57 protein-coding genes and 1 tRNA gene (2 of these 58 cut by a window edge) are annotated in these 56,399 nt (G+C 51.6%); 25 read left to right on the plus strand and 33 right to left on the minus strand.

Annotated features, from left to right (window positions below; all coding sequences use genetic code 11):
* Window positions 1–313: the 5' portion of a glycoside hydrolase family 3 protein gene (locus QWY20_RS13465; RefSeq protein ID WP_330129531.1), read on the minus strand. Its footprint begins 2,201 nt before the window's first position; the window shows 313 of its 2,514 coding nt (coding positions 1–313); it begins with the start codon at window positions 311–313; the stop codon falls past the left edge of the window.
* A gap of 57 nt (window positions 314–370) precedes the next feature.
* Window positions 371–1,630 carry a sugar MFS transporter gene (locus tag QWY20_RS13470; RefSeq protein WP_330129532.1) on the minus strand — a complete coding sequence of 420 codons (1,260 nt, stop codon included), beginning with the start codon at window positions 1,628–1,630 and terminating at the stop codon, window positions 371–373.
* 224 nt (window positions 1,631–1,854) lie between these two features.
* Between QWY20_RS13470 and QWY20_RS13475 the strand changes: the two genes are divergently transcribed.
* The 3 genes from QWY20_RS13475 to QWY20_RS13485 are packed head-to-tail and all read left to right on the plus strand — an operon-like array spanning window position 1,855 to window position 5,650.
* Entirely contained in the window at window positions 1,855–3,219 is a 1,365-nt protein-coding gene (locus QWY20_RS13475) for a GH1 family beta-glucosidase (protein WP_330129601.1), read from the plus strand.
* 17 nt (window positions 3,220–3,236) lie between these two features.
* Entirely contained in the window at window positions 3,237–4,580 is a 1,344-nt protein-coding gene (locus QWY20_RS13480) for an MFS transporter (protein WP_330129533.1), read from the plus strand.
* Between the two features lie 56 nt (window positions 4,581–4,636).
* The gene (locus QWY20_RS13485; protein ID WP_330129534.1) at window positions 4,637–5,650 is read left to right on the plus strand and encodes a LacI family DNA-binding transcriptional regulator; all 1,014 of its coding nucleotides are present in this window, start codon (window positions 4,637–4,639) and stop codon (window positions 5,648–5,650) included.
* A gap of 185 nt (window positions 5,651–5,835) precedes the next feature.
* Here the strand turns inward: QWY20_RS13485 and QWY20_RS13490 are convergent, their stop codons facing one another.
* The 3 genes from QWY20_RS13490 to QWY20_RS13500 all read right to left on the minus strand — a co-directional run bounded on the left by QWY20_RS13490 (window position 5,836) and on the right by QWY20_RS13500 (window position 7,451).
* Window positions 5,836–6,126, minus strand: a complete 291-nt coding sequence (locus QWY20_RS13490; protein ID WP_330129535.1) for a type II toxin-antitoxin system RelE/ParE family toxin — start codon at window positions 6,124–6,126, stop codon at window positions 5,836–5,838.
* Complete coding sequence (locus QWY20_RS13495) at window positions 6,119–6,340, minus strand: TA system antitoxin ParD family protein (protein ID WP_330129536.1); 222 nt, start codon at window positions 6,338–6,340, stop codon at window positions 6,119–6,121. The genes QWY20_RS13490 and QWY20_RS13495 overlap by 8 nt, the downstream gene beginning before the upstream one ends.
* 88 nt (window positions 6,341–6,428) lie before the next feature.
* Window positions 6,429–7,451 carry a GlxA family transcriptional regulator gene (locus tag QWY20_RS13500; RefSeq protein WP_330129537.1) on the minus strand — a complete coding sequence of 341 codons (1,023 nt, stop codon included), beginning with the start codon at window positions 7,449–7,451 and terminating at the stop codon, window positions 6,429–6,431.
* A gap of 102 nt (window positions 7,452–7,553) precedes the next feature.
* Here QWY20_RS13500 and QWY20_RS13505 point away from each other — a divergent pair, with 102 nt between their 5' ends.
* Complete coding sequence (locus tag QWY20_RS13505; protein WP_330129538.1) at window positions 7,554–7,727, plus strand: hypothetical protein; 174 nt, start codon at window positions 7,554–7,556, stop codon at window positions 7,725–7,727.
* A gap of 131 nt (window positions 7,728–7,858) precedes the next feature.
* Here the strand turns inward: QWY20_RS13505 and QWY20_RS13510 are convergent, their stop codons facing one another.
* Window positions 7,859–8,464: a class I SAM-dependent methyltransferase gene (locus QWY20_RS13510; RefSeq protein WP_330129539.1), complete on the minus strand. Its 606-nt coding sequence runs from the start codon at window positions 8,462–8,464 to the stop codon at window positions 7,859–7,861.
* A 462-nt stretch (window positions 8,465–8,926) separates the two neighbouring features.
* On the opposite strand from QWY20_RS13510, the gene QWY20_RS13515 reads away from it, so the two are divergent.
* The gene (locus tag QWY20_RS13515) at window positions 8,927–9,568 is read left to right on the plus strand and encodes a peroxiredoxin (protein WP_330129540.1); all 642 of its coding nucleotides are present in this window, start codon (window positions 8,927–8,929) and stop codon (window positions 9,566–9,568) included.
* A 64-nt stretch (window positions 9,569–9,632) separates the two neighbouring features.
* On the plus strand, window positions 9,633–10,502 hold the full coding sequence (locus tag QWY20_RS13520) for an MBL fold metallo-hydrolase (RefSeq protein WP_330129541.1): 870 nt from the start codon (window positions 9,633–9,635) through the stop codon (window positions 10,500–10,502).
* A gap of 82 nt (window positions 10,503–10,584) precedes the next feature.
* Here QWY20_RS13520 and QWY20_RS13525 read toward each other — a convergent pair whose 3' ends face one another.
* The 8 genes from QWY20_RS13525 to pepA form a co-directional block, all read right to left on the minus strand.
* Window positions 10,585–12,315: a TIGR03545 family protein gene (locus QWY20_RS13525; protein WP_330129542.1), complete on the minus strand. Its 1,731-nt coding sequence runs from the start codon at window positions 12,313–12,315 to the stop codon at window positions 10,585–10,587.
* 11 nt (window positions 12,316–12,326) lie between these two features.
* Window positions 12,327–12,818, minus strand: coding sequence for a TIGR03546 family protein (locus QWY20_RS13530; RefSeq protein WP_330129543.1), 492 nt, complete (start codon window positions 12,816–12,818; stop codon window positions 12,327–12,329).
* Window positions 12,819–12,914: 96 nt separating this feature from the next.
* Complete coding sequence (locus QWY20_RS13535) at window positions 12,915–15,164, minus strand: carbohydrate binding family 9 domain-containing protein (protein ID WP_330129544.1); 2,250 nt, start codon at window positions 15,162–15,164, stop codon at window positions 12,915–12,917.
* Between the two features lie 241 nt (window positions 15,165–15,405).
* Window positions 15,406–16,800, minus strand: a complete 1,395-nt coding sequence (locus QWY20_RS13540) for a Na+/H+ antiporter NhaC family protein (RefSeq protein WP_330129602.1) — start codon at window positions 16,798–16,800, stop codon at window positions 15,406–15,408.
* Between the two features lie 403 nt (window positions 16,801–17,203).
* On the minus strand, window positions 17,204–19,204 hold the full coding sequence (locus tag QWY20_RS13545; RefSeq protein ID WP_330129545.1) for a PhoX family protein: 2,001 nt from the start codon (window positions 19,202–19,204) through the stop codon (window positions 17,204–17,206).
* Window positions 19,205–19,357: 153 nt separating this feature from the next.
* Entirely contained in the window at window positions 19,358–22,213 is a 2,856-nt protein-coding gene (locus QWY20_RS13550; protein WP_330129546.1) for a valine--tRNA ligase, read from the minus strand.
* Between the two features lie 15 nt (window positions 22,214–22,228).
* Window positions 22,229–22,669: a DNA polymerase III subunit chi gene (locus tag QWY20_RS13555; RefSeq protein ID WP_330129547.1), complete on the minus strand. Its 441-nt coding sequence runs from the start codon at window positions 22,667–22,669 to the stop codon at window positions 22,229–22,231.
* Window positions 22,670–24,175, minus strand: coding sequence for a leucyl aminopeptidase (pepA, locus tag QWY20_RS13560; protein WP_330129548.1), 1,506 nt, complete (start codon window positions 24,173–24,175; stop codon window positions 22,670–22,672).
* Window positions 24,176–24,354: 179 nt separating this feature from the next.
* Here pepA and lptF point away from each other — a divergent pair, with 179 nt between their 5' ends.
* Entirely contained in the window at window positions 24,355–25,464 is a 1,110-nt protein-coding gene (gene lptF / locus QWY20_RS13565; RefSeq protein ID WP_330129549.1) for an LPS export ABC transporter permease LptF, read from the plus strand.
* On the plus strand, window positions 25,461–26,528 hold the full coding sequence (gene lptG, locus QWY20_RS13570; RefSeq protein ID WP_330129550.1) for an LPS export ABC transporter permease LptG: 1,068 nt from the start codon (window positions 25,461–25,463) through the stop codon (window positions 26,526–26,528). The genes lptF and lptG overlap by 4 nt, the downstream gene beginning before the upstream one ends.
* A gap of 37 nt (window positions 26,529–26,565) precedes the next feature.
* On the opposite strand, the gene QWY20_RS13575 is transcribed toward lptG, so the two are convergent.
* The 3 genes from QWY20_RS13575 to QWY20_RS13585 all read right to left on the minus strand — a co-directional run bounded on the left by QWY20_RS13575 (window position 26,566) and on the right by QWY20_RS13585 (window position 29,150).
* Complete coding sequence (locus tag QWY20_RS13575; protein ID WP_330129551.1) at window positions 26,566–27,069, minus strand: RDD family protein; 504 nt, start codon at window positions 27,067–27,069, stop codon at window positions 26,566–26,568.
* 64 nt (window positions 27,070–27,133) lie between these two features.
* Complete coding sequence (locus QWY20_RS13580) at window positions 27,134–28,426, minus strand: DUF3422 family protein (RefSeq protein WP_330129552.1); 1,293 nt, start codon at window positions 28,424–28,426, stop codon at window positions 27,134–27,136.
* Window positions 28,427–28,628: 202 nt separating this feature from the next.
* Window positions 28,629–29,150 carry an FKBP-type peptidyl-prolyl cis-trans isomerase gene (locus QWY20_RS13585; RefSeq protein WP_330129553.1) on the minus strand — a complete coding sequence of 174 codons (522 nt, stop codon included), beginning with the start codon at window positions 29,148–29,150 and terminating at the stop codon, window positions 28,629–28,631.
* A 222-nt stretch (window positions 29,151–29,372) separates the two neighbouring features.
* Between QWY20_RS13585 and ctlX the strand changes: the two genes are divergently transcribed.
* The 3 genes from ctlX (at window position 29,373) to QWY20_RS13600 (ending at window position 31,628) form a co-directional block, all read left to right on the plus strand.
* A complete protein-coding gene (ctlX, locus tag QWY20_RS13590; protein ID WP_330129554.1) occupies window positions 29,373–30,281 on the plus strand; it encodes a citrulline utilization hydrolase CtlX in 909 nt (302 codons plus the stop codon).
* Window positions 30,282–30,441: 160 nt separating this feature from the next.
* Window positions 30,442–30,528, plus strand: a tRNA-Leu gene (locus QWY20_RS13595).
* A gap of 518 nt (window positions 30,529–31,046) precedes the next feature.
* Entirely contained in the window at window positions 31,047–31,628 is a 582-nt protein-coding gene (locus QWY20_RS13600; RefSeq protein ID WP_330129555.1) for a hypothetical protein, read from the plus strand.
* Between the two features lie 78 nt (window positions 31,629–31,706).
* Here QWY20_RS13600 and QWY20_RS13605 read toward each other — a convergent pair whose 3' ends face one another.
* From QWY20_RS13605 to QWY20_RS13615, 3 genes are read right to left on the minus strand one after another with little or no spacing between them, the layout of a single operon-like run.
* Complete coding sequence (locus QWY20_RS13605; protein ID WP_330129556.1) at window positions 31,707–32,780, minus strand: discoidin domain-containing protein; 1,074 nt, start codon at window positions 32,778–32,780, stop codon at window positions 31,707–31,709.
* Window positions 32,770–33,672, minus strand: a complete 903-nt coding sequence (locus QWY20_RS13610; RefSeq protein WP_330129557.1) for a hypothetical protein — start codon at window positions 33,670–33,672, stop codon at window positions 32,770–32,772. The genes QWY20_RS13605 and QWY20_RS13610 overlap by 11 nt, the downstream gene beginning before the upstream one ends.
* A gap of 1 nt (window position 33,673) precedes the next feature.
* On the minus strand, window positions 33,674–34,372 hold the full coding sequence (locus tag QWY20_RS13615) for a hypothetical protein (protein WP_330129558.1): 699 nt from the start codon (window positions 34,370–34,372) through the stop codon (window positions 33,674–33,676).
* A 389-nt stretch (window positions 34,373–34,761) separates the two neighbouring features.
* Between QWY20_RS13615 and QWY20_RS13620 the strand changes: the two genes are divergently transcribed.
* Together QWY20_RS13620 and QWY20_RS13625 are read left to right on the plus strand one after the other, a co-directional pair.
* Window positions 34,762–35,217: a hypothetical protein gene (locus QWY20_RS13620; protein WP_330129559.1), complete on the plus strand. Its 456-nt coding sequence runs from the start codon at window positions 34,762–34,764 to the stop codon at window positions 35,215–35,217.
* A gap of 138 nt (window positions 35,218–35,355) precedes the next feature.
* Window positions 35,356–36,354, plus strand: a complete 999-nt coding sequence (locus QWY20_RS13625) for a hypothetical protein (protein WP_330129560.1) — start codon at window positions 35,356–35,358, stop codon at window positions 36,352–36,354.
* Between the two features lie 140 nt (window positions 36,355–36,494).
* Here the strand turns inward: QWY20_RS13625 and QWY20_RS13630 are convergent, their stop codons facing one another.
* The 5 genes from QWY20_RS13630 to QWY20_RS13650 all read right to left on the minus strand — a co-directional run bounded on the left by QWY20_RS13630 (window position 36,495) and on the right by QWY20_RS13650 (window position 42,507).
* The gene (locus QWY20_RS13630; protein ID WP_330129561.1) at window positions 36,495–37,235 is read right to left on the minus strand and encodes a thioredoxin domain-containing protein; all 741 of its coding nucleotides are present in this window, start codon (window positions 37,233–37,235) and stop codon (window positions 36,495–36,497) included.
* Window positions 37,236–37,251: 16 nt separating this feature from the next.
* Window positions 37,252–37,788, minus strand: a complete 537-nt coding sequence (locus QWY20_RS13635) for a protein disulfide oxidoreductase (protein WP_330129562.1) — start codon at window positions 37,786–37,788, stop codon at window positions 37,252–37,254.
* Entirely contained in the window at window positions 37,772–39,880 is a 2,109-nt protein-coding gene (locus tag QWY20_RS13640) for a protein-disulfide reductase DsbD family protein (protein ID WP_330129563.1), read from the minus strand. The genes QWY20_RS13635 and QWY20_RS13640 overlap by 17 nt, the downstream gene beginning before the upstream one ends.
* A 555-nt stretch (window positions 39,881–40,435) precedes the next feature.
* Complete coding sequence (locus QWY20_RS13645) at window positions 40,436–41,449, minus strand: OmpA family protein (protein ID WP_330129564.1); 1,014 nt, start codon at window positions 41,447–41,449, stop codon at window positions 40,436–40,438.
* A 197-nt stretch (window positions 41,450–41,646) separates the two neighbouring features.
* Window positions 41,647–42,507: a sugar phosphate isomerase/epimerase family protein gene (locus tag QWY20_RS13650; protein WP_330129565.1), complete on the minus strand. Its 861-nt coding sequence runs from the start codon at window positions 42,505–42,507 to the stop codon at window positions 41,647–41,649.
* 151 nt (window positions 42,508–42,658) lie between these two features.
* Between QWY20_RS13650 and QWY20_RS18690 the strand changes: the two genes are divergently transcribed.
* Together QWY20_RS18690 and QWY20_RS13660 are read left to right on the plus strand one after the other, a co-directional pair.
* On the plus strand, window positions 42,659–43,978 hold the full coding sequence (locus QWY20_RS18690; protein ID WP_330129603.1) for a PAS domain-containing methyl-accepting chemotaxis protein: 1,320 nt from the start codon (window positions 42,659–42,661) through the stop codon (window positions 43,976–43,978).
* Between the two features lie 85 nt (window positions 43,979–44,063).
* Window positions 44,064–44,579, plus strand: coding sequence for a GNAT family N-acetyltransferase (locus QWY20_RS13660; RefSeq protein WP_330129566.1), 516 nt, complete (start codon window positions 44,064–44,066; stop codon window positions 44,577–44,579).
* Here QWY20_RS13660 and QWY20_RS13665 read toward each other — a convergent pair.
* The 8 genes from QWY20_RS13665 to ycaC form a co-directional block, all read right to left on the minus strand.
* Window positions 44,557–44,877 (minus strand): DUF962 domain-containing protein, encoded by a 321-nt coding sequence (locus QWY20_RS13665; protein ID WP_330129567.1) that lies wholly within the window; start codon window positions 44,875–44,877, stop codon window positions 44,557–44,559. The genes QWY20_RS13660 and QWY20_RS13665 overlap by 23 nt on opposite strands.
* 20 nt (window positions 44,878–44,897) lie before the next feature.
* Complete coding sequence (locus QWY20_RS13670; protein WP_330129568.1) at window positions 44,898–45,143, minus strand: hypothetical protein; 246 nt, start codon at window positions 45,141–45,143, stop codon at window positions 44,898–44,900.
* Entirely contained in the window at window positions 45,143–45,442 is a 300-nt protein-coding gene (locus tag QWY20_RS13675; protein ID WP_330129569.1) for a YciI-like protein, read from the minus strand. Before QWY20_RS13675 ends, QWY20_RS13670 begins: the two co-directional genes overlap by 1 nt.
* Before the next feature lie 76 nt (window positions 45,443–45,518).
* Complete coding sequence (locus QWY20_RS13680) at window positions 45,519–46,595, minus strand: glycerol-3-phosphate dehydrogenase/oxidase (RefSeq protein ID WP_330129570.1); 1,077 nt, start codon at window positions 46,593–46,595, stop codon at window positions 45,519–45,521.
* Between the two features lie 11 nt (window positions 46,596–46,606).
* On the minus strand, window positions 46,607–47,521 hold the full coding sequence (locus QWY20_RS13685; RefSeq protein ID WP_330129571.1) for a pirin family protein: 915 nt from the start codon (window positions 47,519–47,521) through the stop codon (window positions 46,607–46,609).
* Between the two features lie 43 nt (window positions 47,522–47,564).
* Window positions 47,565–48,269: a pirin family protein gene (locus QWY20_RS13690; RefSeq protein ID WP_330129572.1), complete on the minus strand. Its 705-nt coding sequence runs from the start codon at window positions 48,267–48,269 to the stop codon at window positions 47,565–47,567.
* A 126-nt stretch (window positions 48,270–48,395) separates the two neighbouring features.
* Window positions 48,396–48,962, minus strand: a complete 567-nt coding sequence (locus QWY20_RS13695) for an antibiotic biosynthesis monooxygenase (RefSeq protein WP_330129573.1) — start codon at window positions 48,960–48,962, stop codon at window positions 48,396–48,398.
* Window positions 48,963–49,015: 53 nt separating this feature from the next.
* Window positions 49,016–49,642, minus strand: coding sequence for an isochorismate family cysteine hydrolase YcaC (gene ycaC, locus QWY20_RS13700; protein ID WP_330129574.1), 627 nt, complete (start codon window positions 49,640–49,642; stop codon window positions 49,016–49,018).
* A 141-nt stretch (window positions 49,643–49,783) separates the two neighbouring features.
* Here ycaC and QWY20_RS13705 point away from each other — a divergent pair, with 141 nt between their 5' ends.
* The 10 genes from QWY20_RS13705 to truD all read left to right on the plus strand — a co-directional run.
* Complete coding sequence (locus QWY20_RS13705) at window positions 49,784–50,692, plus strand: LysR family transcriptional regulator (RefSeq protein ID WP_330129575.1); 909 nt, start codon at window positions 49,784–49,786, stop codon at window positions 50,690–50,692.
* Window positions 50,693–50,841: 149 nt separating this feature from the next.
* Window positions 50,842–51,291 (plus strand): DoxX family protein, encoded by a 450-nt coding sequence (locus QWY20_RS13710; RefSeq protein ID WP_330129604.1) that lies wholly within the window; start codon window positions 50,842–50,844, stop codon window positions 51,289–51,291.
* Window positions 51,292–51,355: 64 nt separating this feature from the next.
* Window positions 51,356–52,267, plus strand: coding sequence for a LysR family transcriptional regulator (locus QWY20_RS13715; RefSeq protein ID WP_330129576.1), 912 nt, complete (start codon window positions 51,356–51,358; stop codon window positions 52,265–52,267).
* Window positions 52,268–52,312: 45 nt separating this feature from the next.
* Complete coding sequence (locus tag QWY20_RS13720) at window positions 52,313–52,849, plus strand: DUF924 family protein (RefSeq protein ID WP_330129605.1); 537 nt, start codon at window positions 52,313–52,315, stop codon at window positions 52,847–52,849.
* Between the two features lie 107 nt (window positions 52,850–52,956).
* Window positions 52,957–53,667 carry a substrate-binding periplasmic protein gene (locus QWY20_RS13725; protein WP_330129577.1) on the plus strand — a complete coding sequence of 237 codons (711 nt, stop codon included), beginning with the start codon at window positions 52,957–52,959 and terminating at the stop codon, window positions 53,665–53,667.
* Window positions 53,668–53,732: 65 nt separating this feature from the next.
* On the plus strand, window positions 53,733–54,392 hold the full coding sequence (locus QWY20_RS13730; RefSeq protein WP_330129578.1) for a hypothetical protein: 660 nt from the start codon (window positions 53,733–53,735) through the stop codon (window positions 54,390–54,392).
* Between the two features lie 61 nt (window positions 54,393–54,453).
* Window positions 54,454–54,783, plus strand: a complete 330-nt coding sequence (gene ftsB, locus QWY20_RS13735) for a cell division protein FtsB (protein ID WP_330129579.1) — start codon at window positions 54,454–54,456, stop codon at window positions 54,781–54,783.
* A complete protein-coding gene (gene ispD, locus QWY20_RS13740) occupies window positions 54,783–55,478 on the plus strand; it encodes a 2-C-methyl-D-erythritol 4-phosphate cytidylyltransferase (protein ID WP_330129580.1) in 696 nt (231 codons plus the stop codon). The genes ftsB and ispD overlap by 1 nt, the downstream gene beginning before the upstream one ends.
* Window positions 55,475–55,957, plus strand: a complete 483-nt coding sequence (gene ispF, locus QWY20_RS13745; RefSeq protein ID WP_330129581.1) for a 2-C-methyl-D-erythritol 2,4-cyclodiphosphate synthase — start codon at window positions 55,475–55,477, stop codon at window positions 55,955–55,957. The genes ispD and ispF overlap by 4 nt, the downstream gene beginning before the upstream one ends.
* Window positions 55,957–56,399: the 5' portion of a tRNA pseudouridine(13) synthase TruD gene (gene truD, locus QWY20_RS13750; protein ID WP_330129582.1), read on the plus strand. It continues 610 nt past the right edge of the window; the window shows 443 of its 1,053 coding nt (coding positions 1–443); its start codon is at window positions 55,957–55,959; its stop codon lies beyond the right edge, outside the window. Before ispF ends, truD begins: the two co-directional genes overlap by 1 nt.

Below are 56,399 nucleotides of genomic sequence, written 5' to 3' on the forward strand. Positions count from 1 at the left end.
GCGGAGTGGCGTATTTGTCGTCATTTGGGAAGGCGCCACCGCCATTTAAAAAGGAACCAAACCCATAGGTGCGCATGTCTTCGACAGTAATGTCGCGAATTTCCGGCTGGATCATCTGGGCAATTTTTTGTGGTAGCGTCATTTGCGCCAGCAGTGCATCAATGGCTTGCTCCATTGCAGGATCCTGGGCCACCGGGCTCTGAATCACCGGCCAGATGCTAACATCGCCTTGCTGCGCTGGGGCCGTATCGTCACTGGGTTGCTGCTGGCTGCAGCCGGTCAGCGCCAGCAGGCTGGCCGTTACTAGTGCCATCGGTATTCTCCGCATCCGGCCAGTGGTGTCATTTGGCAGAAAAGTCATTGAAACTCCTTAGGGTTGCTCTGCAGTCGATTGAGGTATACAGCCTTTTAAGCCGTAATAGGCGATGTAGATATAGCATAGCAGTGGCAGCAAAAATGCCTGTTGTACGCCAAAGCTGTCGGCCAGCACCCCTTGCAGCAAGGGCAGCACGGCACCACCGACAATGGCAAGACACAAAATGCCGGAACCCTGACTGGTGTGCTGCTTCAGACCATGGATCGCCAGGCTGAAAATAGTGGGGAACATAATGGAGTTGCACAGGCCAACCAGCAACAAGGACCACATGGCCAGCTTGCCTTCGCTTAGAATGGTGATGGCCAGCAACAGCACGGCACATACCGCATTAAACGCCAGTGCTTTACCGGCATTGATCTTTTGCATGGCTGCCGCGCCAATAAAACGGCCCAGCATAGCGCCGCCGAAGTACCAGGCGATGTAATGCGCTGCCTGCGCTTCGGTCATGCCACCAATGTGTGGCATCGATAAGTAACTCACCAGGAAGCTGCCGATACCCACTTCGGCGCCGACATAGACAAAAATACCCACGGCACCCAGCACCAGATGACGGTACTGCCAGGCCGAGCCTTGTAAGTGCATTGGGTTGCTGCGGTCTTTCTGACCGAGCTTTGGGAGCTTGATCCAGGCAAAAACAATGGCCAGTACGATTAAAGCAGCAGCCAGCAATAGATAAGGCAGTTGTACTGACGTCGGTGATACCTGCGCATCGGCAGACACATCCATGCCGGAGAAAATCAACCAGGCACCAAAAAATGGTGCCACGGTTGTGCCGAGTGAATTAAACGCCTGCGTCATGGTGAGACGGGATGAGGCGGTTTCAGGCTTGCCAAGCACGCTGACGTAAGGGTTGGCCGCTACCTGCAAAATGGTGATACCTGATGCCAGCACAAAGAGTGCGAACAAGAACAGGCCATACACCTGAATCGAAGCCGCCGGGTAAAACAATAAACAGCCAGCACCGGCGACCAACAGGCCGGTGACAATACCGGATTGATAGCCAATGCGTCCGACCAGCATACCGGCTGGCACCGAGACTACAAAGTAGGCACCGAAGAAGCAAAACTGCACCAGCATGGCCTGGGTATAGCTCAAGTCAAACAGCAGCTGCAGATAAGGGATCAGAATATCATTCAGGCAGGTAATAAAGCCCCAGATAAAAAATAACGATGTCAGTGACGTCAGTGCAAAGCGCAAATTACCTGGCTGCTTTGCCGGTTCAGCCTCGGTAACCATTACTGGTGCTGTGGCCATATGTTCCCCCTGTTTTGTGTTGTTATGCACCAGCAGCGGCTGTGCGCCCTGAGGTGAGTTGTTGGTTACCTGATGCTGCTTAAATGACCATCAAAGCATTTGACGCTGACCAAGTGACCGACTAGACTAAATGTAAGCGCTTTCATTTATAGCATAACTCAGGCTGATGGCAATATTTTTTGTCGATTTTTTTGCCAGCCACCAAAGAGACCAACCAACAGATGATGAAAAAAATCACCTTAGCTGAATCATCGCAACTGCTTGATCCAGAATTTATTTTTGGGGTTGCTACTGCCGCTTTCCAGATTGAGGGGGGCGCTGATAGCCGGCTGCCTACCATTTGGGATACCTTTTGTGCTCAACCTGGTCGGATCAAGGATGGCTCCGATGGCCTGGTGGCCTGTGACCATCTCCATCGCTGGCAAGACGACATCGAATTGATCGCAAGTTTAGGTGTCGATGCCTACCGTTTTTCGGTGTCCTGGGCCCGGGTGCTGCACGCCGATGGCTCGGTAAATCATCAGGGCATGAATTTCTATCTGCAGCTGCTGGATGCCTTGCAGGCGCGCAATATCAAAGCCTTTGTGACGCTGTATCACTGGGATTTACCGGAGCATATTCAGCAGCAGGGGGGCTGGCTGAACCGCGAAACGGCCTGGCTGTTTCAGGATTATGCCGATAAGGTCAGCCGGGCATTCGGTGATAAAGTGTATTCTTACGCCACCTTAAACGAACCTTTTTGCAGTGCGTATCTGGGCTATGAAGCCGGCATTCATGCCCCTGGCGTGCAGAACCGGCGACAGGGGCGCCAGGTGGCGCATCATTTATTGTTGGCGCATGGGTTGGCAATGCAGGTGCTGCAGCGCAATTGCCCATCGGCACAAAATGGCATTGTCGTGAACCTCAGCCCTTGTTATCCGGCATCGGACAGCGAGGCCGATAAGCGCGCCGCCGCCATGGCCGATGCCTACCACAACCATTGGTATCTTAAGCCCTTGCTGCAAGGGTGTTATCCGGCTTTGTTGGATGAGCTGCCCGAGACGGAGCAGCCGGATACAGAGCCAGGCGATCTGGCACTGATTGCCCAGCCGTTGGATTTCCTGGGGATCAACTATTACACCCGTACCGTGTTCGAAGCGACCGCTACAGGCTGGTTTCGCGATGTGAAGCCGACAGCGCCGCCACTGACCGATATGGGCTGGGAAATTTACCCGCAGGGTTTGACCGAGATCCTTTGTGGCTTGCAGCAGCACTATACCATGCCGCCGGTGTACATTACTGAGAATGGTGCGGCCATGGTGGATACCCTGCAAGATGGTAGTGGGCAAGATGGCCGGGTGCAGGATGAGGCGCGGATCGCTTATTTCCAGCAGCATTTGCTGGCGGTGGAAAAAGCGATGACGCAAGGCGTCCAGGTGGCCGGTTATTTTGCCTGGAGCCTGATGGACAACTTTGAGTGGGCCGAAGGCTACGTCAAGCGGTTTGGTATTGTTTATGTTGATTACCCAACCCAGCAACGGATCATCAAAGACAGTGGTCTGGCGCTGCAGCAGCTGTTCAGGTATAAACAACAACGCGCAATGCGATAAGCCGGTAAGGGCAGGGTATGCTAACAAAAAAAGAAAAAGTGGCTTATGGCCTGGGTGATACCGCCAGCAACATTATCTTTCAGACAGTGATGTTGTTTCTGACCTTTTTTTACACCGATATTTTCGGCATTTCGCCGGCCATCGTTGGCAGCATGTTTTTGCTGGTGCGCATTATCGATGCAGTGACCGATCCTTTGATGGGCGCACTGGCCGATCGCACCAACAGCCGGCATGGTCAGTACCGGCCTTACTTGCTGTGGCTGGCGCTGCCTTTTGCCTTTGTCAGTGTGCTGGCCTTTACCACACCGGATTTCAGCGAGCAGGGCAAGGTGATCTATGCCTTTATCAGCTACACCTTGCTGATGCTGGTTTATACCGCCATTAATATTCCTTATTCGGCGCTTGGCGGCGTGCTGACCAGCGATCCGGATGAACGGGTTTCAGTGCAGTCTTATCGTTTTGTGTTTGGCATGCTGGGCGGCTTGCTGGTGACTGCCTGTACTATTCCGATGGTGAACTGGCTGGGGCAGGGCGATGCCGCCCGCGGCTATCAGCTAACCATGCTGCTAATGAGCATTTTAGGTTTGGTGCTGTTTTTGCTCTGTTTCTTTGGTACCAAAGAGCGGGTGCAGCCACCCAAAGACCAACAACTGAAGTTCTTCAGCAGTTTAGGCCAGCTGTGGCAAAACGAAGCCTGGCGGGTACTTTGTGTGGCTGCGGTGCTGTTGCTGACCGGCATGGTGCTGCGCAACACCTTAGCGATTTATTACGTCAAGTATTACCTGGGACGGGAAGACTGGATCACCTGGTTTATGACGCTCGGCATGGTCGGCAATATTCTTGGCTGCGCTAGTGCGCAGTTTGTCAGCCAGCACATCGATAAAGTGCGGGCCTATATTGGCCTGCAGTGCATTGCTGCGCTGATTTGTTTGCTCAGCTTCTTTGTAGGGGCTGAGCAGTGGATGCTGGCCTTTGGTTTGTACTTCGGCTGGTGCTTCTTTTTGCAGATGGCAACGCCTATGTTATGGGCTAAGATGGCCGATACGGTCGATTATGGCCACTGGAAAACCGGTACCCGCATCACCGGCCTGGTGTACTCATCCATTATCTTTTTCATTAAGTTAGGCCTGGCTCTGGGTGGTGCTTTTGCCGGCTGGTTGCTGGCTTTTTATAAGTACCAACCGAACGTGGTGCAGACTTTGGAGACGCAGCAGGGCATTTTATGGTCCTTTACCATTTGGCCGGCCATTGCTTCCTTGCTGGTAGCTGCCGTGATGAGTCGTTACATCCTGACCCGTCAGCGGGTAAAAGAGGTGGCGGACGATTTGCAGCAGCGCCAGGCGGGGACTGGTTCAGTTTGAACCGGGCATGGTAAGCTAGCTCTCAGTGCTTAGTACAAGGATTCTCAGGACCACAGATGGCAACCATTTACGAAGTCTCGAAACTGGCCGGTGTCTCTTTAGCCACGGTGTCCAGGGTGATGAACAAGAATACGCCGGTGCGGGAGTCAACCCGTAAAAAAGTGGAAGCAGCCATGGCCGAGCTTGGCTATCGGCCAAACTCCATCGCCCAGTCGCTGGCGTCCAGCCGCTCCAACAGCATTGGCATTTTGGTGTCCGAGCTGCATGGTCCTTTTTATGGCGCCATGATCAGCAGCATTGAGGCGGAGTTTCGCACCGCGGGTAAGCACGTGATTATCGCCGCTGGTCACAGTGAAGAAGCCACCGAACGCGATGGCATTGAGTTCTTAATCAGCCGCAATTGCGATGCATTGATTTTGCACGTCGAAGCTGTGTCCGATGACTACCTGGTGCAGCTTAGTAAACAAGACATTCCTTTTGTGCTGATCAACCGCCAGGTACCGGCGATTGAAGGGCACTGCATCAGCCTGAACAACAAGCTGGGTGGCTATCTGGCGACCCAGGTTTTGCTTAAGCAAGGCCATCGTGAGTTGGGTTACATCTCTGGCCCTTTGTGGAAAGCCGATGCCCAGGATCGCTACCGCGGCCACAAACTGGCGCTGCAGGAAGCCGGCATTGACTGGGATGAGCGTCGTTTGTTTGAAGGTGACTTCCATGAAAGTGGCGGCAGCGATGGCATCAAGTACTTGCTGGGGCAAGGACTGGCTTTTACCGGCCTGATTTGCGCCAACGATGAAATGGCCTCCGGCGCCATGACTGAAGCGCGCGAGCAGGGGCTTAGTATTCCACAGCAGTTATCGATTATTGGTTTTGATAACGTGATGCTCAGTCATTATACCTACCCCAAGCTCACCACCATCGATTATCCGATCGCCGCCATGGGTCAAATGGCCGCCCGCTGGGTGTTAAAACATATTTATCAGCAGCAGTCGCTGCAGCTGCAATTGGTGTTTGAACCTAAGGTAATTGAGCGGGATTCTTGTGTTAGCCAGTCAAGCACGGCACGCTGAGACCCGTGTTGGTTTTTCCTCTCTGTTGATCATCGGTCTTGGCCTGACCGGGCACCATCGCTGTCCGGCGTGGTATTTCCCATTCTGGTGCTTTCGTTTCTTGGTGAGCTGACCTTTGCGCTATGGCTGATTGTGAAAGGGCTGGATGCTCAGAAATGGCGGCAGGTCGAAGGAGAGGCTGCGACCTAGTAAATCGATTTGATATCCCGATAGAAGTTTTCATGGCTACCCAGTGCTATCAGTTCAAGTGTGACTGTGCCATCCTGGTAGCTGTAGCCCAGCAGAGTCAGTTGTTTCACCATGATGAACTTATAAACCCGAAGAAAGGATAAGTCGCCTTTTTTCTGTTCACCTAAAAGCGGATTCTCGATAAGTGCTTTAACGGCACGATCGAGATCCGCTTTTTGGTTTTGATGCAGCTTTTTAACGGTTTTTTTGAATGATGGTGTTTGAAGAACCTGCGTAATCTTAACCAAAGTTGTAGGCCTCCAGTTTACCGGCTTCTTTTTCAGCTTTGGCGATAATGGCTTGTCGAACAAATTCATAGGGTAAATCTGGATTGTCTTCCATCATTTCACCGATCTTAGCCCAATGCTCAATCTGCTTGGGGGTAGTGCGGTTCAATGCTTTGGCCATTATCGCTGCTTTCTCGATAAGTTCTTGGTCAAGACGTATGCTGGCAGTGGACATCATGAATTCCTTGTAGAGTTTTCAATGATTGTAGCGTAATGCCACAATAGTAGCAATTTGCATCATGATGAGTGCCGGGCTGATTAGTTTAGTCGAGATTTTGCGGACAACAGCTCCAGTTCGGTTCAAGCAGAAACTTCTGCCGGTACTGGCTTGGCGTCAGCTCCGTATACTGCAGAAATAACTTTCGGAACGAGCTCACATCTTCGTACCCAACTTGCAGCACCACCTGTTCAATAGGCATCCGGCTGGTTTCCAGCAGGCGCTTCGCCTGCTCAATGCGCAAACGCTGCAAGTAATTCAACGGTGTGTCCTTAAGCTCCGCTTTAAAGCGGCGCAGCAAGGTACGCTTGGTCAGATGCAGCTGGTCTGCCAGCTGCTGCAATGAAAAGGGCTCGGCCAAATTGGCCAGCAAATAGCGCCGGGCTTGTTTCATCAGCGGATCCAACGCTGGATTAGCGGGTAGCAGGTCTGCATCCATGTAAGGCAGTTGCGAGCTGCGGTTGGGATCGGTCAGCATCAGTTTTGCCATCTGGCGGGCAAATTGCTCTCCGGCCAGTTTTTCGGTCAGGGCCAGGCATAAATTGTGGTGCGAGGTGGTGGCACCAGCGGTCAGCAGTTGCTGATCCATCACCAGCACTTTATTCAGCTGCAGATGCACCTGTGGGAACATGCTTTGAAACACATCTTTAAAAAACCAACTGCTGGTGGCCTGTCTATGATCGAGTAAACCACTGCCAGCCAGAGCATAAGTGCCGGTACAGCTGGCGGCAAGGATAGCTCCCTGTTCCAGCAAAGCCGGCAGCTTCGGATAGTAACAGCTGGATTGCTCGACCAGTTGTTGCAGGCCTTTGGCATCGTACGCATAACCCGGTGTAAAAACAGCGGCATCGGCCTGGCTCCAGTCATGGGGCTGCACGGCTAGTTGCAGGCCATGGTGCAGTTGCAGTGGTTTCGCGTCGGGGCTGACCACATAGGCATGAAACAGCTGTTGCTGGCTTTCGGGCTGCAAAAAGCGCCAGAGTGCATTGCTAAACTCAAAATAATCCAGCAAGGTCAGCACATCGCTGGCGATGCTATTGGGGTGGGCGAGAATCGCGATGGTTTTCATTGCTTGTCACTATCGGCCTTATTTTTATCAATAGTGACACTGCTTTTTCAATTGTGCAAGTTTTACACTGAGCTCCGTATTCATTGTGACTGTGGAGCAACCATGAACAACCAACATCGTGCCCTGATAAGTTTGCTGTTACTTGCGCTCAGCTGGTCGGCCATTTTTTGGATCAACTTTACCGCCAGCTTGCCTATCGCAACCCAGCTGGTTGCCTTGCCGGTGCTGTTATTAACCACCGCCTTGCCGGCTGCGCGTGCATTTTCTTATGATTAAAGCATGTAGTGAGTTGCAGGATTATTTAACCGATGGTTCTTGAGTCAGTTTTCGGCCAGCTAAAGAAGAGCTTCCTTGCCGAAAGCTAAAGTAAAATCACAACCAGAGTTTTTCATTCAGATCCAACTGTTTCAGGATTTAACGGCAACAACCTGACTTACGGCAGCTAAACCGGTATGTCCGGTCCCTTCGATCACGTGGCGCTCACAGGCCTCTAAATGTGATATCGCCAGACCAGCCAGTTGCTCATCCAGCATACAGGGGCTATACAGCATCTTGATATCCTGAGGACCACCGGTTTTAAAGCGTAACTGCTCAGGCCGGTAAAACTCGCCTATAAAAAGCCCACCAGGCCGCAGTGCCGTTTTAATTTGCGCAAATACCCGATCTCGGATGATTTCTGGTAGATGCATAAAAATTGCGGCGATAAGATCCCATTTGTCCTCACCAAGCATATAGTCTGCCAAATCAGCATGCTGCCAGTTAACTTTTACACCCGCTTTGTCTGCAAGTTTGCTACCTTTATCCAGTGCCACCACAGAGATATCGACGGCGGTAACGTTATGGCCTAATTGCGCCAGATACACAGCATTTCGCCCTTCCCCTTCCGCTAAACACAGGATGTGAGAGTTCGGTTTTATTCTCGCTACCTGGCTGACCAAAAAATCATTCGGTTTTTCTCCATACACATAGTCTTCCTGAGCATAACGCTCATCCCAAAACGTAGAACCAGACATTGCTTACCCCATTTTATGGTGATTGAAACGGTTTGGGCACTCAACATCATACGTGCTGAAATGCCCAACCCTAGAATATTAGCATGATCTAAATTTATGGTGTCTGAAAATGATTTTCAGGTGTTTTACCTGCGACATTTTGTCGCATTTGCATGAGATGAAGACGAAAGCGGTCCAGCTTAGTTAGCTTGTTGAACCAAATTAATGGTGAGACTAACTAACCTGACCACTAAGCTATATGTATTTAAGCTTTTGATATAAAAAACGTTATCTGTGTCGTGTTGCTTGGTATCACACCTACGCACCCGACCATGCTCAAGCATTATAAAAGAAATCTCTAATTAATCGATAAATACGATGAGCCTAATCCAAAACAATTATTTCCATTGGTTATAAGTATAGTCTAATTTGCTATAAGCAACTTTGCTAAAGTACTCTTAACAACCAATCGAGGAATACAAAATGTCTGAACAAAACGTAACTTTCCCACAACTGAACAAACCGGCTCCAGCTTTTAATGCAAAAACCACTTTTGGTATGAAGAGCCTGGAGGATTACAAAGGTAAATGGTTGGTGCTGTTCTCACATCCAGCTGATTTTACGCCAGTTTGTACCACTGAGTTTATGGGCTTTGCCACCCGTGCTGACCAGTTTGCTGCGTTAAACTGCGAGCTGTTAGGCCTATCAATCGATAGCGTCCACTCACACATTGCTTGGGCACGCAGCATTGAAGAAAACTTTGGTGTGAAAATTACCTTCCCAATCATCGCCGATTTATCGATGGAAGTGGCTAAAGCCTACGGCATGATCCAGCCAGGCGCCAGCGATACTGCTGCGGTACGTGCCACTTTTATTATCGACCCAGACGGAATTCTACGGGCGATGGTGTACTACCCCATGAGTAATGGTCGTAGCATCGACGAATTTGTGCGGGTATTAAAAGCCCTACAAACCAGTGATGAGCACAAAGTAGCCACACCGGAAAACTGGCAGCCAGGTGAAGATGTGATTGTGCCACCACCGGCTACCATGGCTGATGCTGAAGTACGAAAAGATCAAGGCTATCAATACACTGACTGGTATTTCAGCAAGAAGTCACTTTAAGTTATCGCCGATATCATCCAAGAGCTGCATTGCAGCTCTTGCATTCACTTCGATAGGAGGGGGTATGGATCCTTTTACACAGGTCAAAGCTTTTTTAGACAGCGACAGTGAAACCTTTAGCTATGTGGTTGCCGACTTAACCTCTGGTTCAGCTGTTATTATCGATCCAGTGCTGGATTTTGATTATAAGTCGGGACGGACTTCAACGAAAAGTGCTGAGGAAATTTTGGCTTATGTTGAGCAAAAAACCTTTAAGGTAGAATGGGTTCTGGAAACTCATGCTCATGCCGACCACCTCTCTGCCGCGCCGTTTTTTAAAGAAAAACTCGGGGCCAAAATTGGGATTGGCGAGCATATCCAGCAAGTGCAGGGTATTTTTAAGCAGATTTTTAACTTAGAAAAAGAGTTTTTGCCTAATGGTGCGCAATTTGATCGCTTATTCAAAGATGGCGAAGTGCTCAAGGTTGGAAGCTTGTCGATCAGGGTGATGCATACCCCTGGTCATACACCAGCAGATCTGGCTTATATCGTGAATGGGAAGATGGCCTTCGTTGGCGATACCTTATTTATGCCAGATGTTGGTACCGCGCGCTGTGATTTCCCGGGAGGCAGTGCTAAAACCCTATACCAGTCGATCAGAAAATTGCTGTCTTTACCATCTGAGACGGAAATCTATATCTGCCATGATTATCCAACCCAAGGCCGGGGACATGAATACAAAACCACCGTTGCCGAGCAACTTGAGCACAATATTCATGTGAACAGCGAAATCACAGAAAAGGCTTTTGTGCAAAAACGTGAAGCCCGTGATAAAACCTTGGCTATGCCGCGGCTGATTTTGCCTTCTATTCAGGTCAATATCCGGGCGGGACAGTTACCGCCAAAAGAAGAGAATGGTCAGGTTTATCTGAAAGTGCCAATCAATATGTTGTAACGACACCCAGAGAAATAGTTTGACCTGGTAATTAGATTGAACCCCGATAACTGCCTTTTCAGCCATCGGGGCCTGTCGTTGATTAACCGCCAATCCGGCCGCGGATGCGGTCCAGGGCCCGGTCACGTAAGTCGCCGAGCTGGGCTTCCAACAAGGTTTCAATCTGCTGGCTCATTTGCTCGGTGCTGGCTTGTTCGCGGTCTAAAAGGCTGAGCAGGGCTTGCTGATCGCCGGCGGTATCCGGCAGCTTGGCATTGAATTTACTGCGTAAATCCTGCTCGAAGCCGGCAAAGCGGGCCTGGGCTTCGCCCATCACCGCGTCAGCCACAATGCGATCCAGCGGTGAGCTGACCCGGACATTGGGCCGGGTCACGGTGCCGTCGGCGCGCAGCTGAAACGGGATTTCTGCATGCTGGTTCATCAGCTGGGTAAGCTGCTGCACATAGCGGTTGTCGCCACTGCTAAAGCGTGGGTTTTGCAGCGCTACACTGGCTTGCTGGTCGAGCGCTGTGCCGCTTAGGCTTAATCCACCACGCGAATTCAGCAAGGCTTGCTCTAAGCCAAAGCGGGTGCTGCCTTCTCCAAACACCTGCTCAGCCAGTTGCAGGCCCTGCAGCTGCCAGTTTACTTCCGATTGCAGCTGGTCGAAGATGGCAAAGTTGCCATCCAGCCGGAACTGCTGCAGCATCGGCAGTTGCTGCACATCCAGCACAAAGCGGGTGGCGGCATCAATGATATGATGCTGCGCGGTAATGTCTTCGATACGAAGCTCGGCATTGCCGCCACCAATCAGCAGGCTGATGCTGGCATTTTTAATCCAGAAGTTTGGATAAGGCTGCTGCTTAAGCGGCAGTATCCGGCCTGGTAGCTCGCGCGGCTCGGGCTGCTCTTCCAACCGTGACCCTTCCGGCAGGTAGGGCGCGACCAACTGATAGACGGTATAGAGCTGCTGCAAGCGCTCAGCCCATAAATCGCCTAATAACAATTGGCTGATACCGGCCAGGCCGCCATCGGCCAGATTGGCGTAGGACTGCACTTGCTGCCAGTCGGCCTGAGTGGCTTGCTGAAAATCGCGCACCGCGCTTTGCAATTGCTCGCGGCTTTGCAGCAGGGCGGTTTTCACCTGCTCGACCTTGGCTTTGTCTTGCTCGAGCTCTGCTTTTAAGCGCCGCAGCTGCTCGGTTTTGGCAGCTAGGTCGGCGGCATCGCGGATATCGCCATCGGTCAGGGCTTTAACTTGCTGCTCCAGCTCGCGCAGCCGATCGCTATCAGGCAGTTGCTGGCGCAATTGCCGCACTTGCTGCTGTTCGCTTTGTGCCAACTGCTTGAGTGCTTCACCTTTGGCGACGGAGGTTAAATTGGCCCGGGCCAGCAGTTCATCGGCATCTGGCAGCTCAATGGCAAACAGGCTGGCAAAGTCAAAGCCGGACTCTTCGGTATCGGCCAGCTCACCACGGAATACCTTGCCAGGGCGGCGCCGCTCACTGCCATAGGCCAGTTGTTCGACCGATACATCGCTGATGACGTAATAGCCAAGCAGGGCCGGCCAGAGCTCTAATTCGGCATTGGCGCGGGCAAAGCTCACCAGGTTTTGCTCGGGTGCTTTGGCATCGGTAATTTGCAGATCGGAAATGGTCAACGACAGTGGAAACAACCCCAGCGAAACCCGCTGAATGTTGACTTCAGCGCCGGCTGCTTTTTCCAGGCTGTAGACCATGCCAAATCGAATGGCGGTGCCAGCAAACACATAGACCAACAGGAAGATGGCGCCGAGTATACTTAAAAAAATCAACCAACCGGATTTACGGATCATCACAGCGCTCCTTAATTCATTTTCTGATACAGCTGTGCCAGCTTACTGGCTTTCAGTAGTTGTACAATTTTCCATTTGTTCAGGTGAGGCATCAGCACGTGACGGTACTTCAGCACCAACCGGGTGGTGCCCCATGCTATAGGGAATAAAATAAGCAGGCTGAGCAAAAAGCTGCCCAGGGTCAGGCTGTGGTGTAAATGCAGCAACTGCAGGGTTTCGCTGCCGCTAAGTGCACTCAGCAACCAGTCTTGCTGCCCAAAGCTCCAGCCAAATTGCTCTAACCGCCCAGCCAGCAACCAGAGCAAGGCTTTGCTAAAGCCCCACACTAGCAAGAAGGTCGACAGATTGACGGTAAACAAACAGGCAATCAGCAGGATTAACAGGGTTAGCAGACCGAACGGCAACAGGCCGGCACAGAGGCCAAGCGCAACCGCCCAGCCAATTTGCCAGGGCGAGGCTTCTGAGTTCAGTACTTTGAGTATGCGCGCCAGGATGGTTAGCATGGTTCACTCCTTAAACAACCAATAGCATGAATGCCTGTAAGCTTACCATAAAACCAAAAAAACGCGTTTTAATACAGTGACAATCTTATGAATCTACTACAACACCCAGGCGTAACTAAACTTCATGAAGGCACTGCGTTGATTGCGCTTAAGTGTTGTTTGCTCATCATCTTCCAGTGCATGGTCGCCATAACCGACAAAAAACACGGTTTGCGGATTCAACTGGTACGAATACAGCAGCTGGCTGGTCAGAGCGCGCTCCTTGCTGTTCAGCACGGTTTGCCAGCCGGCCTCGTAGTTAGCCAGGTTGCGCTCGATTTGGGTGTAGATCAGCGCCAGACGCAGGAAGCTTTGGTTATTAAACTGCCAGGTCAGCCGTACATCGCTGAGATCGGCGGTAAAGACCTGGGCAGCGGCATAGCGCATAGCGGTATGGGTATGCCGTAAGCGCAACTGCAGATGCTGATTGGCGGTGTACTGGGCATCGGCAATCAGCCGTCGTTGATCGGACAGGCGCTGATTGGTCAGATCCAGTATGTTGGCTTCCTGCCAGTACAGGTAGGTGGATAAATCCCGCTGTGGCCGGATTTCGCCAAAAAAGTGCAGGCCTTGCTCGCGAAAGCGCCCGGTATTGCCAGCGATGTTAAGGCTGCTGGTATCGAGCCGGTTCCCCACCCGATCCCGCACAAAGCCGCCCAGCTCCAGCGTACTGTTCATCTGGCCGGACAGGATGGCATAACTTTCTATCTCTTTGGCCAGCAAATCGCCGGCCGCATTGGTGGTGTAAAATGCATGATTCAAAATGCGAAAACGATGGAAGCGCTGTGGGTTATCGAAGAACCAGGTGTAATCGCCGCCGATGGCCAGTTGCTGCCAGTCGGTTTCCGGTAAAAAGCCCAAATCCGCACGGAAATCCTCATCCCGATGCTGATAGCGCACAAAAGCATGCCAGTTACGCTGCTGGTGCAGGTAATTCAGTCGATAGCCCTGGCCCTGCAAGTTACTATCCGCTGCGGTACGCAGCGCGGCTTCGCCCGTGAACTGGCTGGCCAGTGCCTGGGGGTAGCGGGTCTCGCTGCCAACCCACTGCATGCTCAGCGTATCGTGCGCACTGATGCGCCAGTTGCTGTCGGCCGATAGCACGGTATTGCGGTACTCGCTGGCACTGCGCTGGGTGATTAAGGAGCCAAAGGTCAAATCCGCATTGGGCGCATAGCTGTAACTCAGAGCATGGTTCTGACTGCTGCCCTCAAGCTGTGCAATGCGGGAGCCCAGGTTACCCGGGATCAGCAGGGTGCTTTGCTGATCGTCGGTGCTGAACAGGCCGAAAGTATGCTGCTCGATACGGCCGGTGAGTTTTGCTCCGGCATTCGGCTCGGCAATGTTACGGGTATGCACCAGGTTCAGTGGTGTGGCAAAATAGTCGGCATTTTCGGTGAAAAAAGGCCTTTTTTCGGCGAAAAATAGCGTGAAAGGGTTGTTGATGGTCAGCTCTGCCGCATCGGCTTCGACCTGGGAAAAATCCGGGTTCAAGGTGGCATTGAAGGTCATGTCCGGCGTGATGCCCCATTTCACATCCAGACTGACATCAGTGTTGCTACTGCTTTGCCAGCTCTGGTCGCTGGCAAGGGGACGCTGCTGCTCAATGCCGGTGACCAGCGCCGGGGCAATGATTAAGGAGCGGCTTTGCTCGGCACTGGCAAAACCGGTAATCGGCGTCATTTGACACACCATGCAGCGATTGCTGCGTTTAATCGGCGCGCTGGAGATGCGCAACTGCTGATCGCGGGGTAAAAAACGCACCAATTCAAATGCCATCTGCCTGGCACCCTCGGTGGTGGGCATATTCAGAATGTGCAAAGGGATGGCCATTTCCACCCTGAAGCCTTGCTCGGTAATGCGGCCAACCGCTTGCCAATGGCCATCCCAGGCCGAGGACTCGGTGCCGGTAACGGCGTTTTCAATCGAATCGGCCTGACTGCCGAGCGGATTAACAAAAAACTGATAGGCGCGCTGTTGATTGCCGTAGGTATCGAGTTTTAAACCAACGACATCATCGCCCCAAATCTGGTTGCGGTTGCGATAGGCGGCGCGGATTTGCTGTGGATTGGGATCATGGGCATCGATGCCAACGTAAAGTGTGTGGCCATCTTCAAACAGATAGCCCATGGTGTACACGTCGGCTTTGCCTTCATCCAGTGGCGCTGTCAGGTAATGAATCGGCACTTGCAAGGCCTGTTGCCACTGCGGTTCATCCAGACTGCCATCCAGCACCATGGCTGGTCCATCGGTTAGCACCGGGATATGCAGTGGGCGGTGCGTGTTTGCCAGTGCAAAAGTGGACATCAGCAGCAAGCTGAATGGGAGAAGCGAGTTAAAAAAGCGAAGAGGTTTCAAAGCCCTGCCATCCTGGAAAGCGAAAAATGGCGGTACTTTACCTGAGCTCACTAAGGATGCCAATTGGCCGTACTGCTTGGTAAGACCAAGACCCTTAGCTATGCGTTAAATCTTCGATCGTTGCATCCATGTGCGTTCAATTGGGGGATCAGACAGGCAACCGGCAAGGATTGCCTGTCTGGGGGCAGTGTTACATCATGCCAAGGGCAATAAAGCCAAAGAAAGCCAGAATAGCGGCTATTAAAGCATAGGGGAACTGGGTCAGGGCATGGCTCATTAGATCACAACCAGAGCCCTGCGCGGCCAGTACCGTCGAGTCGCTGTAGAAACAAGCCTGACTGCCGAACGAACTGGCAGAGAGCAGCGCACCAATCACCAGCGGTACATTGGCATCCACCGCCAAGGCAATTGGCATCACGATCGGGATGGAAACGGCAAAAATACCCCAGGACGAGCCGGTGGCAAAGGCCAGCAGCGCCATAGCGACAAACACCAGTGCCGGCAGCATTTCAGCCGACATATAAGGCGCCAGGTTTTCAATCACGTACAGCGGCAAGCCAAGTTGATCGCAGACATCTTTAAAGGTAAAGGCGGCGATCACGGTACAAATGGCCGGCAGCATGGTTTTAAAACCATGGATCATCTGATCCATCATTTCATTGAATGGCATCAGGCGCTGTGCCATGTACAGCGGCAGGGTCAGCACAAAGGTCAGGATCAGTGCCGGCCAAATTTCGGCTTCAAACCAGATGCTAAAGCCCACCAGCATCGCCATTGGCAGCACAAAGTTAATCAGCTTGCCATGCTTGCGATCGGCGTGCTCGAACTCTTCTTCCATCGCCTGCATGGCAAAATCATCACCGGTATGGGTTTCCTGCTGCGGCGCATCCTGCTGAATGGCACCGCCACGGGCAGCCAGCTCAGCTTTTTTCATCGGGCCAAGCAAAGGCACCACGCCTAAGATCACCAGCGGCACCATGATCATCGCCAGCCAGGCATACAGCATGTACGGAATGGCGGAAATGTAGGTCATAATGCCGTTTGGATCGGTATCCGGCGCCACGCCATTGGCGACCAGCAAGCCTCCGAAGAACACCGCCCAGGTTGAAATCGGCACGATGACGCACATTGGTGCAGCGGTGGAGTCCACCACATAGGCCAGCATCTCGCGTGACACTTTGAATTTATCGGTGATGCGCTTCATGGTTTCACCAACGGTCAACGCATTGAGGTAATCGTCGATAAATATCAGCATGCCAAGGAAGTAGGTCATCAGCAGCGAGGGCTTGCGGCCCTGAGCGTATTGCTGGGCAACCCGACCAAAGGCAAAGGCGCCGCCGGTATGCACCAACAGGGCAATTAAAGCACCAAAGCCACCCACCACCAGGATCAGCCAGCCAATGGTTTCATCCTGCATCACCCGCTCGGTGGTTTCAGCAAAGTTAAACAGACTTTCACTGGGTGAAATAAGCAGTAAACCAGCCACTGCGCCCATAATCAACGCAAAAATAGGCCGTTTTAGCCAAATCGCAACAATCAATACCACCAGCGGCGGCAGCAAACTAATGGCACTGGGTTCAACCACAGCTGCTTCTATGGCAGCGGCCAGGGGATCAACAACCTCTTCTAACGCTTCTGCAGTGGTTTCTATGGACATAGGACGTCTCTCAATTTGATTCCGGCGGCCGGAAAAAGATCGAAAAAACCGTGAACTGGGGATGCAGGATCCAGAGCACGGAACGAAACCTTGCTCTTTCCAGTCACGGACTCTGAGAAACTGCAATAATCTCAAAAGCTAACCGGACTATCCTGCCAAGATCCAGCGCGAACTGCAATGAGTTGCCGGAAAAAGATGCAGCGCAAGTACAAGCTGGCACAGGCCATTTTTTGCGCGGCAATCATAGCAAAAAAAAGCCGGCTGACAAGTGAAAATTTCTTGCCAGATCCGGCCGGGTGGAAGGGCGTTAAACAGCTGTTCTGACAGCGCTTTACGTGCCGATAATGCCACCATCCTCTTTGGTGATCACCACAGTGGCGGAGCGGGGCCGGGTGATGCCACGGTCTGGCCAGGTGCTGCTGAAACTGTAAGGTCCTGATCCTTCGCCCGGGTGCTGAATATTGACGAACATGGTTTTGCAATCCGGCGTCATCACTACCCCGGTGACTTCGCAGCCGACCGGGCCGACCAAAAAGCGTTTAATGGTATGGCTTTGCACATTCGCGGCCAACATGGCGTTATTGCCAAATGGACCACGGCTTAGTTGAGAACCGGACATATCGGTTTGGATCCACAGCAGGCCATTGGGATCGAACCAGAGGCCATCGGGTGAGGCGTGGTGATTGTCGTTCGTCAGCATCAGGCCATGTTCCGGTGTGCTGGTAAATACATCGCCACTGAACACAAAGATATCCCAGTTAAAGCGCAGCCCATTGCTTTCACGCCAACGAATGATATGGCCATTTTGGTTCCAGGCTCTTGGGTTGGCAGCATTGACCATTTCCGGTGGACGCTGACTGTTGTTGGTCAGGGTAAAGTAGACTTCACCACTGGTCGGGTGCACCGCACCCCATTCCGGGCGGTCCATTGGGGTGGCGCCCATGATATCGGCGGCCAATCGGGTATTCAGCAGCACATCGGCCTGGCTGTCAAAGACATGGCCAGCGGCCAGGGCTTTGGCTTGAAATACCGGATTGTGAAAATCCAGTGGCAGCCAGTCGCCACTGCCGTCATCATTGAAGCGGGCAACATACAAGCTGCCTTCATCCAGTAGATGTGGCCCTGCGCTGACAGGGTCGTACGGTTTGGCCGAGACAAATTTATAAATGTATTCGTTGCGGGCATCATCGCCGGAGTAAGCCACCAGCGGTTTGCCTGCTTCGGCTTTGGCGAAAATAATCCCTTCGTGGGCAAAACGACCCATGGCGGTGTGTTTCACCGGGGTGCTGTTAGGGTTGAACGGGTCGATTTCGACAATCCAGCCAAAGGTATTGGGCTCATTGCGGTAGTCATCGCGGGCCGACGCCCCCAGCTTGCTGGCATTAAAGCGGGCCAGCTGCGGATCTTTTGCCGCCGCTGTATCCCACTGATTCCAGCTCATACCGCGCGCCACACTGTAACGCTCGTGTTCGCGTGGTTGCTCACGATCGTGACTGACAAAAAGACCGGCCCAGTTCTCTTCGCAGGTCAGGTAAGTGCCCCAGGGCGTGACGCCATGGGCGCAGTTATTCAGCGTGCCCCGGGTGCGGGTACCGTCCGGGCTGAATGGGGTGATGACCTTGGCATGGCCTCGCACCGGCCCGGTTAGCTCCATCAGGGTATTACCGGTAATACGGCGATTGTAGTGGCTCTCTTGCACCAGCTCCCATTGCCGGTTTGGTCGTTGCCGAATATGGGCAACCGAAACCCCATGGGCGGCGATTTCTTTGTGTACCTGCTCGACATCGCGCGGGGCCTGATTGCCGCCAAACTGATGCAACATATTGGGATCGACGTACTCGTGATTCATCACCAGCAAACCTTCGCTCGAGCTTTGTCCGCCTTGTTTTAAATCAATCGGGAAAAAGTGCATGCCATCGTGATGGCTGCCGACTTGCTTCTCCTGATCGGCGGCGCTGTTGGTTGCATTGCGCAAAAAGGCCGGAGCTCCTGGCAGTAAAGGGGTACCCCACGGCAAAAACACCTGGGTGCGATAGCCTTCCGGTACTGCCACTGTATCGGCGCGGCTGACGGGTACCGGGGTGAAACCCAGCAGGCCTGCAGCTTGCGGATGGACGGCGGCAGCTGCCGCTGGCTGGCTTACCGTTGAACTGCAGCCAGCCAGTGGGCCGGCCAGAAAAGTCCCTACCGCTGCAGCCACACTGCCTTTTAGGAAGTTGCGCCGTGAATAGCGTTGCTCTGCTACGTCATGAAATGGACGATTGCCGGAAAAATTCGCCAGCGGCTCTTCGCCGGATAAGTCAAATTGTTGGTGCTCGGTTGCCTTGGTCATAAAAACTACCTGTTTTTTAAACTGCAAAGGGCGCAGTCTGAAGCTGCGCTGAAAAACCTGGATGCTAGCTGCAGTCTATGACATTGCGATGACAATTGCAGGCAAAAAAATGGGAGCCGAAGCTCCCATTAAGGTCAGCAGGTATCGAGTGCTTTACAGTGCAGCGATTTCCTCAAGCTGGGCTTCAAGCTTGCCAAGGCTAAGTTTCAGCTCAGCCTGTTTGGCTTTCTCTTTTTCCAGCACAGCTTCGGGTGCGTTGCTGACAAATTTTTCATTGCCAAGTTTGCCATCCACCCGGGCCAGTTCCTGCTTGGCTTTTTCCAGCAGCTTGCCAAGACGCGCCAGTTCGGCGTCTTTGTCGATCAGGCCAGCCATTGGGATCAGTACGTCCATGGCGCCGACTTGCTGCACGGCACAGGCCGGCGCGGTATCGGTGCTGCTGAGCACAGTAATGCTGTCGAGCTTGGCCATCACTTGCAGGAAGTTGCGGTTTTGCTCTAGCCGGCGCAGCTCATCGCTGCTAAGCTGACGCAGCAAAATCGACAGCGGCTTGCCCGGGGAGATGTTCATCTCACCGCGAATGGTGCGTACTGCCAGGATCACCTGCTTCAGCCACTCCAAATCCTGCAGCGCTGTCTCGTTGACGTCATCGGCCTGATACTCGGGGTACGGCTGCAGCATAATGCTGTCGCCCTGCACGCCCGCCAGTGGCGCGACTTGCTGCCAGATGGTTTCAGTCATAAAAGGCATAATCGGGTGCATTAAGCGCAGCAGGCTTTCCAGCACCGTGACCAGGGTGCGGCGGGTACCACGCTGGGCGGCCTCGTCGCCTTGCTGCAGCACCGGCTTGGTCAACTCCAGGTACCAGTCGCAGAACTGGTTCCAGGTAAACTCGTACAGGGTATGGGCGGCCAAATCAAAGCGGTAGTTGTCCATCGCCTGGCGCACCGCTTTCACCGTATGCTGGTACTGGGTCAGGATCCATTCATCGGCCAGCGACAGCGTCATGGCACCGCCTTGCTGACCACAGTCCTGGCCTTCGGTGTTCATCAGCACATAACGGCTGGCATTCCACAGTTTGTTGCAGAAGTTGCGGTAGCCTTCCAGTCGCTTCATATCCCAGTTGATGTCGCGACCGGTCGAAGCCAGCGCCGCCAGGGTAAAGCGCAGCGCATCGGTGCCGCTGGCCTGGATCCCTTCCGGGAACTGGGTTTTGGTTTGCTTGGCGATTTTCTCGGCCAGCTTGGGCTGCATCAGGTTGCTGGTGCGCTTGGCCAGCAGGGCTTCCAAATCAATGCCGTCGATCAAATCCAGCGGATCGATGACGTTGCCTTTGGACTTGGACATCTTATCGCCGTTCTCATCACGGATAAGGCCGGTGACGTACACGGTTTTAAAGGGTACCTGCGGCTTGCCGTGCTCGTCTTTCAGCAAGTGCATGGTCATCATAATCATCCGGGCGACCCAGAAGAAGATGATATCAAAGCCAGTGACCAGCACATCGGTCGGGTGAAAACGGCTAAGCTCCGGTGTTTGCTCCGGCCAGCCTAAGGTAGAGAAAGTCCACAGGCCAGAACTGAACCAGGTATCCAGCACGTCTTCGTCCTGACGCAGGGCGACGGTGTCACTAAGGCCATGTTGGCTTCGTATTTCCTGCTCGTTACGGCCAACATAGACCTTGCCGTTGTCGTCGTACCAAGCTGGTATGCGGTGGCCCCACCACAGCTGACGGGAAATGCACCAGTCCTGAATATCACGCATCCAGCTGTAGTACATGTTTTCGTACTGCTTGGGCACAAACTGGATGTCGCCGTTTTCCACCGCTTCGATGGCGGTTTTGGCCAAAGGCGCGGTGCGCACGTACCACTGATCGGTCAGCAGCGGCTCAATCACCACGCCGCTGCGATCGCCATAGGGCAGGGTATTGGTGATGGCTTCGATTTTTTCCAGCAAACCGGCCGCGTCAAAGGCCGCAACAATGGCTTTGCGGGCGGCAAAGCGATCCAGCCCCTGGAACTCGGCCGGGATAGCTGCGCTGAGGTCGCCGTTGGCTTCGCCATTGCTGTAAAAGCATTCGCCGGCAGCCAGAATGGTCGCATCTGTGCTCAGCACATTGATCATCGGCAGCTGATGGCGCTTGCCGACCTCGTAGTCGTTAAAGTCGTGCGCCGGGGTGATTTTGACGCAGCCACTGCCTTTTTCCATATCGGCGTGGTCATCGGCAATGATCGGAATGCGGCGATTGACCAGCGGCAGCAGCACCTCTTTGCCAATCAGCGCCTGATAACGTGGATCGTCCGGATTAACCGCTACCGCGGTATCGCCCAACATGGTTTCCGGCCGGGTGGTGGCGACGACCAGATAGTTTTTGCCATCGGCCGTGACAGCGCCATCGGCCAGCGGGTAGCGCAAGTGCCAGAACTGGCCTTGCTGATCCTTGTTTTCCACTTCCAGATCGGAAATGGCGGTGTGCAGCTTCGGATCCCAGTTGACCAGTCGTTTGCCGCGGTAAATCAGGTCATCCTGATACAGCCGAACAAAGACTTCCTGCACCGCATTGGACAGGCCTTCATCCATGGTAAAACGCTCGCGCTCCCAATCGACCGAGTTACCAAGCCGGCGCATCTGATCGCTGATGGTACCGCCGGACTCGGCTTTCCATTGCCAGATTTTTTCAATAAAGGCATCACGGCCCAGCGCATGGCGATCGGGCTGGCTTTCAGCGGCCAGTTTGCGTTCCACTACCATCTGAGTGGCGATACCGGCATGATCAGTGCCCACCTGCCACAGGGTGTTTTTTCCCTGCATCCGTTGATAGCGGATCAGGGCATCCATAATGGTGTGCTGGAACGCATGGCCCATATGCAGACTGCCGGTGACATTCGGCGGTGGGATCATGATGCAGTAGTTGTCCTGGCTGTCGTCGCTACCAGCTTTGAAGTAGCCTTTGCTTTCCCAGGCCTGGTACATGGCCTGCTCAATTTGACTTGGGTTAAAGGTTTTTTCCATCGGGTTACCTGCAAATCAGCTGGCGGACATCATCTCTGGGGTGATGCCAAGCTGACGATAGTGTTTATAGCGGGTTCGGGCTTCGGCTTTTAACTGCTCATCGGCCGGAACAAATTCAATTACTTGCGCGAAGCGCCGGGCGAAATCCGGTACTTCACGGCTTAAATTAATCAGCAACTGCCGTTGCTGGCGCGGTGGTTGCCAGCTGATCTCAACCGGTGCCCCGCGGGCCGGGCCTTCGCCCGGCAGGTTGTGTGGAATAAAGCGCTCCGGCTCAAATTGCCACAGCCATTCATCCAGTGCATGTGCATCCTGCTCATTGTCCGTCAGGATAAAAACACGCTGTTGCTGGCGATACGCCTCGGCGCACAGCTGGCAGGCCAGTTGCCAGTGCGCCGGAATATCCGGCTGTGGCGCTGTAGCATTCTCTGCCAGCTGGTAAAAGCGTACTTGCATTTAGTCCTGATCCTGACCACAGCGGTGCAGCAGGTACTGGGTGAGCATCGGTACCGGGCGGCCGGTAGAGCCTTTGTCTTTGCCGCCACTGCGCCAGGCGGTGCCGGCAATATCCAGATGCGCCCAGTGGAACTTGCGGGTAAAGCGCGACAGGAAGCAGGCCGCGGTAATGGTACCGGCAGCACGGCCGCCCAGGTTGCTGAAATCGGCAAAAGGACTTTCCAGTTGCTCCTGATAATCATCCCACAGCGGCAAACGCCAGGCGCGGTCACCACTGCTGTCGGAGGCATTCAGTAAATCGTGCGCCAGCGGGTTGTGGTTGCTGAGCAGGCCGGTAGCATGCTTGCCAAGCGCAATAATGCAGGCGCCGGTCAGGGTAGCGACGTCAATCACCACGTCTGGGTCAAAGCGCTCAACATAGGTCAGTGCATCGCACAGCACCAGCCGGCCTTCGGCATCGGTGTTTAGCACTTCGACCGTTTGGCCGGACATGGTGGTCAGAATATCGCCCGGACGGTAAGCGTTGGCATCCGGCATGTTTTCCGCTGCGGCCAACACGCCGATCACATTTAACGGCAGCTCCAGCTCGCACAGCGACTTCATCGCGCCCAGCACCGCCGCAGCACCGCCCATGTCGTATTTCATTTCATCCATGCCATCGCCTGGCTTGATGCTGATGCCGCCGGAGTCAAACGTCAGGCCTTTGCCTACCAGCACAATAGGGGCAGCATTGTCGGCGCCGCCCTGGTAGCGCATCACCGTCATGCGTGGCTCATTGACCGAGCCTTTACCCACCGCCAGATAAGCGTTCATGCCAAGCTCAGACAACTCATTTGGCCCCAGCACTTCGACCTGCAATTTGCTGTGCTGCGTGGCTAACTGCTGGCTTTGCTCGGCCAGGTAGATGGGTGTGCAAATATTGGGCGGCATGTTGCCGACGTCTTTACACAGTTTGGCACCGGCTGCGACCGCCAGACCATGTTCGACGGCTTTTTCACCCAGTGCCAGATCGCGGCGGGTTGGCACATTAAAGACGATTTTGCGCAGTGGACGACGGGTTTCGTCTTTTTTGCTTTTCAGCTGATCGAACACATAAAGCGAGTCCTGGGCGCTTTCCACCGCATGGCGTACTTTCCAGTAAATATCGCGGCCTTTGACATGCAGTTCGGATAAAAAGCACACTGCTTCCATCGAGCCGGTTTCGTTCAGAGTACTGATGGTTTTGGCAATGATTTGCTTGTACTGGCGCTCGTCCAGCTCACGCTCTTTGCCACAGCCAACCAGCAACACCCGCTCGCTCAGCACATTGGGTACATGATGCAGCAGCAGCATTTGGCCTGGCTTGCCTTCCAGGTCGCCCCGGCGCAACAAATTGCTGATATAGCCTTCGCTGATCTTATCCAGCTGCTCGGCAACGGCAGACAAACGGCGAGGCTCATAGACACCAACCACGATGCAGGCGCTACGTTGTTTTTCCGGACTGCCACTTTTTACACTGAACTCCATGTTGACTCCTGGTTCTAACTGGACCGACGTAAAGCAACCACTGCCATGAAAAATGCAGACTGGGTAAGAAAACGCTCGGATTTTGCGGCGCTTTCGTCGATAATAATTGTGATAAACACCAAGTTTACTCAAAAACGGCCGAGGTTTCAGCAAAAAGACCGGTTTTCAGGGGGCATTTTTTGATTATTTTCCGTTATCTGATTGGAGAAGTAGCCAAGTCGCAGTTGGCGGTTTTTCTGATCCTGATGACCATCATCATGAGTCAGCGCTTTGTGCGCATCTTAGCGGACGCCTCCGAAGGTGATTTGCCAGCGCAACTGGTATTCACCATGGTTGGGCTGAAGCTACCGCAATTGGCACTGATTATCCTGCCACTCAGCGCCTTTTTGGGCATTTTTATTGCGCTTGGCCGCATCTATGCCGACAGCGAGATGACGGTATTGCATGCCACCGGCCTGAGTGAACGGCGCATCAGTGCTTTTGTGCTGAGCTGGTCATTGCTGCTGGCTGTGGCTGCTGCCTGGGTTAGTATGGCGCTGAGCCCCTGGTCGATGGAGCGTGAATACGAAGTACTGGAGCGGGTGGAAAGCGATGTGGGTCTCTACTCGCTGGTGCCGGGCCGTTTCCAGCAAACCTCCAATGAGCGTGCCGTGCTGTTTGTGCATGATATTGCCCGTGGCAGTGGCGAATTGTCGCGGGTTTTTGTGGCGCAAAGCGAAATCCGTGATGGCAAGCCGTATCATTCCATTGTCTATGCCCAAAGCGGCGCTGTGCAGGAAGATGCCAGCGGTGCCCAAATGCTGGTGCTGGAGCAGGGCCGTCGCTACGCCGGTCAGCTGCAATCGCCGCCGTTTGAAGTGATCGAGTTTGGCCGCTACCAACTGCAAATCCGTGAGCAGGAAGTGGAGCATCGGCGCCGTAAACTCAGCAGCCTGACTACTCCGCAATTGCTGCAGCAACTGGACGATCCCGAGGCGATGGCCGAATGGCACTGGCGGATTGCCATTCCGCTGTCGATTGTGCTGCTGGCGCTGATCGCAGTGCCGCTGAGCCGGGTGAATCCGCGTCAGGGCAAATTTGGCAAGTTACTGCCCGCGCTCGGACTTTATCTTGGCTACTACATGCTGCTGATCATCACCCGCTCGGCACTGGAAAATGGCCAGCTGCCCGGTTGGCTTGGCATGTGGTGGATCCATCTGAGTGCTTTACTGATGGGGCTGGCCCTGATGGCACAGCAGCATCCGCTGGTGCGGCGCTGGCAGCGCCAACTGCGGGGGGCCAGCGCATGATCCGTATTCTGGATATTTACCTGGGGAAAACCATTCTGGCTACCACCGCCCTGACACTGGTGGTACTGATGATCCTGTCCGGTTTATTCCGCTTTTTGGATCAGTTACGCGCTATTGGCCGGGGCAACTACGATACCCTGCATGCGGTGCTGTTTAGCTTGTACAGCATGCCGGGCGATCTGGTAATGTTCTTCCCAATGGCCGCTCTGATAGGCGGTTTGGTCGGGTTGGGGTTGTTGGCCAGCAACAGCGAACTGGTGGTGATGCAGGCGGCGGGTTTATCCCGGCTGAATATCATCAATGCAGTAATGAAAACTGCGGTACTGATGATGCTGGTGGTGATGGCTGTTGGTGAGTGGGGCGCGCCTGCGACTGACCGGGCGGCCCGTGAGCTGCGCATTAAAGCCATTTCCGGTGGTAATCTGTTTGCGGTGCAGCAGGGCATTTGGGCCAAAGATGGCGATGATTTTGTCAACATCAAGGAAGTGAAAGACAGTGGTGATTTGGCCGGGGTGGCGATTTACGAGTTCAGCGATGAGCTGAAACTGGAAGCCATTATTTATGCCGAGACGGCACGTTTCCGGCAGGATGTCTGGGTGCTGAGTCAGGTCAGCCGGTTGCACTTTCATCCGGATCGGATTGAACGTCATCAATGGCAGGAGCAACGCTGGCGCTCGACCTTAACACCGGACAAACTGGGTGTGGTGACCATCAAGCCTGAAATGCTGTCGCTGCGGGGCTTAAGTGATTATCTCGATTACCTGCGGGCCAATCAGCAGGATACCAGCCGTTACGAGCTGGCGTACTGGCGTAAGTTAACCCAGCCCATTACCATCATCGCCATGCTGCTAATGGCGCTGTCGTTCATCTTCGGGCCCTTGCGCAGCGTGACCATGGCGGCCAGGGGCATTATGGGGGTGTTGACCGGTTTTGCTTTTTACATGAGCAATGAAGTCTTTGGCCCGGTGGCGCTGGTGTACCAGATGCCACCGCTGCTCGGCGCTGTGTTGCCAAGCTTGTTGTTTATCGGGCTGGCGATTTATCTGATGCGGAAAAAAGTATAAGCCGCTGCGCCACTGCAACGGCTTAACCCCAAAGTTATCAGCGCGCTGTTTTGTACAAATTCAGCTGTTTGCTTTGCTCTTTGCTGATCAGCACCATCTGGGTGTTGGTCAGTTGATCCTGCAGTGCCAAACCTTTCCCCCAGCGCAGAAACAGCCAGAAATTACCAAGGCCACCCAGAGCCAGCAAGGCCCGAAGTATGGCTTGCGCAGGCGTCAGCTGCTGGCCATTTTGCTGCAGCAATAATAAGCGCCAGGCTTTCATGCCCAGTGTTTGCCCAGCCCGTAGCCAGAAATAAGCATAAAAGCCAACCCCAGCCGATAATAAGTACAGCAAATAAAGCCAGCGCTGCAGGCCCTGACCAAAAAAAGCAGCGGTGTCTTCATAAGCAGATAAATCCAGCAAGCCGGTTTTTTCCAGTCCAATCACCAGTGCAAAGGCCAGGCCGGCAGCGGCCATAATCACCGCACACAGCACCAGTACATCGTAAATAATGGCGGCTAAACGACGGGCAAAACCAGCCCTGGGCGCTTGTTCAAACATGCACAATCTCAGCAGTTTTCGATGCGCCAGAGTGTAGCATAGCCGCTCTGGCTGCGAAATCTGTTCATGGCCGTTGCATCCTTTCGGCACGCTTCAAGCGTCGGCGAAAGGCATACAGCAGCAAGGCCACGCTGCTGATCACCAGCGGCAGGCTCAGACTGTGCCACAACTCGCTATTCAGCTCAGGCCACCAATATTGCAGAGCCCGAATGCCATGCTGGCACAACTGCATGGCGTAATAACTGATGGCGACCACCGACAAACCTTCCACCATATGTTGCAGTTTCAGTTGCAGCCGGGCGCGCTGATCCATCGATGCCAGTAAGCGCTGGTTTTGCTGTTCCAGCTTCAAACTGATACGGGTGCGCAGCAGCTCGGTACAGCGGCCCAGCCGGTTGGAGAGTCCTTGCTGGCGAAACAGCACCGACTCGCTGGTACGAAAAGCCGGCGTTAGCCTGCGTTCGGTAAAATCCTGCAGCGACAGCAGGCCATCAATCGGCGTTTCATTCAGGCTTTTGATCCGATCAAGCGCCAATTGGTAGTAAGCCGCACTGGCTTGCAACCGTGAGCTGTTTTCGGCAATCAGATGCTCGGTCTGCGCCGCCATGCGGGTGAGTTCTGCCAGCAGCGACTCATCGTGCTCTTCGGCCTGTTCAATGCGTTTGGTGATGTAAGACAGTTGCTGCTCCAGCGTATTCAGTTGCCCGATGGCTTTACGGGCCAATGGCCAGCCCAGCAGGGAGAGCTTGCGATAATTGCCCAGATCAAACAATTGCTGTACCAGGCGGCCCAGCTGCGCCGGGCTTAAACCACAATCTTGCATCAGCATCCGGCCCGCACCTTCGGCATGCTTTTGAAAGTCGGTCCAGATGCGGGCTTTTTGCTCGGCCAGATAACTGCTGATGCAATGATCCGGATTGAACATGGCCGCAATGTCCTGCTCTTTGCTGCTGCTGTTGCTGTCCAGCACGCTTAGCTGGATCACCCGGAATATCTGGCCAGGAAAGGGCTCCAGCCAGTCTTTGGCGGGCAGGAAATCCAGTGGATCATCAAAGAACTCAGCGCCACTGCCTGGTTGGATAAAGGTATAGCTGGAGAACTCGCCATGCTTTTCCCAGCGTAAGGTGGCGCCAAACAAGGACAGGTTCAGATCGTTGTCGCTTTCTTTGAGTTGCGCCCCTTGTTGTGCCGCCAATTGCTGCATCTGCGAAAATTCGGTACTGCGGCTGCTCGGGCTGACTGTCAGTACAAACTGACATAGCCGGCAGGGCGCCTGCAGAGCAGGGAAAGTGCGCTGGCGCAGTTCCTGATCCAGCAAGTCGCGCAGTGGATGGTTGCGTTGTTGAAATCGGCTCATCACTCAGCTCCTTGGGTTTGGCGAACAGACGAGGACAGCGACAGGCAGCAGCTTGTATGCCAGCCGTAAAGTCACGGAGCCGATAGCAAGTCTAAGGTATTGACGATGCAAGTTTTATGAATGAAAAAAGACATTTTTATACATCTGGCCAGACAAGGTCGTTGGTCAAAGGATGTGCCAGCAGGAGGCAATTTGAGCCGCTTTAGTGCAGCGGAGAGGTCGCATCCTGGCTTTGGGCAGGCTCGTCGCGGCGAAAACCAATCACCCGTACCAGTTCGATGTCAAAAATCAGCAGACTAAAGGGCGGTATTCCCGGCATGGATTGGGCGCCATAAGCAAGTTGTGGCGGTACATGCAGTCGGGCGGACCCGCCTTCACGCATTCGTTTTAAGCCCTCCTGCCACCCCGGGATCACCTGGTGCAGGATAAACTCAATTGGTTCATCCGGTGGCAGTTGGGCATCGAAGGTGTCGCCATTTAGCAGCCTGCCGCGGTAATACACCTGCACTGAACTTAGCTCCGATGGCTTGGCGCCATTGCCTTCGGTAATCTGCTGAAAACCCAGACCAGAAGGCAACACCTCCACCTCGGGGTGCGCCAGCATGTCTTCATGATGCTGTCTGTTGCGCTCGCGCTGCTCCGCCAGGGTCCAGTTGTCGGCTTTCGCGGGTACCAGACTAACAAGCAGCAATGAGAATGCAAATAAAATACATGACCGCAGCATATTTATGGTTCACTCCAATAATTGCGCTTCAGTATATCGCACAGCAGGGCCGGTTGGCAGTGTCATTTGAAACAGGATAAAGGCTCTGCAAAAAATGTAATTTTTGCCATTTTGTCTGGCAGTTGAACTGAATACAATAGCGCAGTTTCCTGGCTTACCATGGTTTATTGAAAAGGAAAGGTATGCAGTCATTGATTTTGTCAGCGAAGTAGGTGATGCCTGATGCGTAATTCTGTGCAGGCCCCATCGGCTGTGGTGATGGTACGGCCCCATCACTTTTGTTCAAACCCGCAGACCATGCGGGACAATGCTTATCAGACCAGCAGTAACGACCGCGATGCCAAACAGCAGGCTTATGCGGAAGTCAGTGCTGCTGTGCGCCAACTCGAGCGGCATGGCGTGCTGGTGCATCTGTTTGAGGATGAGCAGCAAGCCACACCAGACTCGGTGTTTCCGAACAACTGGTTTTCCACCCATGCCGATGGCCGGGTAGTGATTTACCCGATGTTTGCTGAAAACCGCCGGCTTGAGGTTCGGCCGGACATCATTGAGCTGCTAAAAGCGCAGTATCAGGTCGCGGAAGTGGTTGATTACTCTGGCTACGTTCAGCAACAGCTGTTTCTGGAAGGGACCGGCTCACTGGTGATTGATCATCCCAATCGCCTGGCTTTTGCTGCGGTATCAAAACGCACCAGCCCGGCCCTGGTCCGCCAGCTGTGTCAGCAACTTCAGCTGACACCGGTGATTTTCAATGCCTTTGATCAGCAGGGCATAGCGGTGTACCACACCAATGTGATGATGTGTGTGGCCAGCCATTTCGTGTTGATCTGCCTGCAGATGGTGCCCGAGCAACAGCGCTCGGAACTGCTGGCCTATTTTCAGCAAAGCGGCCGGGAGGTGATTGATGTCAGCTATCAGCAGATCCAATCGTTTTGCGCCAACGCCATTGAACTAACCGGAAGCCATGGCCCCTTGCTGGCGTTGTCCGAAACCGCATGCAATGCCTTTACGGCCAAACAAATACAGCGGATGGAACAAAGTGTCAGCCTGGTACCGGTGCAGGTACCGACCATTGAGGCGGCTGGTGGTTCAGCGCGCTGCATGATTGCTGGGATCCATTTGCCTCGATAGAGATAACCATTGCAATGAAGGAATTTTATCCAACTGTCTGAATGGAAGATTTTAGCGCTAAGCTGCTGCAAAAAACAGCAGCTAAAACAAAGTGTCATAATTTCGCTTGCACCAACGAAATGGATTCGTATAATGCAATGGCTATACAGCATCCCCCCTTGCCTGGGTGGCGAAATTGGTAGACGCAGCGGATTCAAAATCCGCCGTTGGAAACAACGTGTCGGTTCGAGTCCGACCCTAGGCACCATTCATTTTAATAGTTCATCTTGATTTCATGGTTTCCATTTAAAAACTAAACACTATTGTTTTTCCTGTATCCCTGCCACACAACTACCTAAAGCTGAAGCAGATTGAAGGCTCACTGTCTTTTGTCGCTGAAGCCGAATTCGCCATACTCATAGCAACTTTCTACTTTTGATGTCAGTTATTTTCTGAGATGATTACCCCGGTGCTTATGCTCTGAGGTCAAAACCATGCGAACTGCACGTTCGCGGAATAAGTTGTTCTTTTTCATGTACTAACTCTCTCAAGAAAATTAGCCTCCGACAAACCCTGTGTGATTCACCGCTCGTTCACTCTAATGCAACCGTGGATAGTCCAGTTGAGTTTTATCATGCTGTTGCTTCATGTATAACTCAACTAAAAGAAATCTGAAAATAGTGTAGTATAAAAAGTGGGCATGCCCCTGTGCTTCAATCGTGATTTAAGTTAGAAGGGCTCTTTTTGCTCTAAGTTCATGAATAACATAGTAAAGGAATGACGTGCATGAAGTTTAAAACCAAAAAAATTTTAGCGGCGGCTCTGATGGTAACAACGTTCGGTGTATCTGCTTCAATCGATGAAATTATGCGTAGAGCTGAAGATATTTCGAGATACCAAGCTTTACTAGCGCACTCAGAGGCTAATATCCGATTATCAGCTTTAGACACTATGCTGAAGTCCTCTGATACCACTATTCGCGAGATTGCCTATGCGGCAGGTATATCGAGTGTTGATGATGTCACATTATCCATTACTCTACGAAATCGTTTTAATGAATTAAATCAGCTTACTGCCTTGATTCATTACCCTGAGAGAATGGAGAGTCTGGTTAGTGAGTTTAGAAAATCAAATGGCGATTTTATTAACTTTAACGTAGATTCATATAATGAAAGTGCAGGTTCATTTCGAGTGAGAAGCTTAGCAAGAGCAACTGGTCCAGGCAGTGGCAGTATCAATGGTTTATCCGTGTCTATGCGCCAGGGAAGTTGCTCTATTAATGCTTCTTTTACAGAAAATGGCCTTTTCGAAGGCATGTACTTCTGTACAGATGGAATGAGTGTTCCCGTTTCATTTAGAATAGATTGATTAAGCTTCCTCTAAATAATGCGGCAACAATACCTCTAGTTAGTTGTTGCCGTATTTCTGGAGGGTATGTAAATTCATTTAATAAACTTTCACTGTCGATATGGCGATGCCATCTTGCCCACCCCAATCAGATCTGATCTTTATCATTACTCTTCTAGCTTGAGTTGGAGAAATACTGATTTGCTTAGTTTCTTCGCCTCGGATCCATGTACCTGAATACACTTGATTCCAGCCTCGTCTTCCTGTTGCGGTACGGGTAACGTAGATTTCAAAATCTCTAATGAAGCTTTCAGGGTTCCCCGTGTAATTTTCAAGTATTAAGCCCTTAATATCTGAGACGGAATCCCCTAGTGAGAATTCAATGGTTACGGGGCTCGAGTCAGCTAAATAGCTCCAGAAAGTTGATTTATCATCGTCCACCATGTTAAGCACAGAATCAAGATTGGCTGGCTGGTGACTCCAGCTAACAGGAGTCAATGCCGCCATTGATTGACTTGATTCATTTTGCTCTAGAAAGGGAGATGACCGGCTTGTTGCAGTACTTACTTGAAAAAATGGCAAGATCGTTTCAATTGTACGATCAATTCGAAGAACTCTGCCAAAGCCACTATTGGAATCGACAGACATCAGAACGCCTACAATCGTCGTTCCAAGGAAAACCAAGGATCCGCTCATACCTTGGAAAAGTAAATCATCGGTAGATTCTGGCTGAACATGCAGCCATACTAAATCCTGACTAGTCATCAAGACTGGTGTAATGTAACGACTACCATCGGCAGATATACTGGATATGCTTAATCTACTTGCATTGCCCAAACTTGGGACCTGAGATGGAATTTGCGATAAATTTGCACCGCAATCACGTGTTATGTTACCTGCTAAGTTCATAATCGCGAGATCGTAGCCAAATGTTTGAAGAAGGTAGGCTTCCCCTCGGCTTCTGATATTTGTAGATGAAATCACATTAGCTTGAATAAAATCCCCCACAACATGATGTGGGGTAATTAAGTAGCATTGATCCAGTCGCTTAATTAAAAAACCCTGCCCACTTTCGTTTGACTCAACATACACTTGCGTGACTGGCTGAGCTAATACTGTCAATGAGAAACAAACAGACAAGATTGTAATAAAATAATTGAAGTTATTTCTCATGGTGTTCCTTGTTAACTATTTTCCGAAGAGCGAGGAAGATTTCAAACATTAAAAAAAGAATTGCAAGTAAGCTTGTCATCGAGACAATCACCGGGTCGTTTACAATTCGCTGCCATAAAGAAGACTTAACCGAATAGCCAGAACTTCCTAGCCGGTACACTCTGGCTATACTCGCATCACCATGGATATTGACCGCTAACATTTCTCCATTAGCATGAAACAAAAATCCTCTTACGGTGCTCTCTAAGCCCAGATCAAAGTTTTCGTATAGTTTAACTCTATCGCCAGCGTCAAGCGTAAATTCTCCTGCTTCATATCTAACATCACTACCTAAAACTTGTTCGATGATACGTATCTTCCCCTCATGGAGGATGTTCCTGATGCCTGGCGAAACGTCATCACCGATCGAGGTTGTACCGTAAAAAGGGAGTATGAGCGATTTCTCGGTTTCAATTTCAATTTGTGCATAACTACTAATGTTAATGATTTTTCCATCATCATAAAGTGTAGCTGCTGACTTATCCTCGTTGTTGTTTAAAATAACAACTAGAGTATTCCGTGATTCTGAAGTGGTGACTGTTAATTCTGTGCCACCAGTAACTTTTATTGCAAACTCACTTTCTTGCAAGTTGTAAATTTTATCATTGAAAATGTCATGTAAGGTTCCTTTGTAGTCAAGCTCCCAATGATTTAGAGGATGTTCTAGTGCTTGAATGGCCAAAACATCAGTCTTGGCTGTAATGCTGTACGCTCTTACTCTTTCTGCAAAAATTATGTATAAAGACAAAGACATAATTAGTGCTATGGTAGCAAAAACAAACAAAGTCCCCTTTCTTCCGGCAAGTCGTTTGGAAATCGCAACTATTAGTATATTAGTACGAGTTTTTTTCATTTTAGAGGCTAATTGTTAAACTGATAGGTGGAAGCACGCGTGATCCCTGTCTCCGAACCAAAAGAATATCTCCATGAAAGCTTTCTAAAAGTTCTTTTTTAATACGGCAGGTAGTATCGAAGGATGTTCTAACGCCGTCTCTTATTCTATTACATCGTATCGATTTGCTTTCTTTAGCATTGGTTAAATTAAGAAAAACATCACTGCGGGATGAGTTCACCATAAGCAAAATTTCCTCTGAAGTCCCCGAGCCTCTATTAGCAAGGAAAAATTGATTACTGTTGGTTTCAGCACAGTTTCCCTCACTTGCGAGAATTGCTAATTCTTCTTCTTCAAGTGATCTTAATAATGTTTGATAGCGAGTTGGGTAATTTGCAGTCACGCTGGCGGTGGCTTCTGTCAGATTTGAAACTAAATACGTGTTAGATGAGAAATAAGCTCCGTCGCGTGATTGCACTACAAGACAAACTTCTTTAGAGCCTATATTTTGAGGGAGTTGAAATGAAATAGAGCTTGATTCAGCACTACTAACAAGCATTACACCAACCAGTGTTCTTCCCGATACAAGTACCGTAGGTTGGTAAGACTCATTGAAAGGTTCGCTAACCAGCTTTGCATTAATAATTTTTTCTTCGGCAGATAAACCCATCGAAAAAATTACAGCAAGAGTAATTCCGATTAATATGAAAATTTTTTCCATGCTAACTGAGCAAACCATAGATTTGTTTCTCTTAATATGGGCTTTAAGCAGCTAATGTGCAAGTAAGTTTTATTAACTTAAGCAAGGCAGTCACTTATCTTAAACTACAGGCTATTAGGCCACGATTTGATGGTAGGAGTTATTTTAAAATTTGGCCTACAGCTGTTTTCCTTTGAACTGTGTAGATGAACAGAGCTTAAAGTGCAGTTTGAGTTGTAATGATTAATATACACATACCTTAGAAAGGTGTCGTGAAAGGTTGTAAGTTGTGTTTTTTTGTGCGATTTTTAATCAGGTCGACGGCCTAGTAACGATCAAAACAGTGCTTTCGATCTTTTTTGGAGTTGATTTGGTGCATGTGTTGCCAACTCATCAAGGAGGAAATACTTATGACGTTTTTCAAATTAAATCAGCTTGCTACCACGTTGCTGACTATATCATTGTTAATAAACTTTAATGTGGCACAAGCCCAGTCTGTATCAGAAAAAAGAGCTGCTCCTCGTGCTATTGGTGAAACAGAAAAAAACCTCTCACCCCGCGCTTTAAAAATTGAGGGGATAAAAGGGGAGCCTACCATACCTCGCTCCCAGCAGGTGCCTGGAATCGGTAAGGTTTTCTTCCCCGGCGACCATTTTTCAGAGGCCTTCCCGGGTGATCATTTTACGACAGGTCAGATCAGCGCATTAAATGCGCAAGGTGTTCGTACTGTCGAGCAATTTCTTAAAGCAGATGCCGCAGTTATTGGGCGTTTAGTCGATGCGGATGCTCGCACGGTTGGTCAATGGCAGCGCACTATTCACCAGAGCATGCGTGACAATCGTAAAAAGCCAAACCGAGACCGCTAATTTTTTCACGTCAAAATAATAAGATGAGGTAGCTACTAGGCGACTTCTTCTTACTGACACCGCTTGGTAATTTCGCTTAGTAATTTAGAGCTTTGAACCAAGAGCGTTTTTCAATTGGAAATGATGAAAGGAGTTAGCATGCGCTTTAGGAATAGCCATTTCTCGATGAATCAAATCATATGTACTGGACTGAGTGTTTTTCTTACTTTGAGTATCATAGGGTGTGGTGATAGTAACCACAGTAAAAGCAGAGCATTTGTAGACCCAGAGCTGCAGTCCTGGTTAGATGAGTTGAACGAAGGCACATCGGTATTGAATATATCTGGCGCTGTTTCTGCTGGCGGAGAATATACCACAGCAATTGATCCGCGCTATGGTGGGGTGAGTAGGGATGTGTATCGCCCAGCCATAGGGGGTGGTGCATCTCGCTCAGGAAGTAATGCAGAGGGTCCTTATTCATTAACTATTTATACCGACGCAATACATCAAGATGAGCCTGATAATACCGTTCGCGCATGGGTAAACCTAATCCTGCCTAGTGGAGCTGTAGCAGGGAAAAGCTACCAAATCGCCAGTTTTTCTACCGCCAATGAGCATCAGGTTCAGGCTCACCTGCGAGGTGATGGGCACGCGTGGACATTTGATCAACAGGTTGAGGGGGAACTGCATTTATTAGAGCTTGGAGGGAAGCTCACAGCTGCATGGCGTTTTAGTGCTGCCGATGGGAACCGTGACGATGCTGCGAAAGTTTTGGTGCAAGGAGCAGCCCGTGATATTGCATTTGTTGGCCAACCTGAAGCTCATTATAAATTAACCATCAATGGCGAAACCCAAACTCACTTGGGGCGGGTAGCTATTAACCATGGCAATAATGGTGCTATTCTAACGATTGGTAACCGGATATCGCTCATGTTACCAAAGGATATTAGCAATGGAGAGTATGCGCTTGCCAGCCGGGCAAGTGAACAGACCCTTCGGGTTATTTTATCTCGTTATGACGTAGATAGTATTACCGGGGTTTTGCACCTGGTGGAGCGTGGCGAATTATTCGATGCAGACATTCGATTTGAAACATCAGGTGCCGATCATGTCGTTCTGGAAGGTCGACTTGAGCAATTAACACTTATTGCTGAGTAACCTGACAGTGTGAATATTCGAACTGCGAAAAGCCTGTTCATATAGAAATCAGAGCACTAACGTGCTCTGATTTTAACCATGCGGCCAGCTTCGTTCCGGTTGTTGGCACTTGTTGGCATCATGCCAGCCTTTCTTGAGTATTACCTCAACGAAAACTCATGTTCTGCAATCTCAAGTAGTTTTGGGTAAGGTACAAAGCCCGGTATAACTTGTTCACCGATCATAATCGCAGGGGTACCACGGAGCCCAAAGCCAGTAAAAACAGCCATGTTGCGCTCTACAATTTGCTGGCTTTCTGCTGAGGCAGTTAACAATGCATCATTGCCAGTGCTGGTGCTTATGTGCCTTAAGGATTCTGATGTATGAAGCCCTGATTTTTTCATTAACAATTGATGTGCTTGTCCAAATTGCGTTTTGTCGCTGAGCCATAAATCCAGCGCTAATAAAGCTGAGCTGGTTTTTGCACCTGCAGGCTGCTGTTGGCGTAATGGAACCAGAATGTTAATTACCTGTATTGTCGGGTATTTTTCAATTAACTTTTCCAGCTCTGGTTCCAGTCGCTTACAAAAGGGGCAATCATAGTCGGTAAATACAATAATTTGATGGGCAGCGTTTGCATTCCCCATCACTGGATGCACGGAGTTATTGAAAAGCCAGTCCTGATTTTCAGCTAAAAATGCGTCTTTTTTTGTTTTCTGTACCAGATAATTATTCAGTCCCTGATGCATGCTGTTTATTAGCATCGGGTTGGCGCTTAGCATGGTATTAATCTCACTAAGTTCGCGTTGCTGTTGCTCAGTTAAGCTTTGAGCCTGAAGTGGTGAAGCGATGCTAAGTTGCAAGCCACCTATGGTGCACAGCGTCAATAAAAAATTTTTCATAGAGACAGTCCTTATGTTAGTTAAAATGTTTGTAAAACCAGATGCGGGCCTTTAAGCCCAGAGACGTCGTAAGCCCTGATGTGACCCAGACAATCTGACCATTGACTACCAACGCAATGGTTGGTGTTACACCCACTTGCCACTGTTCAGTAAGCAGGCCATTCTGGTCGTTTATCACTGGGAAGTGGTAATCTTTAGCTGTCATATAGTGGTGTAGTTTCTTGTCATCACCTGAGCGCAGGGCGATACTAACCACTGGATAGTTATCGTTAAAGCCGTCAATGACTGGTGAGGTCAACTGACAAACCGGACACCAGCTGGCCCAGAAATAAACCAACACAGGTCCTTCGTAGCTAAGGCTCTGTACATCATGTCCCTTGCGCTGAATATCCATAAGTAGCTGTTGTACCGGTAACGATTCAGGGACCAGCCGATTGCGGTACCAATCCAGTGCCAGCACCAGCGCGAATAACAACACACTATAAAGACAAAACCCAATCAGGCGGCGTAGCCAGCGGTTTGTCGGGCTGTTTTGGTTATTTGGCTTGGTCATGGGCTTGCTCCAATGCTTGAATGACCACGTCAGTGGTTAAAAGGGTAGGTAAGGCAATACCTTCAGGCGCACCAGGGCCATACACTTTATTAAAGGGAACGCCGAAGGTGTTGTTACTTTGTAGATAATGGCTGATAGCTGGGTTGCGAACTGTCCAGTCACCGCGTATCCGAACGATACCCGGCTCTGCCAGCGCGTTGTGCACGGGTTGTTGTAGCAAGACGCCAATTTTGTTTGTTTTACAGGTAATGCACCAATCTGCAGTGATATCAACAAACACCACGTTACCAGCAGTGACAGCAGTATGAATATACTCGTCAGACAGAGGCTCCCAGTCATGATCAGCTGGTAATACCTGCTGCCAACTTTTCGTAGTAAGCAGGAGTACGATACCTGATGCCGCTCCTAGTAATGCAAGTGCGCTAAACAGGTAGATAATGATTTTTAGTCCATAGGTTCTTCCTAGTATAAACAAGGTAACCACACCTAAGGTGACCACTAGTAGCGTAAAGGTTGTGGTGCTAATAAAAGGCGTTAGTAAGCTAAGCAACCATAAGCTGGTTGCAAACATCATGACCGCGAAAAACGGCTTTACCCACAGCATCCAGCGACCCGGTTTAGGGAGCCATGCGGCTAATTGTGGCAAAGCAGCGAGCAGTAACCAGGGTAACGCCATGCCTATCCCCAGCGCGGTAAATATAAGTACTATGGTGATAATGTCCGCTGAAAGTGCAAAAGCAACTGCCGTACCCAAAAAGGGCGCGGTGCAAGGTGTGGCTAATAATGTGGCTAGCATGCCCTGCAAAAAGTGACCGGCGTAGCTATTGTTGCCTTTTGTTGCTGCCCAGCTACCTAAAGAGCCCGGTAAACGAACCTCAAAAGCGCCTGCCAGATTTAAAGTAAATAACCAGGTGACACCTACCATCCCGGCAATAAAGTAAGGGTTTTGGAATTGAATACCCCAGCCGATGCTTTCACCCGACCATTTCAGCAAGCTAAGTGCCAGGGCTAACAGCCAGAACGAGGTGACAATACCCATTGCGGAAGCCAGAAACTGCTTTCTGATAGTGCTACTTTGTGTCGGTTTGTTCAGCAGCAAACTCTGCAGTTTTATCCCAAGTACTGGTAATACACAGGGCATGATATTCAGGACCAAGCCACCAGCAAGGGCTAATAGTACAACCAAGATCAGTGATCGTTGACTATCCAGAGGTGCAGAAGTTACCGCGGTTAAGGTAATCGGATACTCAGCAGCGAATGCTTTGTCGGTGACTGTGGCATAAAGCGTTTTGTCTGTCAGATCGGGCAAACCCAACCAGTGGCTGGCACTCACTACTACACTGAGCTCTCTGCCTGATATGTTGGCAGGTGCAACCTCGTACACTACTTCAGACAACTCATCTTCATTGCTGTGAATAAACACTTCAGGGGTTGTCCAGCCATGCTCTCGTGCCAGCTGAATGTAGATTTGTCCTGGCTTGTCGGTGATGCCAGCTTGCTTAATGTGCACATCCGCAAGTGGTTGCGGTACCTGACTCATTGCCTGGTTAAACAGGAACATCTGTTCTTCATCGGCTTGCAGCGAAGCTAAATCTACCGGAATCTCCAGTTCAAAGTCTGTTAATACACAGATTGTGGTGCAGCTTGGCATGGTGAGAACGCCTTGCAAAACGGCTGAGGTTGCACCGGGCGTGACTTCCAGTTTCAGCGGAAAAGTAACGCTTTGCTGATACCCCTGAATGGCAAAACCCTGAACAAAATAACGTGATGGTGCCGGCCAGAACCAATGAATGTCGGCCAGGTTTTTTGAGTCCGACCATTGAAACGAAGGTGGAATACCACCTTCACCAGGCGCCTGCCAATAGGTTTTCCAGTCGTCATCCAACGCGACCTGCAAGAGTGCGGGCAAGACAGCAGAGGATGCATCATAGTCGCCGGTTAGCGTTAATTTTACTGATAAATGAGGTGCTTCAGCTGTTGTTAGCCAACCCGTGCTGGGAGGGTTAGTCAGAGCGCTCGCGCTATAGAATATGCTGCCAATAAGCCCAAACAACACCCATGGCTTACGCCAGAGCGGATAAAGGTGATACATGTGATTTTCTCCTGAAAAAAGATAAAAGCGTGGTTTTTAAGCCAGCTATCTATTCCAGGAAGCAACAAAATACGGAGTGCGTGCGTCGTTTCGGACGCCAGAATGGTTTAAGTCTGCGCGGCTTTTGGGGGCGGAATACACCAGCAAACAGCAATAACACAATAAAAAGGATGGCGACAAAATCAGACAAGTCCTGTTGAGCCTGAGTGGGTAGATAGGAGGTTTTGTCACAGCCTTCAGTGTTGACTGAGTACTTCCCGTCGCTCTGAGAAGCAATAGTGCTTTTTTGCGTGTCAGCCAAAGCCTGCGAATCAGCTGTATAGGTTGCCGTCGCAGTTGTACTCAGATTAAGGAGGTTTTGCCAGATTTTCGCACTGCTACCCCAGCATGTGACGAAAACACACAATAGCAGCGCAAAAAATATGCGACTGTTATGAAGTTTTCGGTGTATCTGAGAGAGCATCGCGTCATGTCATTTGTTTAATTAGCAACAAGCCTAACAGAACCATAAGGTGATTAGAATAGATATCGGCCTTTTAGAATATTTTAAGAGCACTAACGTGCTCTGATTTCAACCAGTTCAACGCGCCGGTTCAAACTGCGGCCAGCTTCATTCCGGTTGCTGGCAATTGGCGCCATCATGCCAGCCCCGGAGGCTTGTAACCGGGCCGGGTCGACGTTATGCCGTTGTTGTAAGTAGCTGACCACTGCTGTTGCACGTTGTAGTGAAAGTCTGAGGTTGTAGTCAAAGTCACCAACATCATCAGTATGGCCAACCACCAGCAGCTTCAACTCGGGTTGTTCTTGCAGCAAGGTAGCTATGGTGCTCAGGCTGTCGGCAGATTCTGGCAAAATCTCATCGCTGTCAAATGCAAAGAGTATATCCTGAATGGCAACGCGGCCACTTTCTATCAGACTGTCTGCCATTTCGTTCGATGTAAGTGGCCGGTGCTCCATACTGACTTCCATGGCTTCTTCGGTCACTACATTAACAGTCACACCAGTACCGCGGGGGTTGTTACCGGCAAATAGGTAAGTAGAAACACTGACCGTAAGTGCTTCAGCTGGCTTTTGCGCCAAGATGTAATAAACATTTTGCCGAACCTGGATTGGGCCATTGGCAGCGAGGTGCCGGTGTTGAGTCAGGAAGTTAGCACTGCGTCCGGCGCTTACCAGCTCATCACCCTCACCACTAAACAGGATGTCAAAACCCTGCTCTTCTAGCGTATGAAGATAACTGCGATGAACCCGCAAAGGACTGATATCAGGATCTGTGAACTCATAGATCATTCTCAGATGCTCGCCTTCTACGGTCAAATCTGCAGAGTAGGCTCTGGTTCTTAAATCCAGAGCTCCTGCGGGTAGCATCACTTGTGCAAAGTCGTCTCTTTCAAAAGTACGAATAAATGATCCCGCGACTCGTTTCACCGCGGGATGATCACCAGCACCGTCGACGTCCTGGCGGTTATCAGCCTTAGCGCTATAACTGAATAGGAGTAGTCCGGTCAGCGCGATAATTAAAGGTAAAAGTAAATGGCGTTTTGAATAGGAGTATCTGAATGACATCATGCAATCTTCCTTGGTTTGGTCATTATTGCTGAATTATCTAATGCAGCGGTATAAATAATAAGCATACACACTAATATCGCTGGTATCAAAGGCAAAGGGGGAAGAGCTGATTAATACGCCTGCGTTTTATCCATGCCCGATAACACGGTACCGGAACTTCGATACCGCATTGTTGTAACTGTACTTTGCAGTAACACTCACAATAGGATCTGGCTAAAACCTTGTAGCCCCTGCTCCAGCGTGCGTTGCAAGTCGTCCGTATGGTCTCTTTCAACAAAAGCATGCTGCAAACCCGCCAGGCTGCTTTGTGCTGCTATAGGAGCAAAATCAATGATGCCTTGGCCAAGATCTGCAAAGCCACCATCGGCTGCCATATCTTTTAAGTGCCAGAGCGGGAAGCGACCGGGATGCTGCTTGAACAGTAATGGCATGTCCACCTGTACTTTTGCTGCCCAATAAATATCCAGCTCCATTTTTAGGCTGTGTGCACTGGTTTGCTGCAACAATACCTCATAAGGTGTGGTGCCGTTGGTCGGGATAAACTCAAAGTCATGATTGTGGTAGGCAAGTTGAACCCCAGCAGTTTGAAACTGTTCACCTATACGGTTTAATTGCTCTGCCAGGTTCAGGTAGCTGGTAATCCCATCGGCACGCTCATGATCGTGCAGGTAGGCAAGCACCACGTAGCTATGCCCTAAGGTCAGGGCTTCTTCCAAAACCTTGCTGGGTGAACTGAGTAAGGGCTGCAACAGGGTATGTCCGGCTGGCGCTCTTAGCTTAAAGTCTGCTAACCATGCGGCGAGGGTGCTGGCCGGGTGATCGAACAGGCCGGCAAACTCCACCTCTTGGTAACCAAGGTTGGCAATGAGTTGTAAAGTGCTGCGAACATCCTGCTGCATCAACTCTCTAACGGTAAATAACTGCAAGCCGGGCCGAAAACCTTGGCCAGCGAATCCCAGGCCAGGCAGCATGGTTGTACTGACGATTAAACCTGAGCCCGCCACTAGCTTTAAAAAGTGGCGACGAGCCGCATTTTGGGGCGAAGTTGCTGTAGGCATGTGCTGCTCCTATGTCGTATGAAGGCTGTGTTGTGAGGTGCTTCTACTGGCAATCTTTTACGCTATGTTCAACAGCTTTAAACTCCTTGACTAATGTAATCGCTTTCATCATGCTGAGCGAATAATTAATTATTCAAAGGCATGCATGACGATGTTTGGTGTAAAAAAGTTACGCTTGGAAAATGAATCGCTACGCCAAGAAATTGCCTCAATAAAGCAAATCAGTGTGGCTGTCAGTGCCGAGATGTTGCGATTGGATTTAACCCGCAATGGCCAGGTTGTATCCGTAAATCAGAACTTTGAGCAGGAGATTGGCCTTTCTGGTACGCAAGTGCAAGGAAAGCCTATGAAGGAACTGGTCCCTGCAGCGCTTCGCAGCACGGATCATTACAAGAAACTGGTCGCTGCCCTCAATGAAGGCAAAGTCTGGATCGGTGCCTGGCAAGTTGCAAATGCCAATGGTCAGCAATTTTGGTTGCGTGCTGCTGTCTGCCCGGTAAGGAACCTGGATGACAAGCTGGAGCGTTTTGAGGTCTATGCAACGAACTTAACCCGTACCATTGAAACGTCCCATCAGCACGAAAGTGTGATGAAAGCGATGCTTCGTTCTACCGCCATGATTGAGTTTGATATGGATGGCCATGTGTTAACTGCCAATGATCTTTTCCTCGGTGCCATGGGCTACCGGTTAGAGGATATCAAGGGTAAGCACCATCGGATGTTTTGTGCGCCTGAAATCTACAATCACAAAGATTATCAGCTTTTTTGGCAACGTCTTCGCAGTGGTCAATTTTTTTCAGAGCGTTACGCACGTGTCGATAGTGCTGGACGCGAGGTTTGGCTGCAAGCGTCTTACAACCCCATCAAAAATGTGCAGGGTGAATACGACAAGGTGGTTAAATTTGCCACTTTGATTACGGACGAAGTAGAGCAGGAGCGTGAAGTAACCGCTACTGCACAAGTTGCTTTTGACAGCTCTCAGCAAACGGATAGCAGCACTAAGGAAGGGATCCGAGTGGTGAGTGAAACAGCGGCAATGCTGCAACAGCTTGAAGTGGAGATGGGGAAAGCCGCTGAAATTATTCATGGGCTGGACAAGCAATCGGAAGTTATCGGAACCATTATTCAAAGTATCAGCAGTATTGCGGATCAAACTAACTTGCTGGCACTGAATGCTGCTATTGAAGCAGCCAGAGCTGGGGAGCAAGGCCGGGGGTTTGCCGTGGTAGCGGATGAAGTTCGGCAACTGGCCTCACGCACCAGCGCTGCCACAGTAGAGATTGTGGATGTGGTTGGTAAAAACCAGCAGCTGGCAGCAAATGCTGTGGAGTTAATTCAAGGTAGCCAAGCCCAAACTCAGGATGTGACTGAGCTGGTCAACCAGGCAAGAGCCGTGATTGACCAAATCCAAAGCAACGCACAAAACGTGGTAGATGCAGTAACGAAGCTTTCCCAAAGATTACAGCACTAGGTTGAACTGGTCGGGGTCTTTAGAAAGGCCTCGACTTGCCTTAACGGTATAATCGGCTGTGATTATTGGATTGGAAACTTCAAACATGAACATTCGTTTTGCTACCCATGACGACTTCGAACAGATCTGGCCAATTTTTCATGCCATTGCTGCAGCTGGCGAGACCTATGCCTTTGCCAAGGACATCAGCAAAGAGGAAGCCAGACAGCTGTGGCTGCTCACGCCAAGGCAAACCTTTGTAGCGGAAGATGAAGGCCAGATCCTTGGCACTTACTATTTGAAAACCAACCAGGCTGGACCTGGCAGCCATGTCTGCAATTGCGGTTATATGGTGGCAGCAACTGCCAGAGGGCGAGGGCTTGCGACTGCCATGTGCGAGCACTCACAACAACAAGCGAAAGCACTGGGCTATCAGGCGATGCAGTTTAATTTTGTCGCATCCAGTAATGAAGGCGCCGTCCGATTGTGGCAAAAGCTTGGGTTTGCCATTGTAGGCCGATTACCCAGGGCGTTTAACCATCCATCGTTAGGGTTGGTTGATGCGCTGGTGCTGTACAAGTGGCTATCAGCTTCTGAACCTACCAGCGGATCTTGCCGGTAAGCACATCTTTAAACATCACCCAGTCGCCCATCAGACTGTACAGTGGGTATTTAAAGGTGGCCGGTTTGTTGTGCTCAAAGAAGAAATGCCCGACCCAGGCAAAACCATAGCCTATGACCGGCAAAAGCCACAGCAGCTTCCAACTGGCAGTGACTAGGGCGATTGCGACAATCAGTAACACCAGAGCGCTGCCAATCACGTGCAAACGACGGCAGGTTTGGTTTTGGTGTTCTGCCAGATAATAGGGATAAAACTCGCGGAAGCTGCGAAATGGGTGCAGTTGTTCAGCCTGGGGCATAGAAAACTCCTGAGTTTATGTTACCAAAAAAATAATAGAGTACAGCCAAGCGCTAACGCCGCAAAGATCCAGCCCATACGGCGCAGGTCGCCGATGATCACTTCTTTTTGTGCCAGCAGCTCGCGCAGTTCATGGCTATCCAGCGTACCACAATCCGGGCATTTGGCCTTGATATGGTGATTGTAGAGCAAGCCACAGCGTTTGCAGGGGCTTTTCTGACGCATTTCGCGTATCCAGCGGAGCCGGTCTTCAATATACAGTGGCATTAGTCGGGCCTGATAATCGCCATATCGCCGACGACCGTGTTCCATGGGCGCACTTCCCAGCGACCCACCAGGCCATGGCGAACATAAGGATCCTGCTCAGCAAAACGCTCAGCTACCGCCGGGCTGTCGCCCTGAAATAACAGCACAGCGCCATCGACCGGATCGGCCAGAGCACCAGCGAGCACTAAATCACCTCTGGCATGGGCGGCTTTGGCATAGGCCAGATGCTGACCACGCCAGGCTTCGCGTCGCTGTACGTAATCTTCGACCAGATCACGGTAAAACAGTAAGTAATGCATCCACTTTCTCCATCAGGCTCACCAGCTTTATCATACTGTGCTCGATTGCAAGCGCAAGGGGTGGTTGACGCTGCTGTTATTTTGCTGAGTGCTGAACTTGTTGCACTACTTGCCTGGCCAGTGCCCGTGCTGTGGTCCATTTACCACCGCTGACCGTTAACAGCTGCTGTTGCCAATGCAGGCTGTATTCCCGGCTGGCTCGGCTGCTGTCGCTACTGCTTTTTAATAAGGGCCGCACACCAGCAAAGCTGCCAAGAATATCGGCAGGCTGTACCTGGGGCTGAAAGTACCGGTTGTACGCCATCAGCAACTCATCCCGTTCGGCTTCGGAGCAGGCAATTGGCTCGTGCAGCTGCTGCCGGACTTCGGTAGTACCAAGCAAACATTGGTGCTGGTAAGGCAGGGCAAAGACGATGCGACGACTACCCGGGACTTCCAGCATATGGCCGTAGCGGCCCAGGCTTGGCAGCAGCAGATGACTGCCACGTACCAGATCGAGTGACTGCTGTACAGGCAGCCCGGATTGCTGCAACAAGGCTTCGCTCCATGGTCCTGCGACATTGATGATGCGATCAAAGGTTTGCCAGCCGGTACTTAGCAGCAGTTCGCCGTGAGCGGCCAGTTTCAGTACTGGTTGGTGCTCAAAAATAGTGACCCCGGCCTTGCGACATTTGGCCGCAACCCAAAGCCCTAGCTGATAGTCATCCATCTGGCCATCAAAAAACAAATAAGCGCCTTGCAAGCCTTCGGCTGCCAGCTGTGGTGAGCAGCGCAGGGTTTGCGCGGCAGTCAGCCAGCGATGACGTCCAATGCCTTTGCGGCCGGCAAAGAAATCATACAGCACCAGGCCGATTTTCAATTGCCAGCGTGGACGTCTGCCCTGGCGGTACAGCGGGTACAGCAGTGGAATGCGCCGGGTCAGCTGGCTGGTTTTATTCAGCCACCAGCGCCGCTCCTGCAAGGCTTCACGCACCAGGCGAAACTCGCCTTGCTCAAGGTAACGCAGGCCGCCGTGCAACAGCTTGGAGGACGCCCGGCTGGTAGCCTGCATCAGGGCATCGCGCTCGAACAACTGCACCTGATGACCCGCTTTTGCCAGCTCCCAGGCAGTGCATAACCCATTGATACCGCCGCCGATCACTGCGATGCGCATGATGTGTCCAATTAGGTTGGGAATGGGATCCATTCCGCTTCATCGCCCGGTACTTTGGGGAAGCGGCCCTGTTGCCAGTCTTGCTTAGCCTGCTCAAGCCGCTCTTTGCGGCTGGAGACAAAATTCCACTCCATGTAGCGCTTGCCAATGGCTTCACCACCAATCAGGGCAATACGACTGGGCTTTGTCGCTGTGATCTGCACGCCTTCGGCATCGCCAAGTACTACCAGTTGGTGGGCTGTCACTGGGCTATCTTGCAGCTGCAATTGGCCACTGGCAAGGTAGAGACCACGCTCCGGGCTGTTTGGCAGCGTCAGGCTCTGGCCTGGCTCTAACTCTGCCTCAAGGTACAGAGTTTGGTAGAAAGTTTTGACCGGTGACGTCAGGCCATAGGCTTTGCCAATCAGCACCCGCACCGGTACGTCATCGACCATAGTGCCTGGGATACTGCTAGCCGGGTAATGGTAAAAAGCCGGTTCAATTTCTTCATCCGCTTCAGGCAGTGCCATCCACAGCTGCAGGCCATGCAACCGGTGATCGCGGGCGGTCACTTCCGGGCGCTCACGCTCGGAGTGCACGATGCCTTTGCCTGCCACCATCAGGTTGATATCACCCGGGGTGATCGGCTGATAACTGCCCAGCGAATCGCGGTGCAAAATCTCACCTTCAAACAGATAGGTCACGGTTGCCAGATTCACATGCGGGTGGGGCCGGACATTGATGCCGCTGCCAGCGGCAAATTCGGCCACGCCCATTTCATCAAAAAAAATCCAGGGGCCGATGCTGCGCCGTTCACGCACCGGCAGACTGCGCCGGACAGAGAATCCACCCAGATCTTTTGGCTTTGGGTCGATAATCAGCTCGATAGCGGCGCAGCCGTGCCGTATGCTGCAATCGGACTCCGGCTGTTTGTCTGTTGTACTCATACCATCCTCACTTGCTGGGCTTTGTGCACAGCGTTGCTTAAATTTAGGTGCTAAGGCCTGGCAAATCAAACCACAAGGCATGCACCAGCCCAGAGCTGGCGATGGCGGGTGTTGCTGACTGATCCACCAGCTTGATACCATCACCTGGCTGGAGTTGCTCGTCAGCCAGGCTGAGCTCACCGGCGATCAGATGCAGGTAATAGGCCCGATTGGGTTGCATTGGCAGCTGCAGTTGCTGCTGCTCACTCAGCCGTAACTGCGACACGCTGGCATCTTGCCTGATTTGTAAGGTACCATCGCGGCCATCCGGCGTGATCACTGGGGTCAGGCCCGGTTGATCGCCAAAGTGTTTTTGCTGATAGCCAGGAGCACCATCGAACTGATTGGGCTCGATCCAAATCTGTAAAAAAGCCAGCTCATCCGCCCGGCTAGCGTTGTATTCACTGTGGTAAATCCCCCGGCCAGCGCTCATCAATTGGAACTCGCCGGCTGGCAGCACTTCTTCATTGCCGGCCGAGTCTTTATGGGCTATGGCGCCTTGCAGCACATAACTGATGATTTCCATATTGCGATGACCATGGGTATCAAAGCCGGCACCAGCTGCCACTCTGTCGTCATTAATCACCCGCAGTTTGGAGAAACCCATCTGCTTTGGGTTGTAATAGTGGCCAAAGGAAAAGGTATGGCGGCTTTTCAGCCAGCCAAAACTGGCCCGGCCCCGCTCATGGCTTCGGATGACTTCAAACATAAGGTGTTCCAATAGTGTTTTACACCTTACTACTTTAGCTGGCTTGGCTGACAGAATATATCGGATAAAAATGAATCAATCGTTCGTTACTATCGAATTATAGAGTCAATTGCCTCGATGGGAGGTTCAGGGTTTAAACAACCAGCCAGCCAATAAAGGCACCAGCCGTGGCATCACCAGGTAAACCATCAGTCCCACAATAATGCCAGCACTGAGTAAGTGACGGATGCCCCAAAGCCCAAGTAGCGGCATGGCATCGAACAGCAACTGCAGCAGCGGTGGGATCAGCATGGTCAGCAGGCAAATCACTAGTGTGGTGAGCAGCCATTGCTTCCAGCGTACCGGATGTGGCGCTGGGCTATTAAGTGGCTGAAACCAGTGATCGATGCCGCTGGATATCTGCACGTTTTCCGGCAGCTGCAACAAAGATGCAACTTTGCCTATCAACTGCTGACGCTCATCAGATGCCAGCCAGTGCTTGGCATCGGCCTCGCTGGCAAAACGTACGGCAATCTCATAGCGCTGTAGCCCTTGATTTGGCTTTAAGATGGTCACGCCCTGATGGCCGGGAAATCCAGCGGCAACCTCGATAATGGTGGCCAGCCAGGATTCATAGCGGGCCTGCTGATTGGGATCGATCTGATGATGGATCAGGATGGAAGCACCAGTCTGAGGTTGCTGGGGTGACGACATACTTGGCTCCTGCAAGAAGCCCAGCACAGCATGCTGGGCTATCCTGTGACTGATTACTTACCTGAGGTTAAGGTGGTATAGCTGTTGATCAGGTTGCGGTAATCCGGAATATGGTTGGAGAACAGCTGGCCCAGACCTTCCACATCGTTGCGCCAGTCACGGTGCAGCTCACAGGCCACGCCAAACCAGGTCATCAACTGAGCACCGGCATCGGACATCCGCTGCCAGGCCGAGGCGCGCGTCAGCTCATTAAAGGTGCCGGAGGCGTCGGTGACCACGAAGACATCAAAGCCTTCCGCCAGTGCAGACAAGGTCGGGAAGGCAACACAGACTTCAGTGACGACACCGGCGATGATCAGTTGCTTTTTGCCGGTGGCTTTAATGGCCGCAACGAACTCTTCATTATCCCAGGCATTGATTTGGCCTGGGCGGGCAATAAACGGAGCGGTTGGAAAGATCTCTTTCAGCTCTGGCACCAGCGGGCCATTCGGACCCTCTTCAAAGCTGGTGGTTAAAATGGTCGGCAGCTTGAAATAAGCGGCCAGATCGGCCAGCGCCAGTACATTGTTTTTGAATTTGTCCGGGTCAATATCCCGCACCAGCGACAGTAAGCCGGTTTGATGATCGACCAGCAGCACAGCGGCGTTGTTTTTGTCCAGACGTACATAGGGTTTGCTCATGGTTCGCTCCTTAGCAAGTCACCGGTGCGGGAGTGCAACCGGTTCGAGTTGGCTTTAAAGTCTAGATGCAGCAACAACGACGCGGTAGACTGCTAAACTGTGATGCAGCGTTCCATTTTCAGAACGATAGCAAGGAATCCTATGCAAGACTTAAATGATCTCTATTACTTTGTGCAGGTGGTCGACCATGGTGGTTTTGCCCCAGCCAGCCGCGCGCTGGGTATTGCCAAATCAAAGTTAAGTCGCCGTATTGCGCTGTTGGAGGACCGACTGCAAGTACGCTTGATTCAGCGCTCCAGCCGCCACTTTCAGGTGACCGATGTTGGCCAGCATTATCTGGAGCATTGCCGTGCCATGTTGGTAGAAGCCGATGCAGCCCAGCAAGCGATTGAACAAGCCCGGGCCGAGCCTTGCGGCAGCATTCGTCTGACCTGCCCGGTCGGGTTGTTGCACTTTCATGTGGCGGAGATGTTGGCAGACTTTATGCTGTTGTACCCGAAAATCACTGTGCATCTGGAGGCCACCAACCGTCGGGTAGATGTGTTGGCTGAAGGCGTGGATTTGGCACTACGGGCCCGGCCTTTGCCGCTGGAAAGCAGCGATCTGGTGCTGCGCGTCCTCTCTGACCGTGGCCAGTGCCTGGTTGCAAGCCCAGCGTTGGTGGCGCAGCAGGGTGGTTTGCCAGAGCAGCCTGAAGACTTGTTGCACTGGCCCAGCTTAAGCCGGGCCAGTGCGTATGAGCAGCATCAATGGCAGTTGCAGCATCAGGATGGCCATAACTTAAAGCTGCCTTTTCAGCCGCGCTACACCACCACCGATATGCTGGCGTTGAAAACTGCAGCGCTGTCAGGAGTTGGGGTGGTGCAATTACCTTTGTTGATGCTGCAGCAGGAGCTGGCCGAAAAGCGCTTGCTGCAGCTGTTGCCAGAATGGGAGCCGCGGCGTGAAGTGATTCATTTGGTGTTTCCGTCCCGGCGCGGCATGTTACCAGCCATTCGGGCACTGATTGATTTTCTGGTTGAACGCTATGCCCGCATTATGGAAGATTGATGTCGGCCTTTTCGTTCTGAAAAATCGAGCATGTTGATTCTAATCATCCAATTTTATAATTCATTTAGCTCTTCTACACTGTTCTCATCGACAACGGGGATCTTTGCCTGAGCAGGTCGACATCCAACAAACTGACAGAGGAATAGATGATGAACAAAGCAATGGCATTACTGAAAAAATTGGCAGCAACCAAAGCAGGCTGGGGCGCTTTGGCACTTAGAGTACCTATCGGCATTATCTTTGCGGCCCATGGTGCCCAGAAGCTATTCGGTTGGTTTGGCGGCTATGGTTTGGCGGGCACCGGTGGCTGGATGGAAAGTATTGGCCTGGCACCGGGTGTGCTGATGGCATTTTTAGCTGGTTCTGCAGAGTTCTTTGGCGGCATCGCGCTGGTCATTGGCGTGCTAACCCGGCCTGCTGCCGCCGTGCTGGCGGTGACCATGCTGGTGGCAATATTTGCGGTGCACTTTGAACACGGCCTCTTTATGAGCAACAATGGTTACGAATTTGGTTTGGCCTTGCTGGCAGCCAGTATTTCCTTGTTATTCAGTGGTGCCGGCAAAGCTTCAGTGGATGCTGCGTTAAGCCGCAGCCACTAAATGTACAACTGAATCAACCCGGCTCTGTCCGGGTTGTTCGCTTTTAATCAACCGGGAGTCTGCGATGGCACGTTCAACCTTAGAGCAGTGGCGGATGTTTAAAGCGGTGGCCGAGCATGGTGGTTTTCATCAGGCCGCTGAAGCAGTGTTTAAAAGCCAGTCCAGCATTCACCATGCAGTGCATAAGTTAGAAGATGTGCTCGGTGTATCGCTGTTTCAGGTGGAGGGGCGGAAGACACAGTTAACAGCTGCCGGTGAGCAATTACTGCGGCGCATTAATTTCTTACTCACCGAAGCTGAACGCATGGAGCAGGTAGCACTGAACCTGCAGGCGGGTGTGGAGTCGACACTGAGTATTGCCGTGGACGAAGCTTTTCCACGAGACATCCTGTATCAGACCCTGTCAGCGGTATCGCACGAGTACCCGCTGATCCGCATTGAACTGATGGAAACCATACTGGCTGGAGCCAATGAACTGCTGGCGCAGGGCAAAGCGGAAATAGCCGTGGCGCCTTTTACCCTGGCCGACAATCTCAGTGAAGATATTTGTCAGGTGGAGTTTGTGGCTGTTGCTGGCTCAAAGCACCCACTGCATCAGTTGCAGCGCGGATTAACCTTGGAAGATTTAAAGGATTGCCGGCAAATTGTATTGCGCGACTCTGGCAAGGCCCGTGACAAAGAGCATGGCTGGTTGGGCTCGGAGCAGCGCTGGACCGTTAGTCACGTCGGCACCTCCATCGAACTGCTACTAAAGCAACTGGGCTTTGCCTGGTTACCCCGTCATGCGGTGCAACCCTATCTGGATACGGGGCTGTTACAGGTACTGCCCTTACCCAGAGGCAGCAGCCGCAGCATGACCTTTTATCTGAACTTTAACGATGCCGATACTCTGGGGCCGGTTGCCCGGACGTTTTTGGGGCATCTGCGGTATTTGACGCAAAACCAGGACCTTGCAGCAGGTGTCATAACATCCTAGTATGGAAATACTCCCACTCTGGATGAAGGTCTGTTGATGAAAACTATGCTCAATACGGTACTTACCTTTTGGTTTGAAGAGCTGAATAAAGAACAGTGGTTTGTCAAAGATCCGGAGCTGGATCAGCAAATCCGCGATGTGTTTGGCAAGTTACATCAGATGGCAGCTTGCTGTGAGCTTTATCCATGGCGACAAGAGCCGCGAGGCCGCCTGGCTGAAATCATTGTGCTTGATCAGTTTTCCCGTAATATTTACCGGGATACTCCGCAGGCTTTCGCCTGCGATCCGTTGGCACTGGGTCTGGCGCAGGAAGCCATTCATCTGGGCCTTGATCAGGAGCTAACCCCCACCGAGCAAAGCTTTCTGTACATGCCTTTTATGCACAGTGAATCGCTGGCTATTCACGATGTGGCGATGCGGTTGTATGACCAGGAAGGGTTGGAAGAGAACCTGCAATTTGAAATCAAACACCGCGATATTATCGAGCGTTTCGGGCGTTATCCGCACCGCAATGCCTTAGTAGGGCGAACCTCTACCAATGAAGAGCTGGAGTTTCTGCAGCAGCCGGGCTCTGGTTTTTAATCAATTTGATTTGTTGTTATTTCATTCTAAGCTTTAGAATGAGGATATTTTTTATCGAGACACTTTATTTGAAATCAATATACGCCTTGCTCATTTCCGCTCTGATAATGAGTTACTCTAATTTTTCTAAGGCTAGCGATGAGTTGGTGCTTTATACCGAGCACTTTCCGCCCTTTAGTTACGAACAAGACGGAGTCATTACCGGAACCAACACTGAGATTGTACGACGTCTTTGTGAGCAGGTGGCTATTCGTTGCCGCTTTGAGCTGTATCCCTGGCGTCGGGCCTTTGAGCAAGCGCTAGCCAACCCACGGGCCGGACTGTATTCGACCTCCCGCAGCAAAGATCGCGAAGCTTTGTTTCAATGGGTTGGTCCTTTGGCTTACACCACCCCTTATTTATACCGGTTAAAAAGTCGCTCCGACATCCAGCTGCAGCAGGTCGAGGACGCCAAGGGGTATATGGTTGCAGTAGCCCGGGGCGATGTGTTTGAGGAATACTTTTTACGAAAAGGTTTTCAGTATGGCCAACATCTGCTGGATTTTGAGTCCAAGTCGGCAGCCACTCCATTATTCTTGCAAGGACGGGTCGACTTAATGGTGTCTTCGGAACTGGTGATGCCGGTCTGGTTGGCGGATTATCAGCAGACGATGGAGGTGGTTGAGGCAGCCATAGCGCTGGAAGGCATTGCGGGCAATTTTTTGGCGTTGCATCCGGATGTATCTGCTGAGCTGGTGGAGCAGCTGCAAGCAAGGTTGGAACTGATGCGCAAGAGTGGTGAGTTGGAAGCCATTGTGCAGAGTTTTCAGATTAAGTAATGTTGTGAAATGCGATTGTTTTTTGCTTGTGCAAGCCAGCATGGCTCCGTTACCATCAGATCAGCATGAAAGACTCAACTGATCAGCCACATTTCTGGCAGGTATCTGGCCAGAACCAAACCTACACTGAACTCTGCAATGCATTGTACGAGCGCGAACTGCTGCGTCTGTCCCAGTGGCCAGCAAGTAGAGCAGCCGAGTTACCAAGGCAACTGGCCAGTTTGCCATTTTACATCCGTAAAGCGGCGCAGCGTATCCTTAAGGTGCAATCTCCGTTGTTGCTGGATAGTCAAAATGCGTCCTGGTTTGCCAGTCAGGCTGCCACTTGCCCGTTGAATCGGCAGCGGCCAGATCAAATTGCCCGTTTCTTTGAGAAATACGCTAAGCCTGGTCTGCTGGTCCCAGTGTATCAGGAGCAGCTTGGAGTAGAGCGTATTTTACTCGATACCATTGATGAAGTAGACAAAGCCGGCCAGCGGCTGCATTGCAACCAGCAAGGTTGGTTTGCTTTTGCCGGCACACCGCTCAGCAGTGCCAATACCGATAAATTTTTGCTGCAGCCAGTGAAAGTGGTGATGACAGCGTGCTGCTGTGGCCATCAATGGAGCAACCAAAAACGCAGCTCGCCCCGGGCTCTGAGTTTGCGTGAGCTGTTGCTTACCACTGACCTGAACTGGAAAAACTTTGCCAAACCTATCCTGCAAGCTCCACTTGCAACGAGTTAGGCCTTCCCACACTGCATCGAAAGCTTCATAATAACCCTATGATGAACTCTGAGCCGGTGGCATGCGGTTACTGACAATCGCCTTATTGATCCTGTTGCTGTTGCTGCAATACCGTTTGTGGTTTGGGCAGCACAGTGTCAGTGACTACCTGCAGCTCACGCAACAGTTGGAGCAGCAGGCATTAGCTAATGAAGAGCTGGCCAAGCGGAATCGTCTGTTGCTGGCGGATGTGGATGATTTACGGCTTGGTCTGGAGGCGATTGAAGAGCGGGCCCGTAACGAGCTTGGTATGATCCGTGACGATGAAATCTTTTTTCGCATAGTGACCGATAGCCCGAGTTTGCACGATCAGCGTCAGGGCATTACCTTACCATTGCAGCCGGAGCGCTAATGACTGCGCTCACTCTGAACCGATTAGCAGCAGTGATTCCGGCGGCAGGAGTGGGTAGTCGGATGCAAAGTGAGGTACCCAAGCAATATCTTCGGTTACATAACCACACCATTCTGGAACACAGTGCTGCAGCACTACGTCAGTTTAACCCCAGCTTGCCTCTGGTGATTGCGCTTGGCGCAGAAGACTCTTATTTTGCCAGTACCAGTTTGGCCGCTGATGCTACGGTGCGCACTGTAGTCGGTGGCTCTGAGCGGGCAGACTCTGTACTGGCTGCGCTTGAAGCCTTAGATCCTGATCAGTTTGACTGGGTGCTGGTGCATGATGCCGCCAGGCCATTGCTACACTCTGCCGATCTGAAACGCTTGATGGACCGTTGTCAGCAAGCCGGTTGCGGCGGAATTTTGGCCGCTCCGGTGCGTGATACCATGAAACGTGGCGGCCCACACATTGAGCAGACGGTTGATCGTGACCGGCTCTGGCATGCCCTGACCCCTCAATTGTTTCCTCTGTTGCTGCTAAAACAGGCATTATGCGCAGCTTTAGCTGACGGTGTGGCGGTAACCGACGAAGCGTCTGCTATGGAGTGGGCGGGCCAGCCAGTGTTATTGGTTGAGGGGCGCAGCGACAATATCAAAGTAACCCGGCCAGAGGATCTTGCTTTGGCTGCCTTTTATCTGGAGACTCAACAGTGACAGCGATTCGCATAGGCCATGGTTTTGATGTCCATGCTTTTGGTGGCGAAGGCCCGGTAACTCTGGCCGGCGTAAAAGTGGACTATCCGCAAGGATTACTGGCTCACTCGGACGGCGATGTGGTATTGCATGCCTTGACCGATGCTATTTTAGGGGCGCTGGCGCTTGGCGATATTGGTCATCACTTCCCCGATACCGATGCTGCTTATGCCAATATCGACAGCCGGTTGCTGCTGCGTCAGGTGGTGGCCACCATGCAACAGCATGGCTGGAAGCTGGGCAACCTTGATATCACCATTATGGCGCAGGCCCCCAAAATTGCGCCGCATATTGCCGCCATGAGGGCTGTCATCGCGGCGGATCTGCAGGCAGAGCTTGGTCAGGTCAATTTGAAAGCGACCACTACCGAGCGATTGGGTTTTGTGGGCCGTAAAGAGGGGATTGCAGCTGAGGCTGTGGTGTTGCTGGTGGCTGGCTGATGGCCGAAACTGAACAAGCATGGTTGTATGGTCAGCCAGAGGCCAAGGCAGTGATCCGCAGCCAGCCTGCTGATTTTGTGGTGGATGAAGAGCTTAACTTTAGCCCCAGCGGTGCTGGCGAACATTTGCTGCTGCAAATTGAGAAAACTGGCCAGAATACCCAATATGTTGCCAGACAACTGGCAGTGCGAACCGGCCTTAAAAACCGGGATATCAGCTTTGCTGGTCGCAAAGATCGTCATGCCATTACCCGGCAGTGGTTTTGCCTGCCCTGGCCAATCAAAGCCGATGTGCCCTGGCAGGACTGGCAGGGGGAAGGCTACCGGATTTTGCAGGTGCAGCGCCACCACCGGAAACTGCGCCTCGGCGCTTTGAAACGCAATCACTTTCAGATCCGTTTACGTCAGCTTGATGATGCCGCTACGGTGCTAAAGCGTTTACC

The organism is Alkalimonas cellulosilytica, assembly GCF_036325985.1.
GTDB lineage: Bacteria > Pseudomonadota > Gammaproteobacteria > Enterobacterales > Alteromonadaceae > Alkalimonas > Alkalimonas cellulosilytica.

Excerpts from the sequence above, each read along its gene's own strand:
- ctlX (WP_330129554.1), top strand. The coding sequence starts at position 29,373 with ATGCGTAATTCTGTGCAGGCCCCATCGGCTGTGGTGATGGTACGGCCC.
- ycaC (WP_330129574.1), bottom strand. The coding sequence starts at position 49,642 with ATGAGCAAACCCTATGTACGTCTGGACAAAAACAACGCCGCTGTGCTG.
- lptG (WP_330129550.1), top strand. The coding sequence starts at position 25,461 with ATGATCCGTATTCTGGATATTTACCTGGGGAAAACCATTCTGGCTACC.
- ispD (WP_330129580.1), top strand. The coding sequence starts at position 54,783 with ATGACTGCGCTCACTCTGAACCGATTAGCAGCAGTGATTCCGGCGGCA.
- QWY20_RS13580 (WP_330129552.1), bottom strand. The coding sequence starts at position 28,426 with ATGAGCCGATTTCAACAACGCAACCATCCACTGCGCGACTTGCTGGAT.
- QWY20_RS13670 (WP_330129568.1), bottom strand. The coding sequence starts at position 45,143 with ATGCCACTGTATATTGAAGACCGGCTCCGCTGGATACGCGAAATGCGT.
- QWY20_RS13515 (WP_330129540.1), top strand. The coding sequence starts at position 8,927 with ATGTCTGAACAAAACGTAACTTTCCCACAACTGAACAAACCGGCTCCA.
- QWY20_RS13715 (WP_330129576.1), top strand. The coding sequence starts at position 51,356 with ATGGCACGTTCAACCTTAGAGCAGTGGCGGATGTTTAAAGCGGTGGCC.
- QWY20_RS13635 (WP_330129562.1), bottom strand. The coding sequence starts at position 37,788 with ATGACCAAGCCAAATAACCAAAACAGCCCGACAAACCGCTGGCTACGC.
- QWY20_RS13550 (WP_330129546.1), bottom strand. The coding sequence starts at position 22,213 with ATGGAAAAAACCTTTAACCCAAGTCAAATTGAGCAGGCCATGTACCAG.
- QWY20_RS13730 (WP_330129578.1), top strand. The coding sequence starts at position 53,733 with ATGAAAGACTCAACTGATCAGCCACATTTCTGGCAGGTATCTGGCCAG.
- QWY20_RS13705 (WP_330129575.1), top strand. The coding sequence starts at position 49,784 with ATGCAAGACTTAAATGATCTCTATTACTTTGTGCAGGTGGTCGACCAT.
- QWY20_RS13710 (WP_330129604.1), top strand. The coding sequence starts at position 50,842 with ATGAACAAAGCAATGGCATTACTGAAAAAATTGGCAGCAACCAAAGCA.
- QWY20_RS13665 (WP_330129567.1), bottom strand. The coding sequence starts at position 44,877 with ATGCCCCAGGCTGAACAACTGCACCCATTTCGCAGCTTCCGCGAGTTT.
- QWY20_RS13685 (WP_330129571.1), bottom strand. The coding sequence starts at position 47,521 with ATGAGTACAACAGACAAACAGCCGGAGTCCGATTGCAGCATACGGCAC.
- QWY20_RS13610 (WP_330129557.1), bottom strand. The coding sequence starts at position 33,672 with ATGAAAAAAACTCGTACTAATATACTAATAGTTGCGATTTCCAAACGA.
- QWY20_RS13585 (WP_330129553.1), bottom strand. The coding sequence starts at position 29,150 with ATGCTGCGGTCATGTATTTTATTTGCATTCTCATTGCTGCTTGTTAGT.
- QWY20_RS13510 (WP_330129539.1), bottom strand. The coding sequence starts at position 8,464 with ATGTCTGGTTCTACGTTTTGGGATGAGCGTTATGCTCAGGAAGACTAT.
- QWY20_RS13725 (WP_330129577.1), top strand. The coding sequence starts at position 52,957 with ATGAGTTACTCTAATTTTTCTAAGGCTAGCGATGAGTTGGTGCTTTAT.
- QWY20_RS13500 (WP_330129537.1), bottom strand. The coding sequence starts at position 7,451 with ATGAAAACCATCGCGATTCTCGCCCACCCCAATAGCATCGCCAGCGAT.
- QWY20_RS13630 (WP_330129561.1), bottom strand. The coding sequence starts at position 37,235 with ATGAAAAATTTTTTATTGACGCTGTGCACCATAGGTGGCTTGCAACTT.
- QWY20_RS13525 (WP_330129542.1), bottom strand. The coding sequence starts at position 12,315 with ATGATCCGTAAATCCGGTTGGTTGATTTTTTTAAGTATACTCGGCGCC.
- QWY20_RS13605 (WP_330129556.1), bottom strand. The coding sequence starts at position 32,780 with ATGAGAAATAACTTCAATTATTTTATTACAATCTTGTCTGTTTGTTTC.
- QWY20_RS13675 (WP_330129569.1), bottom strand. The coding sequence starts at position 45,442 with ATGCATTACTTACTGTTTTACCGTGATCTGGTCGAAGATTACGTACAG.
- QWY20_RS13505 (WP_330129538.1), top strand. The coding sequence starts at position 7,554 with ATGAACAACCAACATCGTGCCCTGATAAGTTTGCTGTTACTTGCGCTC.
- pepA (WP_330129548.1), bottom strand. The coding sequence starts at position 24,175 with ATGGAGTTCAGTGTAAAAAGTGGCAGTCCGGAAAAACAACGTAGCGCC.
- QWY20_RS13620 (WP_330129559.1), top strand. The coding sequence starts at position 34,762 with ATGACGTTTTTCAAATTAAATCAGCTTGCTACCACGTTGCTGACTATA.
- QWY20_RS13555 (WP_330129547.1), bottom strand. The coding sequence starts at position 22,669 with ATGCAAGTACGCTTTTACCAGCTGGCAGAGAATGCTACAGCGCCACAG.
- QWY20_RS13720 (WP_330129605.1), top strand. The coding sequence starts at position 52,313 with ATGCTCAATACGGTACTTACCTTTTGGTTTGAAGAGCTGAATAAAGAA.
- QWY20_RS13545 (WP_330129545.1), bottom strand. The coding sequence starts at position 19,204 with ATGACCAAGGCAACCGAGCACCAACAATTTGACTTATCCGGCGAAGAG.
- QWY20_RS13660 (WP_330129566.1), top strand. The coding sequence starts at position 44,064 with ATGAACATTCGTTTTGCTACCCATGACGACTTCGAACAGATCTGGCCA.
- QWY20_RS13625 (WP_330129560.1), top strand. The coding sequence starts at position 35,356 with ATGCGCTTTAGGAATAGCCATTTCTCGATGAATCAAATCATATGTACT.
- QWY20_RS13495 (WP_330129536.1), bottom strand. The coding sequence starts at position 6,340 with ATGTCCACTGCCAGCATACGTCTTGACCAAGAACTTATCGAGAAAGCA.
- QWY20_RS13470 (WP_330129532.1), bottom strand. The coding sequence starts at position 1,630 with ATGGCCACAGCACCAGTAATGGTTACCGAGGCTGAACCGGCAAAGCAG.
- QWY20_RS13535 (WP_330129544.1), bottom strand. The coding sequence starts at position 15,164 with ATGTCCACTTTTGCACTGGCAAACACGCACCGCCCACTGCATATCCCG.
- QWY20_RS13640 (WP_330129563.1), bottom strand. The coding sequence starts at position 39,880 with ATGTATCACCTTTATCCGCTCTGGCGTAAGCCATGGGTGTTGTTTGGG.
- QWY20_RS13650 (WP_330129565.1), bottom strand. The coding sequence starts at position 42,507 with ATGCCTACAGCAACTTCGCCCCAAAATGCGGCTCGTCGCCACTTTTTA.
- QWY20_RS13695 (WP_330129573.1), bottom strand. The coding sequence starts at position 48,962 with ATGTCGTCACCCCAGCAACCTCAGACTGGTGCTTCCATCCTGATCCAT.
- QWY20_RS13475 (WP_330129601.1), top strand. The coding sequence starts at position 1,855 with ATGAAAAAAATCACCTTAGCTGAATCATCGCAACTGCTTGATCCAGAA.
- QWY20_RS13485 (WP_330129534.1), top strand. The coding sequence starts at position 4,637 with ATGGCAACCATTTACGAAGTCTCGAAACTGGCCGGTGTCTCTTTAGCC.
- QWY20_RS13480 (WP_330129533.1), top strand. The coding sequence starts at position 3,237 with ATGCTAACAAAAAAAGAAAAAGTGGCTTATGGCCTGGGTGATACCGCC.
- QWY20_RS13520 (WP_330129541.1), top strand. The coding sequence starts at position 9,633 with ATGGATCCTTTTACACAGGTCAAAGCTTTTTTAGACAGCGACAGTGAA.
- QWY20_RS18690 (WP_330129603.1), top strand. The coding sequence starts at position 42,659 with ATGTTTGGTGTAAAAAAGTTACGCTTGGAAAATGAATCGCTACGCCAA.
- QWY20_RS13600 (WP_330129555.1), top strand. The coding sequence starts at position 31,047 with ATGAAGTTTAAAACCAAAAAAATTTTAGCGGCGGCTCTGATGGTAACA.
- QWY20_RS13530 (WP_330129543.1), bottom strand. The coding sequence starts at position 12,818 with ATGCTAACCATCCTGGCGCGCATACTCAAAGTACTGAACTCAGAAGCC.
- QWY20_RS13680 (WP_330129570.1), bottom strand. The coding sequence starts at position 46,595 with ATGCGCATCGCAGTGATCGGCGGCGGTATCAATGGGTTATGCACTGCC.
- QWY20_RS13690 (WP_330129572.1), bottom strand. The coding sequence starts at position 48,269 with ATGTTTGAAGTCATCCGAAGCCATGAGCGGGGCCGGGCCAGTTTTGGC.
- ftsB (WP_330129579.1), top strand. The coding sequence starts at position 54,454 with ATGCGGTTACTGACAATCGCCTTATTGATCCTGTTGCTGTTGCTGCAA.
- QWY20_RS13615 (WP_330129558.1), bottom strand. The coding sequence starts at position 34,372 with ATGGAAAAAATTTTCATATTAATCGGAATTACTCTTGCTGTAATTTTT.
- QWY20_RS13575 (WP_330129551.1), bottom strand. The coding sequence starts at position 27,069 with ATGTTTGAACAAGCGCCCAGGGCTGGTTTTGCCCGTCGTTTAGCCGCC.
- QWY20_RS13645 (WP_330129564.1), bottom strand. The coding sequence starts at position 41,449 with ATGATGTCATTCAGATACTCCTATTCAAAACGCCATTTACTTTTACCT.